General features: G+C 70.5%; 44 protein-coding genes and 2 pseudogenes (2 of these 46 only partly in view). 24 read left to right on the plus strand and 22 right to left on the minus strand.

Annotation, left to right across the window (positions count from 1 at the left end):
- Positions 1-1105: the 3' portion of an ABC transporter permease gene (locus AC1P0E_RS30640; RefSeq protein ID WP_482745341.1), read on the plus strand. The gene continues 833 nt to the left of window position 1, outside the view; the window shows 1105 of its 1938 coding nt (coding positions 834-1938); its start codon lies off the left edge, out of view; its stop codon occupies positions 1103-1105.
- Positions 1106-1300: 195 nt separating this feature from the next.
- Here the strand turns inward: AC1P0E_RS30640 and AC1P0E_RS30645 are convergent, their stop codons facing one another.
- Together AC1P0E_RS30645 and AC1P0E_RS30650 are read right to left on the minus strand one after the other, a co-directional pair.
- Positions 1301-2356, minus strand: coding sequence for a 5'/3'-nucleotidase SurE (locus AC1P0E_RS30645; protein WP_482745342.1), 1056 nt, complete (start codon positions 2354-2356; stop codon positions 1301-1303).
- A 66-nt stretch (positions 2357-2422) separates the two neighbouring features.
- Positions 2423-3760: an MFS transporter gene (locus AC1P0E_RS30650; RefSeq protein ID WP_482745343.1), complete on the minus strand. Its 1338-nt coding sequence runs from the start codon at positions 3758-3760 to the stop codon at positions 2423-2425.
- Positions 3761-4043: 283 nt separating this feature from the next.
- Between AC1P0E_RS30650 and AC1P0E_RS30655 the strand changes: the two genes are divergently transcribed.
- Entirely contained in the window at positions 4044-4487 is a 444-nt protein-coding gene (locus tag AC1P0E_RS30655; protein ID WP_482745344.1) for a MarR family winged helix-turn-helix transcriptional regulator, read from the plus strand.
- A gap of 104 nt (positions 4488-4591) precedes the next feature.
- Here AC1P0E_RS30655 and AC1P0E_RS30660 read toward each other — a convergent pair whose 3' ends face one another.
- From AC1P0E_RS30660 to AC1P0E_RS30670, 3 genes are all read right to left on the minus strand, one after another.
- Positions 4592-5479, minus strand: coding sequence for an alpha/beta hydrolase fold domain-containing protein (locus tag AC1P0E_RS30660; protein WP_482745345.1), 888 nt, complete (start codon positions 5477-5479; stop codon positions 4592-4594).
- Entirely contained in the window at positions 5476-6033 is a 558-nt protein-coding gene (locus AC1P0E_RS30665) for a quercetin 2,3-dioxygenase (RefSeq protein ID WP_482740681.1), read from the minus strand. Before AC1P0E_RS30665 ends, AC1P0E_RS30660 begins: the two co-directional genes overlap by 4 nt.
- 616 nt (positions 6034-6649) lie before the next feature.
- The gene (locus AC1P0E_RS30670; RefSeq protein ID WP_482745346.1) at positions 6650-6961 is read right to left on the minus strand and encodes a hypothetical protein; all 312 of its coding nucleotides are present in this window, start codon (positions 6959-6961) and stop codon (positions 6650-6652) included.
- On the opposite strand from AC1P0E_RS30670, the gene AC1P0E_RS30675 reads away from it, so the two are divergent.
- Entirely contained in the window at positions 6951-7103 is a 153-nt protein-coding gene (locus tag AC1P0E_RS30675) for a cation:proton antiporter regulatory subunit (RefSeq protein ID WP_482745347.1), read from the plus strand. The two genes, AC1P0E_RS30670 and AC1P0E_RS30675, sit on opposite strands and share 11 nt — an antisense overlap.
- A 235-nt stretch (positions 7104-7338) precedes the next feature.
- Complete coding sequence (locus AC1P0E_RS30680; RefSeq protein ID WP_482745348.1) at positions 7339-7719, plus strand: DUF4234 domain-containing protein; 381 nt, start codon at positions 7339-7341, stop codon at positions 7717-7719.
- A 196-nt stretch (positions 7720-7915) separates the two neighbouring features.
- On the opposite strand, the gene AC1P0E_RS30685 is transcribed toward AC1P0E_RS30680, so the two are convergent.
- Positions 7916-9514: an extracellular catalytic domain type 2 short-chain-length polyhydroxyalkanoate depolymerase gene (locus AC1P0E_RS30685; protein WP_482745349.1), complete on the minus strand. Its 1599-nt coding sequence runs from the start codon at positions 9512-9514 to the stop codon at positions 7916-7918.
- Positions 9515-9746: 232 nt separating this feature from the next.
- Between AC1P0E_RS30685 and AC1P0E_RS30690 the strand changes: the two genes are divergently transcribed.
- From AC1P0E_RS30690 to AC1P0E_RS30710, 5 genes are all read left to right on the plus strand, one after another.
- The gene (locus AC1P0E_RS30690) at positions 9747-10547 is read left to right on the plus strand and encodes a CoA transferase subunit A (RefSeq protein ID WP_482745350.1); all 801 of its coding nucleotides are present in this window, start codon (positions 9747-9749) and stop codon (positions 10545-10547) included.
- Positions 10531-11190 carry a CoA transferase subunit B gene (locus tag AC1P0E_RS30695; RefSeq protein ID WP_482745351.1) on the plus strand — a complete coding sequence of 220 codons (660 nt, stop codon included), beginning with the start codon at positions 10531-10533 and terminating at the stop codon, positions 11188-11190. The genes AC1P0E_RS30690 and AC1P0E_RS30695 overlap by 17 nt, the downstream gene beginning before the upstream one ends.
- A 255-nt stretch (positions 11191-11445) precedes the next feature.
- The gene (locus tag AC1P0E_RS30700) at positions 11446-12243 is read left to right on the plus strand and encodes a 3-hydroxybutyrate dehydrogenase (protein ID WP_482745352.1); all 798 of its coding nucleotides are present in this window, start codon (positions 11446-11448) and stop codon (positions 12241-12243) included.
- A gap of 130 nt (positions 12244-12373) precedes the next feature.
- Positions 12374-13759 (plus strand): MFS transporter, encoded by a 1386-nt coding sequence (locus AC1P0E_RS30705; RefSeq protein WP_482745353.1) that lies wholly within the window; start codon positions 12374-12376, stop codon positions 13757-13759.
- Between the two features lie 93 nt (positions 13760-13852).
- Positions 13853-15757 (plus strand): helix-turn-helix domain-containing protein, encoded by a 1905-nt coding sequence (locus tag AC1P0E_RS30710; protein WP_482745354.1) that lies wholly within the window; start codon positions 13853-13855, stop codon positions 15755-15757.
- A gap of 29 nt (positions 15758-15786) precedes the next feature.
- On the opposite strand, the gene AC1P0E_RS30715 is transcribed toward AC1P0E_RS30710, so the two are convergent.
- Entirely contained in the window at positions 15787-17475 is a 1689-nt protein-coding gene (locus AC1P0E_RS30715) for an acyl-CoA dehydrogenase family protein (RefSeq protein ID WP_482745355.1), read from the minus strand.
- A complete protein-coding gene (locus AC1P0E_RS30720; protein ID WP_482745356.1) occupies positions 17472-18104 on the minus strand; it encodes a TetR/AcrR family transcriptional regulator in 633 nt (210 codons plus the stop codon). The genes AC1P0E_RS30715 and AC1P0E_RS30720 overlap by 4 nt, the downstream gene beginning before the upstream one ends.
- A gap of 321 nt (positions 18105-18425) precedes the next feature.
- On the opposite strand from AC1P0E_RS30720, the gene AC1P0E_RS30725 reads away from it, so the two are divergent.
- Together AC1P0E_RS30725 and AC1P0E_RS30730 are read left to right on the plus strand one after the other, a co-directional pair.
- Positions 18426-18914, plus strand: coding sequence for a hypothetical protein (locus tag AC1P0E_RS30725; protein WP_482745357.1), 489 nt, complete (start codon positions 18426-18428; stop codon positions 18912-18914).
- 19 nt (positions 18915-18933) lie between these two features.
- Positions 18934-19608, plus strand: coding sequence for a class F sortase (locus AC1P0E_RS30730; protein ID WP_482745358.1), 675 nt, complete (start codon positions 18934-18936; stop codon positions 19606-19608).
- Between the two features lie 5 nt (positions 19609-19613).
- Here the strand turns inward: AC1P0E_RS30730 and AC1P0E_RS30735 are convergent, their stop codons facing one another.
- The 7 genes from AC1P0E_RS30735 to AC1P0E_RS30765 form a co-directional block, all read right to left on the minus strand.
- Entirely contained in the window at positions 19614-20729 is a 1116-nt protein-coding gene (locus tag AC1P0E_RS30735) for an LCP family protein (RefSeq protein WP_482745359.1), read from the minus strand.
- Between the two features lie 45 nt (positions 20730-20774).
- Complete coding sequence (locus tag AC1P0E_RS30740; protein ID WP_482745360.1) at positions 20775-21323, minus strand: transglycosylase SLT domain-containing protein; 549 nt, start codon at positions 21321-21323, stop codon at positions 20775-20777.
- 304 nt (positions 21324-21627) lie between these two features.
- Positions 21628-22848 carry an MFS transporter gene (locus AC1P0E_RS30745; protein ID WP_482745361.1) on the minus strand — a complete coding sequence of 407 codons (1221 nt, stop codon included), beginning with the start codon at positions 22846-22848 and terminating at the stop codon, positions 21628-21630.
- Positions 22849-23580, minus strand: coding sequence for a respiratory nitrate reductase subunit gamma (gene narI / locus AC1P0E_RS30750; protein WP_482745362.1), 732 nt, complete (start codon positions 23578-23580; stop codon positions 22849-22851).
- Positions 23577-24182, minus strand: a complete 606-nt coding sequence (gene narJ, locus AC1P0E_RS30755; protein ID WP_482745363.1) for a nitrate reductase molybdenum cofactor assembly chaperone — start codon at positions 24180-24182, stop codon at positions 23577-23579. Before narJ ends, narI begins: the two co-directional genes overlap by 4 nt.
- Positions 24179-25873 carry a nitrate reductase subunit beta gene (gene narH / locus AC1P0E_RS30760; RefSeq protein WP_482745364.1) on the minus strand — a complete coding sequence of 565 codons (1695 nt, stop codon included), beginning with the start codon at positions 25871-25873 and terminating at the stop codon, positions 24179-24181. The genes narJ and narH overlap by 4 nt, the downstream gene beginning before the upstream one ends.
- Positions 25873-29571: a nitrate reductase subunit alpha gene (locus tag AC1P0E_RS30765; RefSeq protein WP_482745965.1), complete on the minus strand. Its 3699-nt coding sequence runs from the start codon at positions 29569-29571 to the stop codon at positions 25873-25875. Before AC1P0E_RS30765 ends, narH begins: the two co-directional genes overlap by 1 nt.
- Positions 29572-30066: 495 nt before the next feature.
- On the opposite strand from AC1P0E_RS30765, the gene AC1P0E_RS30770 reads away from it, so the two are divergent.
- The 4 genes from AC1P0E_RS30770 (at position 30067) to AC1P0E_RS30785 (ending at position 35649) form a co-directional block, all read left to right on the plus strand.
- Positions 30067-30834 carry an NPP1 family protein gene (locus AC1P0E_RS30770; protein WP_482745365.1) on the plus strand — a complete coding sequence of 256 codons (768 nt, stop codon included), beginning with the start codon at positions 30067-30069 and terminating at the stop codon, positions 30832-30834.
- Between the two features lie 203 nt (positions 30835-31037).
- Positions 31038-32588, plus strand: a complete 1551-nt coding sequence (locus tag AC1P0E_RS30775) for a DUF4331 domain-containing protein (RefSeq protein ID WP_482745366.1) — start codon at positions 31038-31040, stop codon at positions 32586-32588.
- 149 nt (positions 32589-32737) lie between these two features.
- Positions 32738-34135 (plus strand): tetratricopeptide repeat protein, encoded by a 1398-nt coding sequence (locus AC1P0E_RS30780; RefSeq protein ID WP_482745367.1) that lies wholly within the window; start codon positions 32738-32740, stop codon positions 34133-34135.
- Positions 34132-35649 (plus strand): HoxN/HupN/NixA family nickel/cobalt transporter, encoded by a 1518-nt coding sequence (locus AC1P0E_RS30785; RefSeq protein WP_482745368.1) that lies wholly within the window; start codon positions 34132-34134, stop codon positions 35647-35649. The genes AC1P0E_RS30780 and AC1P0E_RS30785 overlap by 4 nt, the downstream gene beginning before the upstream one ends.
- A gap of 135 nt (positions 35650-35784) precedes the next feature.
- On the opposite strand, the gene AC1P0E_RS30790 is transcribed toward AC1P0E_RS30785, so the two are convergent.
- The gene (locus AC1P0E_RS30790; RefSeq protein ID WP_482745369.1) at positions 35785-37116 is read right to left on the minus strand and encodes a S1 family peptidase; all 1332 of its coding nucleotides are present in this window, start codon (positions 37114-37116) and stop codon (positions 35785-35787) included.
- Positions 37117-37550: 434 nt separating this feature from the next.
- On the opposite strand from AC1P0E_RS30790, the gene AC1P0E_RS30795 reads away from it, so the two are divergent.
- Both AC1P0E_RS30795 and AC1P0E_RS30800 read left to right on the plus strand, forming a co-directional pair.
- The gene (locus AC1P0E_RS30795; RefSeq protein ID WP_482745370.1) at positions 37551-41804 is read left to right on the plus strand and encodes an SNF2-related protein; all 4254 of its coding nucleotides are present in this window, start codon (positions 37551-37553) and stop codon (positions 41802-41804) included.
- Entirely contained in the window at positions 41801-42982 is a 1182-nt protein-coding gene (locus AC1P0E_RS30800) for a hypothetical protein (RefSeq protein ID WP_482745371.1), read from the plus strand. Before AC1P0E_RS30795 ends, AC1P0E_RS30800 begins: the two co-directional genes overlap by 4 nt.
- Before the next feature lie 33 nt (positions 42983-43015).
- Here AC1P0E_RS30800 and AC1P0E_RS30805 read toward each other — a convergent pair.
- A pseudogene (locus AC1P0E_RS30805) lies at positions 43016-43203 on the minus strand (cation:proton antiporter); the annotation flags it as partial.
- Between the two features lie 122 nt (positions 43204-43325).
- Between AC1P0E_RS30805 and AC1P0E_RS30810 the strand changes: the two are divergent.
- Positions 43326-44858 carry an SDR family oxidoreductase gene (locus AC1P0E_RS30810; protein WP_482745372.1) on the plus strand — a complete coding sequence of 511 codons (1533 nt, stop codon included), beginning with the start codon at positions 43326-43328 and terminating at the stop codon, positions 44856-44858.
- Positions 44859-44865: 7 nt separating this feature from the next.
- On the opposite strand, the gene AC1P0E_RS30815 is transcribed toward AC1P0E_RS30810, so the two are convergent.
- Together AC1P0E_RS30815 and AC1P0E_RS30820 are read right to left on the minus strand one after the other, a co-directional pair.
- Positions 44866-46224, minus strand: coding sequence for a carboxyl transferase domain-containing protein (locus tag AC1P0E_RS30815; RefSeq protein WP_482745373.1), 1359 nt, complete (start codon positions 46222-46224; stop codon positions 44866-44868).
- Complete coding sequence (locus AC1P0E_RS30820; protein WP_482745374.1) at positions 46217-47656, minus strand: acyl-CoA synthetase; 1440 nt, start codon at positions 47654-47656, stop codon at positions 46217-46219. The genes AC1P0E_RS30815 and AC1P0E_RS30820 overlap by 8 nt, the downstream gene beginning before the upstream one ends.
- A 231-nt stretch (positions 47657-47887) precedes the next feature.
- Between AC1P0E_RS30820 and AC1P0E_RS30825 the strand changes: the two genes are divergently transcribed.
- From AC1P0E_RS30825 to AC1P0E_RS30835, 3 genes are all read left to right on the plus strand, one after another.
- Positions 47888-49945: a SpoIIE family protein phosphatase gene (locus tag AC1P0E_RS30825; protein ID WP_482745375.1), complete on the plus strand. Its 2058-nt coding sequence runs from the start codon at positions 47888-47890 to the stop codon at positions 49943-49945.
- Between the two features lie 103 nt (positions 49946-50048).
- The gene (locus AC1P0E_RS30830) at positions 50049-50612 is read left to right on the plus strand and encodes a PadR family transcriptional regulator (RefSeq protein WP_482745376.1); all 564 of its coding nucleotides are present in this window, start codon (positions 50049-50051) and stop codon (positions 50610-50612) included.
- A 58-nt stretch (positions 50613-50670) separates the two neighbouring features.
- Positions 50671-52392 (plus strand): acyl-CoA dehydrogenase family protein, encoded by a 1722-nt coding sequence (locus AC1P0E_RS30835; protein WP_482745377.1) that lies wholly within the window; start codon positions 50671-50673, stop codon positions 52390-52392.
- Between the two features lie 31 nt (positions 52393-52423).
- Here AC1P0E_RS30835 and AC1P0E_RS30840 read toward each other — a convergent pair whose 3' ends face one another.
- Together AC1P0E_RS30840 and AC1P0E_RS30845 are read right to left on the minus strand one after the other, a co-directional pair.
- Complete coding sequence (locus AC1P0E_RS30840) at positions 52424-53425, minus strand: SGNH/GDSL hydrolase family protein (RefSeq protein ID WP_482745378.1); 1002 nt, start codon at positions 53423-53425, stop codon at positions 52424-52426.
- 197 nt (positions 53426-53622) lie between these two features.
- A pseudogene (locus AC1P0E_RS30845) lies at positions 53623-53742 on the minus strand (ABC transporter ATP-binding protein); the annotation flags it as partial.
- 111 nt (positions 53743-53853) lie between these two features.
- On the opposite strand from AC1P0E_RS30845, the gene AC1P0E_RS30850 reads away from it, so the two are divergent.
- Positions 53854-55152, plus strand: coding sequence for an alpha/beta fold hydrolase (locus AC1P0E_RS30850; RefSeq protein ID WP_482745379.1), 1299 nt, complete (start codon positions 53854-53856; stop codon positions 55150-55152).
- A 77-nt stretch (positions 55153-55229) separates the two neighbouring features.
- Entirely contained in the window at positions 55230-55982 is a 753-nt protein-coding gene (locus tag AC1P0E_RS30855; RefSeq protein WP_482745380.1) for a PIG-L deacetylase family protein, read from the plus strand.
- A 2-nt stretch (positions 55983-55984) separates the two neighbouring features.
- On the opposite strand, the gene AC1P0E_RS30860 is transcribed toward AC1P0E_RS30855, so the two are convergent.
- Positions 55985-56887: a SigB/SigF/SigG family RNA polymerase sigma factor gene (locus AC1P0E_RS30860; RefSeq protein ID WP_482745381.1), complete on the minus strand. Its 903-nt coding sequence runs from the start codon at positions 56885-56887 to the stop codon at positions 55985-55987.
- A gap of 286 nt (positions 56888-57173) precedes the next feature.
- Here AC1P0E_RS30860 and AC1P0E_RS30865 point away from each other — a divergent pair, with 286 nt between their 5' ends.
- Positions 57174-57671, plus strand: partial view of a glycoside hydrolase family 84 protein gene (locus tag AC1P0E_RS30865; protein WP_482745966.1) — the 5' end (the start) only. Its footprint extends 2154 nt past the window's final position; 498 of the gene's 2652 nt are visible here — the first part of the coding sequence; its start codon is at positions 57174-57176; its stop codon lies beyond the right edge, outside the window.

Consider the following 57671-nt stretch of genomic DNA (forward strand, 5'->3'; position numbering starts at 1 on the left):
CGCGGCGGATGAAGCAGAACCGGCCGCCACGACCCTCCCCTCCGCCCCCGGGCCGCTCGCCCCGCAGGAGAAGTGGGCCCTGCACGCCGACGTCACCGGCTTCAACCAGCTCACGCTCGACGCCGAACCGGGCACCACCATCGCCGTGGTCGGCCCCAACGGCGCCGGCAAGACAACCCTGTTGCGCGCGCTCCTCGGCCTGACCCCACGCGCACACGCCACGCTGCGCCTCGGCGACACCGACGTCAGCCAACTGCCCCCGCACCGACGGGAGGTCGCCTGGGTGCCCCAGGACGGCGCGCTCTTCCCGCACCTCACCGCCCTCGCCAACACCGCATACGGGCTCCGGGCCCACGGTGTGCCGCGCGCCGAGGCCCGCCGCAGCGCCCAGCAGTGGCTCGACCGCCTGGGCGTCGGCCACCTCGCGCACCGCAAACCGGCCCAGGTGTCCGGCGGCCAGGCCCAGCGTGTCGCGCTCGCCCGGGCGCTGGCCGCCCGACCGCGGCTGCTGCTTCTCGACGAACCTCTCGCAGCCCTCGACCAGACCACCCGCGCTCACGTCCGCCACACTCTGCGCAACCACCTCGACAGCTTCGGCGGCGTCTGCCTGATCGTCACCCACGACCCCGTCGAAGCCGTCTCGCTGGCCGACCGCGTCCTCGTACTCGACGACGGGCGCGCCCTCCAGGACGCCCCACCCGCCGAGGTCACCCGCCACCCCCGCTCGCCCTGGGTCGCCCGCATGCTCGGCCGCAACGCCTGGCCCGGCACTGCCACGGCGAAGGGCCTCCAACTGGCCGGCGGTGAAACGCTCGTCGTGGCGGACCCACTGCCTGCCGGAACCGACGCGCTGGCGATCATCTCCCCGGAAGCCGTCTCCGTACACCGCGACAAACCCACCGGCAGCCCCCGCAACGTCTGGCCCGGCACCGTCCGGGAAATCACCGCCTCGGGCAGCCGGCTGCGCGTCCTGATCACATCGGACCGGGCCCCGGACCTCGTGGCCGAGATCACCCCGCAGGCCGCCGCGGAACTCCGCCTCGCCGACGGCACGCCCGTCTGGTCCGGCATCAAGGCCACCGAAGTGACTCTGGTGACCCTGTAGTACCCGTAGACGAGGCCTTCGCCGACGTGTGCAGGTGTACGCCGACACACTTCGCGTGTGACCGCGAAAGGCCCCGGTGCTTCCCCTCCAGCAGCGCCGGGGCCCGCTTCGTGGCTGCGGTGCGGCCGAGCGCCGGCCCGGCTCGCCCGAAGACGTATGTGCCGAAGCCGGACCACACCGCGCCGGCCGCGTTCCTCAGCGGCTGCCGTGTACGAACCGCTCCAGCCGCCTGGTCTCCGTCCCCGTGTGCGTACGGTCCGGGCCGACCGGCGTGACGGTCACGTAGCCCTGCTGGAGCAGCGTGAAGTCCGCGTTGCGCTTGGTCTCGGCGCGGCAGTCCGGTGAGCCGGGCTCGCAGATCTCGCCGCGGACGGCGAACGTGTCACCGGTCGCCGCGTACCGGACCCGGACGACCTTCTGCGTGCCCACGGCCGTCCATGCCGTACCGCGCGGATGCCGGCCTTCGTCCCGGTGCGGGTAGTTGACGTTCACGACGAACTCCGGTGTGAGCAAACCGCGTTCGAGCAGGTCGCTGATGAATCGCGCCCCGAACTCGCCGGTCTTGCGGTACGTGTGGTCCGCGACCTCCAGGGAGGTCGTGACGGCGGGGTCGTACGAGCTGTTCAGTGCCACGGCGGGTACGCCTTCGTCGATCGCGGCGAGCGCGGCCCCGACCGTGCCCGACTCGTTGACGACCGAGGCCACGTTCGGGCCGTAGTTGCTGCCGGTGACGACGAGGTCCGGGCCGTCCGTCCAGCCGGCCTTCGCGGCCAGACCGCCACCGATGCCCAGGCGTACGGTGTCGGCGGGTGTCGCGCTCGGTGTCGACGGTCCGCAGGGGGAGGACCCCTTGCACACTCCGTACACCGCGCCGTCGGACGGCGCTCCCGCGCAGTCGTTCCCGTAACCGGCGGGCAGGGCGGTCCGGCGCTGGACGGTCAGCTGCCCGCCGCCGGTCGCGCTGGTGCCGGCGCCGCTCTGGTTGGACCAGGGCGCCATGACGACCACGTCCGCCCCGGCGGCGCACAGCGCGCGGCGCGCCTCGTAGAGGCCCTTGCCGTCGGAGGCGTTGGGGCGGGCCATCTGCATGGAGTCGTCGTTGCTGAGCAGGACGCGCAGGCCGGCCAGCGGGGTCCGGTCTCCGCGATCGCGCTGTTCGTCGTCGCCTGCCTGCGCCTGTGCACCGGCGGTCATGGTGAGGAGCAGGGTGCTCGCGGCGGCGAACACGGCGATGGTTCTGGGACGGTTCAAGAGATTCTCCAAAAGGGTATGGCTGTGTCTTTCATGCCGGCCGGCCTGGGGCCGGCCGGGTGGGGCTCAGCGGACGCCGCGTACGCGCAGCACACCCACCGCGCCTATGAGCGAGACGACGGCGGCGACCGGGAACAGCGCCTCGTAACCGCCGACGGCGACAACCCAGCCGGCGATGGTGGGGGCGAGGATCTGCGGGCCGGCGTTGGCGATGTTGATGACGCCCATGTCCTTGCCCGCGTCTGCGGTGCGGGGCAGCACCTTCGTGATCAGGGCCATGTCGACGGCGAGGTAAACCCCGAACGCCATGCCGCCGATGATGTTGTAGGCGAGCATGCCGCCCTCGGTCGGCCACAGCATCGGCAGAACCAGCGCCAGCGCGGCGGTGATCCCGGACGTGAGCACGAACGGCTTCACCCTGCCGACCTTGTCGGCGAGCGGCCCGATGAGGAGGGACGCGACGACCGTGCACAGCGCGTTGACGATCATCAGGAAGCCGACGGTCGGCAGCAGGTCCTGGGGCGGGATCCTGATGTGGTCGGCGAGCAGGAACATGTTGTACGTGAGGACGATGAAGTAGCCCAGCATGACTCCGAGCCGCGAGACGAACGCCCAGCCGAAGTCGGGGTGCTGCTTGGGGCTGACCCAGAAGTTGCCCAGGAACTCCTTGAGGTCGAACCGTACGCGGGGAAGGTCACGCGCGTCGCGGTCCGGCGATACGCCCACGAACACGATCGCGGCGACGACGACGACGGCCGCGATCAGGTAGTAGCCGTTCTCGCCGGCGAACCGGCCGCCGAAACCGCCGATGACCCCGTCCAGTCCGAACTTCGTCCCCGGTACACCACCGATGACCAGCGCGGCGATGATCGTGCCGATGGGCACGCCCAGGCCGATGAGCGCGGAGAAGGTCCCGTACTTGGCAGCGGGGACACGGTCGGGCATCGAGGCGGTCAGGGCGGCCTGGTAACCGTTCATGATGAACTGCACGACGCCCCAGCTCAGGCCCAGCATCGCGATGCTCGCCGCCTGGGCCTGTGCGACCAGGGCGAGCGCCCCGAGCAGCGCGCACAGCAAGATCCAGGGGGCACGGCGGCCGAACCGGGAACGGGTACGGTCCGACAGCTGGCCGAAGATCGGGTTGCCGACGGTCGCGAGGACCGCACCGATGGTGCTGGCCGTGGACAGGGCGGCGGTGTCGTTCGTACCGGTGATCTGCGCGACCTGGATCGGCAGCAGGAAGCCGCCCACGCCGAGCCACAGCAGGTAGAGGGCGACGTTGGCGACCGGCAGTGTGACATGGAGCCGGCCAAGGTGCGGGGACGTGGCGGGCGCGGTGGCGGGGTCGGTTTCGTGACCGGCCGTCGCGGTTGCCGCCGTGTTTTCAGGAAGTGAATGACTCATGTGGTGGGCCCCTTGAAAGGCGGTGCCGAAGTAGCGGACGCGACTGGGGCGCGCGTTCAGGAGGAGAGTAAGTGACACGTGTAAGCGAGGGAAGATGTGCGGCAGTACGCGATGTATTCGTGATCTGACGCTCGCTGGGTTCAAGAAGTGAACCCAGGCGAGGGTGCCCGGCGGTTCGTCGGAGGAGCGTCAGGGACCTGACACTTGCGTAGGTGCCCACGGGCAGATCGGTGACAAGCGCGGGTGGTGGCTATGCTCGAGGCCCCCCGTTTTCAGAGGAGCCATGAGCAAGCCCGCACAGAACCTGCCCCAGCTGCTCGTCCAGGCCAAGCGCTGGTTCGAGGACGCGTTGCTCGTCAGCATGCAGGCCGCAGGCGAGCGACCGGTGACCGCCGCTCAGGCCGGCGTCTTCGCCACCCTGGACGACGAAGGCACCTCCATCTCCGAGCTTGCCCGCAGGATCGGTGTCACCCGGCAGACCGCTCACCAGGCAGTACACAGCCTGATCGGCATGGGGTTGCTGGAGCAGGCGCCCGACCCGGCGTCCGGCCGCAGCAGCCTGATCCGTACCACCGCCGAAGGCGCTCGCGTCCACCAACGCGCCCTCGGCGCCATCGCCGTCATCGAAACCGCCCTCACCGAACGCATTGGCGCCACCGCCGCCACCGCGCTGCGCGAAGCGCTCGCCGCACCCTGGGGCGAGCCACCCCTCGTGCAAGCCCCCTGACACACCAAGTCGCAAGGGGCGGCCCGCCCTTGGCCCGGGTGCTGTGCCGCAGCAAACCCGGTGTTTACCGCGGCGCGGCGAATCCGTGGTGGGCAGCGCTCCCGTCAGGCCGCGAGGCGGTGAGCGAAGGCGAGGGAGCGGGCGAAGACTTCCTCCACCTGAGCGTCGGGCAGTCCGTACCAGCCGTGATCTGCGCCCGCCACCGTCCACAGCTCGACCGGCGATCCGGCCTTGTCCAACGCCGCTGCGAGTGACTCGCTGTGCGAGCAGTCCACCATGGTGTCCTCGTCTCCGTGTACGAGAAGGAACGGCGGTGCACCGGGGCGGACTTGGGCGAGAGGGCTGGCCTCGCGGGCGCGTTCCGGGACGGTGGCCGGCGCCGCGCCGAGCATGAGTGCCTCGGGGGTGGCCGCGTCTTGCGGAGTGAAGCGGCCCCGTACGGCGGTCAGATCACTCGGGGCGTACCAGATCACGGCGCCGGCCAGTGGCGGGTCGGTGTGGGTCAGGGCGAGGAGCGAGGCGAGGTGTCCGCCGGCGGACTCGCCCCACACCACCGTCCGCTCGGTGTCGATGCCGAGTTCCGCGGAGCGCAGGGTCAGCCAGCGCAGGGCGGCGCGCAGATCGTCGAGCGGGGCGGGGAAGCCGGCCTCGCCGCTGAGCCGGTAGTCGGCGCAGGCGACGGCGAAGCCCGCTGCCGCGATGCGTGCGAAGGGCCGGGGAGCCCAGTGGCGCGTGCGTAGACCCATGTCGTCGCGCCGCCCCCGTCGCCAGGCGCCGCCGTGCACGAACAAGACCAGTGGAAGCGGCCCGGCCTGGTGGGTTTCGGGCAACCACAGATCGAGTTCCAGCGGACGGCCGCCCTCGATTTCGGCGTACGGTACGCCGCGCAGCTCGCGTACGCCGGGCTCGCTCAGAGGTGCGGGCGGCAGAGGGGCGTGATCGGGATGGGGTGCGGCGATCAGTTCCCGCACCGAAGGCCGGGTTGCTGTCATCGGGTCCGCCACTGGTGGTCGGGCAGGAAGCGGACGTCGAACTCCTCGGGGACGCTTGCGAACTTGTGGGGCGCCGGGATGACGGGCTCGTGCGGCAGGCCGAGCTGGTCGGCGGGCGCGCCGAGGTTTTCGAAGAACCGCTCGAAGGTGCCTCCAGGCCCGGCGGCGACGCCGACGACCTGGCTGTGGTGGCGCTCCATGCGGTAGGAGTGCCGGCAGTTCTTGGGTACGAAGCCGAAGTCGCCGGGCGTGAGCAGCTTCTCCTGTTGGTTGCCCTCGGTGTCCTCGACGAACAGCCGGACCGCGCCCTGGGTGATGTAGAAGACCTCGTGGGTGTCGGTGTGCAGATGGGCCGGGATGAGGTCGCCCTTGGGGCCTTCGACAGTGAAGAAGTTGAACGTGTTCTCCGTCTGTTCACCGCCCGCGTAGATGGTGATCAGGTCGCCGAACAGGTGGGCACGGTCCCCCTCGCCCTTCTCGATGAAGTAGGGCTTGCCCGGCTCGGCGGGAATGCGTGAGGCCTGCCGGTAGCGGGTGGCGTACTCGATGGTCATGCGGTCTCCCTGGATCGACCTCAGCCGTAATTGTCAGGTAGCCTGACATGAGAGGGTGTCGGTAATCAAGCGCTGGGTACGAGCAAGACGAGCGCGGCCCCTCGCGTGGACACGCACCAGATCGCGCGTGGCCTGGCCGTCACAGGAAGACGATCGCCCTCCGGTACGAGGACTTCGACGCCCCCACTCTCCGCCCGCAGTGGGCCGGACCGGCACGTTCAAGCCGAGGTGCGCATCGGCCGGACACCCAGGTGACCACCACGCCAACCATCGAGCGGACTGCTCGCCACCCGGGGTACGGTCCACACCGACTGGTTCAGTTACGAACCCGCCCCTTGATCCCGGTAACCTTCAGCAGCCGGGACGCCGTCAGCACCGCACGGGTCACCGCGTCGCCCACCCCGCTCGGTCCGCGATGACTGGCTGTCCGTGGTCTCCGCGCTCGGCCTGCGGGAGCGGACCCGCCGCTACCAGCTACCCGAGGAGCGACCTGCCATTGGGTAACTACCTGCATTCCCTGCGCCGTCGCCGTCGCCGCCGCAAGCGGCTCGCCGAGCAGCACCGGGAGCTGAGCGACCAGCGGATCGCCGTAATCGGCCTGGGCCGGTCCGGCAGCTCACTGGCCCACGAACTGACACGGCAGGGCTGGGACGTTCTCGGGATCGACACGGACGGGCCACCAGAGGGTGCGGGCGTGCCGAACACCTGGGCCAAGGCGATCAGCCGCCAGCACGGCAAGATCCTCGAACGGCTCGGCGCACATCATGTGGTCCTTCCCGAGCACGAGATGGGCGAGCGGGTGGCGCACCTGGTGACGGGGCGAATGCTCGACTTCATCGAGTTCGACGACGACTTCGCGCTGGTGAAGACGGTCGCACCGGACATCGCAACCGGCGTCCCGCTCGGACCAGAGCGCAGTGCGCAGCAAATACGGCGTGACCGTCGTGGGCATCAAGCGGTCGGGCCAGGACTTCACTTACGCCACTGCCGAGACCGTGGTGGAGAAGGGGGACGTCATCATCGTCACCGGCAAGACCCGTGCCGTAGGGGGCTTCGCCGGACTCAACTGACGGGCCCCCTGGCCCTGCGCACGTAGAAGCCCACGCTCGGGTGCCCCCTTTTTGTGCGTTGTAATGAACTTGTAATGCCCGTAACTGTCTTTGGCATGCTCAGAACCCATACGCTCCGTAAGCCCTCGCTCCAACAGCACCAACGCGAGGCGACACACTCATCACTTCCCTGCTCCCGTGGGGTGGCTCAGCCAGAACGGGCAGCAGGAAGCACAGCAAGCAAGTGGGGAAAATGATGTCCACCGACGTCCGCACGTCCGCGCCCGCCGGCGCTCCTTCCAGCCCGGTCGTCACCTGGCTGCTCACCCTGGTGACACTCGGTATCTACTGGCTTGTCTGGTACTACAAGGTCAACAAGCAGGTGAAGGCGATCGACCCGACCATTGAGGTCAAGCCCGGCATGGCGGTAGTCGCCGTCACCCTGGGCTCGTTGCTGATCGTGCCGCCGTTCGTCTCCATCGTGAAGACCGGCTCCCGCATCGCCCAGGCGCAGCGCGCCGCCGGCGTGACCTCCGACTGCTCCGGCGGCATCGGCCTGCTGCTCGCCTTCGTCCTCGGCCTGACCCCGCTCTACTACCAGAGCAAGCTCAACACGGTCTGGGCCGACCGCGCCTGATCCACCGCCACACGCGCGGCTTTTGAACGCGAAAGGGGCCGGGAGAGCAATCGCTCTCCCGGCCCCTTTCCGCTTCGGCAGCTCGGACACCCTGTCGCCGAGATCGGCCAACGCGTCCGACCGTGTTGCCCGGGACGGGGCACCGACAGCAGGAGCAACGCCGCAGGCGGATCAGGGACCAAGGGCCCTGGCGGGCCTACTCGTATTCGACGGTCATCTTCGCCTGAGTGTCCTTGTTGACGAAGAGATAGGCCGTCGAGGTCTGGTTCTGCTCGTACCGCAAGCGGATCTGTGTCTTCCCCGACCGGTTGATCGCCGACAGACCGGCGGCCGACAGGTTGGTGGAGGACTTGGTCCCCGAGGTGAACGCGGTGATTTCGGCCGCGCCGTGCGCGCTCGCGCCCCAGTCGGAGGTCTCGACAGCGCAACCGCCGAGGCAGCCGTTCTGGACGTCGACCACGAGCCGGTTTCCGGGCGGACTGGCCCATGGGTCTCCGGAACCGCTGCTCCTGGTGAGCGTCACATAGGCGCGGGTGACCGACTTGCCCGCGGGGATGCCGGAGGTGTCGAAGGACAGCATCGTCCGGTTGAACTTGCCGTCGGTGCCTCGCCCCAGGGCCAGGCCGTAGGTGTTCTCGACGGTGCCGACGGCCGGGCTCGCACCGTTGCCCGCGGCCTTGATGTAACCGTCCTCGGCGTCGACGCTCTGCAGTGTCACGCTACCGGTGGGCGGCGGAGTGGTTGAGCCGTTCCCGCCGAGTGCCTTGACCATGCCCATGATCGTCTCGATCTGCTTGCCGCCGTGCCGGGCGTAGTCGGGATCGTTCAGGTAACCCCACCAGTTCCAGCAGCCGTTCGGGTTGTCCAGTGTCGTGGTCGCGATGGCCTGCGGGTAGAGCACGATCAGGTTGTTGGTGTCGGCGTACTCGTTGACGTAGGCCTTGTCGATGAACTTGGTGCCGAAGCCCTGGTACGAGTACCCCTGCTTGCATCCGTGCAGTGTGACCACGATTTTGCAGGTGGCGCCGTTCGCGCAGCCCGTCGGGACGTAGGCGAAGCCTTTCTCGTCCATGGAGATCGGCCTGGCCGCGCCGCCGGGGGCGTACTTGTTCTGGTCGAACTGGATCAGGGCGCCGCCGGGCGTACTGGCCGGTGCCTTGACCGAGCCGAGCAGATGCCCGAGGAAGTCCCGCTCGGCGTCGATGCCGCAGTTGTTCATGAAGGGAGTGGCGGTCGCGGTGCAGGCGTTCGGGCCGAGCGGGCTGATCCAGGCGTGACCGGCGTTCGTGCTCCTGTCGTAGAGGACGTCGGCGCCGAAGCGGCCGGAGTAGTCGTTCAGCGCGGTGACCACGGGGCGTTCGACGGTCGAGTCGCTGGAGCCGCTGAAGACGTAGACCGGGTCGCCGTTGAGTCCTGCCACGTCGTCGATCCTGCCCTGCGCCGACCAGTCCCTGGTGGTCTGCTCCAGCCTGTTCAGCTGGAGGTCCTGGCTGACCTCCATACAAGCGTTCAGAGCCTTGTTCAGGTCGCTCTGCGCGCAGTAGTACGGCCCGGAGGCGAAGGCGGCCGAGCCGTCGAACGTACCGGAATAGGCCACATGGAGCTGGGTCGCCATATAGCCGCCGGACGAGACTCCCGCGCTGTAGACCCCGTCGACGGCATAGGGCTTGAGTTCACCGGGGACGGGTGAGGGAGCCGCCGCAGCGGCCGGAGGAGCTGGAGCGGCGACGACCGCGCCGGCGGCGAGAAGCAGAGCGGCGGCTGCTGTGCCGAGCCTGCCGAGGGATGGGTGCACAAACCCTCCAGTGGTGTGAAACGGCTCATTGATGCGAATGGCTGCGACGGTAGCCGCGGGCCACTTCCCGCACTCATGGCCAGGAACACCACAACCGGACCCGGCGAAGTGTCCTGTGACGGGCAGAGCACCATGCATTCGTGCCGAGTTGTATGGCTGATCGCCATGGTTGACAGCGTGGAGCCCTTCCTAGTCTCGAGCGCAGTCGGTATCCAGAGCGAGGGGCCTTCGGATGAGCTTGGACAAGGTGGTCGCACACGCGGCCGATGCGGTCGCGGACATCGGCGACGGGGCGACGGTCGCGGTGGGGGGATTCGGTCTGTGCGGAATCCCCGGCGTGCTGATCCACGCCCTGCTCGAGAAGGAGGTCCACGGTCTGCGGGTCGTCTCCAACAACTGCGGAGTGGACGACTGGGGTCTCGGTCTGCTGCTGCGGGAGGGGAAGATCTCCCGGATGACCAGCTCCTACGTGGGAGAGAACAAGGAGTTCGCGCGCCAGTACCTCAGTGGTGAGCTGGAAGTGGAGCTCGTTCCGCAGGGCACGCTGGCGGAGCGGCTGCGGGCCGGCGGATCCGGTATTCCGGGCTTCTACACCCCGGCCGGCGTCGGGACCCAGATCGCCGAAGGCGGACTCGCCTGGCGCTTCTCCGCGGACGGTACGGTCGCTGTCGCCTCGCCGCCGAAGGAGACCCGTACCTTCGAAGGCCGCGAGTACCTCCTCGAAGAGGGCATCACCACCGACTTCGCCCTCGTCCGCGCGGCGCTGGGCGACCGGCACGGAAACCTCGTCTTCCACTCTTCGGCCCGCAACTTCAACCCGCTGGCCGCGATGGCCGGGCGGGTCACTGTCGCCGAGGTGGAGGAACTGGTCGAGCCGGGTCAACTCGACCCGGACCGGATCCATCTGCCCGGGGTCTTCGTGCAGCGGGTCGTTCCCGTGTCCGCCGACGACGCCAGGGCCGAGAAGCGTATCGAGCGGCGCACGACGCGCCCGAGCCAGGAAAGGGATGCCCGAGATGGCTCTGACGCGTGAGCAGATGGCGGCCCGCGCCGCCCGGGAGCTGGAAGACGGTTCGTACGTGAATCTGGGCATCGGCCTGCCCACCCTGATCCCCAACCACATGCCCGACGAGATCGAGGTGGTGCTCCAGTCGGAGAACGGCATCCTCGGAGTGGGCCCCTGTCCGTACGACACCGACGTGCATCCGGACCTGATCAACGCGGGGAAGGAGACGGTGACCACCGTCCCGGGAGCGTCGTACTTCGACTCAGCACTGTCGTTCGCGATGATCCGGGGCGGGCACATCGACGTCGCGGTCCTGGGCGCGATGCAGGTGTCCGCATTCGGCGACCTGGCGAATTGGGTGGTCCCCGGGAAGATGGTCAAGGGAATGGGCGGGGCCATGGATTTGGTCCACGGCGCCCGGCGGGTGATCGTGTTGATGGACCACACAGCCCGGGACGGGTCCCCGAAGCTGGTCGAGGGGTGCACTCTGCCGCTCACCGGCTGGGGTGTGGTGCACCGGGTCATCACCGATCTCGCCGTACTCGACATCACCCCGGGCGGGCTGCTGCTGCGCGAACTGGCCCCCGGTGTGACCGAGGATCAGGTCCGCGCCGCGACCGGAGCCGATCTGACCGTGGTGGACGAGCCGGCGGTCATGGCTGCCGCATGACGAAAGCCGTACGGCTATCGTCCGGGCGCGGTGCCTGACCGACGGCTGACGGGCTGATGCGTCCGTGCCGATCCGCACGACCCCGACGGGGCCCTCGGCCGAGGGCCCCGTTTCGTTGCGTGCGTGGCCCGCCCCGCGCGGCCCTCCCCGGTCACTCACCGCCACAGCCATGGCGGTGTACGACACTCCTTCGCGCCGCACTGTGGCGCGCACAGACATGGGATGTCCGGCCAGGTGTCTCTAGCGTTTCCGGCCATGACGAGCGAAATTCACGGGCGCCCCGGACCCTCCGCCCAACGCACCGGTGGTGTGGACCTCTCCGGGCGTACCGCCATGGTGACCGGTGGCGGCAGCGGCATCGGAAGGGCCTGCGCGCAGGCCCTGGCCGACGCCGGGGCCCTCGTGCACGTGGTCGACCTCGATGCCGAGGCGGCCAAGCAGGTCGCGACCGCCACCGGAGGCCGTCCGCACGTCGTGGACCTCGCCGACGCCGCGGCGGTCGGGGAACTCCCCGGCGAGGTGGACATCCTCGTCAACAGCGCCGGACTGCAGCATGTGGCCCCCATCGAAGACTTCCCGCCGGCCCGGTTCGAACTGATCCAGAAAGTGATGGTCACCGCGCCGTTCCTGTTGCTCCGGCACTGCTTGCCGCACATGTACGCGGGCGGCTGGGGCCGGGTGGTGAACATCTCCAGCGTGCACGGCCTGCGGGCCAGTGCCTTCAAGTCCGCCTACGTCGCGGCCAAGCACGGCCTGGAAGGGCTGAGCAAGGTCGCCGCCGTCGAGGGCGCCCCGCACGGGGTGACCAGCAACTGCGTAAATCCCGGTTACGTGCGGACGCCCCTGGTCGAGCACCAGATCGCCGCGCAGGCCGCAGCCCACGGCATCCCCCCGGAAGACGTCGTCACCGACGTACTCCTGAAGCGTTCCGCGATCAAGCGGCTGATCGAGCCGGAGGAGGTCGCGGGGGTCGCCCTGTGGCTCTGCGGCCCGCACACCGGCTACATCACGGGCGCGTCCCTTCCTGTCGACGGCGGCTGGGGCGCGCACTGACGCCGTACTGCCGACCGCCGTCACCACCGGGCGCCGCCCAGCGGTGTCCCGCTCCTCGAACCGCACGCGGTGAGAGTCACACCCCCCGCACTCCGTCCCCGTCCTGCCGAATGAAACGGTGAGTACCACCATGAGTTCAGTCAGCACTGCACAGCCCGCCAGAGGCGGCATCGGCCGCATCGTCGCGGCCAGCCTCGTCGGCACCACGATCGAGTGGTACGACTTCTTCCTCTACGGCTCGGCCGCCGCCCTGGTGTTCAACACGCTGTTCTTCCCGTCCAGCGACCCGCTGGTGGGCACACTCCTCGCCTTCCTCACCTACGCGGTCGGGTTCGCGGCGCGGCCGCTCGGCGGCGTCGTCTTCGGCCACTACGGCGACAAGATCGGGCGCAAGAAGCTGCTCGTACTCAGCCTGCTCCTGATGGGCGGCGCGACCTTCGCGATGGGCCTGCTGCCCACGCACGCCAGCATCGGCGTCTGGGCCCCGATCCTGCTGACCGTGCTGCGCCTGGTCCAGGGCTTCGCCCTCGGCGGTGAGTGGGGCGGCGCCGTCCTGCTGGTCTCCGAGCACGGCGGCGCCGAGCGCCGGGGCTTCTGGGCCTCCTGGCCGCAGGCGGGCGCGCCCGGCGGCAACCTGCTCGCCACCGGCGTCCTGGCACTGCTGGCCGCCGTCCAGTCCGACGAGGCGTTCCTGGCCTGGGGCTGGCGCATTCCGTTCCTGCTCTCCGGCGTGCTGGTCATGATCGGCCTGTGGATCCGCATCTCGGTCACCGAGTCCCCGGTCTTCCTCGAAGCCAAGGCGAAGGCCGAAGCCGAGGCCGCGTCGGGCGTCAAGGAGAAGCCCCCGGTCGTCGAGGTGTTCCGCAAGAGCTGGCGCGAGGTGCTCACCGCGATCGGCACCCGCTTCGGCGAGAACATCTCGTACTACATCCTCACGGCGTTCCTGCTGGTGTACGTCACCGTCCACCTGGAACTCCCCAAGAGCGAAGCGCTGAACGCGGTGCTCATCGGCTCCGCCATTCACTTCGTCACCATCCCGATGTGGGGAGCGCTCTCGGACCGCATCGGCCGGCGCCCGGTCACGCTGATCGGCGCGGTCGGCATGGCCAGCTGGGCGTTCGTCTTCTTCGCCCTGCTGGACTCGAAGTCCTTCCCGGTCATCGCCTTCGCGGTCACGGTCGGTCTGCTGCTCCACGGTGCGATGTACGGGCCGCAGGCGGCCTTCATCTCCGAGATGTTCGACACCAAGGTCCGCTATTCCGGCGCCTCGATGGGCTCCCAGCTCGCCTCCATCATCGGCGGCGCGCTCGCCCCGCTCATCGCGGTGGAGCTGCTCAGGGACTACGGCTCCTCCACCCCGGTCTCGGTCTACCTCTGCTTCGCGGCGCTGGTCACCGCCCTGACCGTCTGGGCGGCCAAGGAGACCCGCGGCCGCGACCTGGCCCAGGACAGCCGGGCCGGCGTCACCGCCGAGGCCCGCGACAACCGTCAGGACTCCGTCCCGCTCAGCAACTGACCCCGCCGGCCTGCCCGCCGCGCGCGTACCGGGGGACGCGCGCGGCGGGCAGATCCACGCACACCAGAGCCCTGCCCGCGAGGTGAACGCCGTATGCTCCCCACCGTGACAGCCCCAGGCGACCAGCACCCACGGACCGCCGCGCGCCGGTTGCTCGATCTGCTGGCCCAGGGCGCGCCGGCGGAGGACTTCGCCCGCCCCGCGGCCGATGCCCGGGAGCTCGGAGCCGCCGGCGACGAGCAGGCCGAGATAGCCGAAGCGACCGACGTGGCGCTGCGCATCCGGCGCACCCTCAGCCAGCACCGCCGGCGCGAGGCGGAGCTGACGGCGCTCTTCGACACGGCGAGCGACCTGGCCGCTCTGCGCGATCCGGACGCGGTACTACGGGCCATCGTCCGCCGGGCCAAGCTGCTGCTGGGCACCGACGTCACGTACCTCTCCCTCAACGACCAGGCCGCAGGCGACACCTATATGCGTGTCACCGACGGATCGGTCTCCGCCGCGTTCCAGCAGCTGCGGCTCGGTATGGGCGAAGGACTCGGTGGCCTCGTCGCACACACCGCCCGCCCCTACGTCACCGGCGACTACCAGGCCGACCCGCGCTTCCACCACACCAAGACCATTGACAGCGCCGTCCTGGACGAAGGACTGCGGGCGATCCTGGGAGTGCCGCTCCGCCTGGGCGCCAGGATCATCGGAGTCCTGTACGCGGCCGACCGCACCCCGCGCGAATTCACGCCGGAGGAGGTCACCCTGCTGTCCTCGCTGGCCGACCACGCCGCCATCGCCATCGACAGCGCCCGGCTGCTGGAGGAGACCCGCGCCGCGCTCGTCGACCTGAATGCCGCCTCGGAGACCATCAGGGCGCACAGCGAGGCCATGCGCCGCGCCGAGGAGGCGCACGACCAACTCACCGACCTCGTCCTGCGCGGCGGTGGCGCCGACGACGTGGCCGCCGCCATCGCAGCCATCCTGGACGGCGGAATCGTCATCCACGACGCCGACGGGGCGGAGCTCGCCCGAGCCAGAGGCGCGGCCCTGCCGCCTCCAGGCCCCGCGGTGGCAGCCTCGCGGGCAGGCGGCCGCGCGGTCCCCCTGAACGGCACCTGGGTCTGTGCGGTACTGGCGGGCCCGGAGCTGCTGGGCAGCATCGCCCTGAGCGAACGCGCCGACCTGTCGGACGCCGACCGGCTGCTGTTCGAGCGCGCCGCCGTGGTCACCGCGCTGCTCCTGATGCTGCGCCGCTCGGTGGCCGAGGCCGAGGACCGCGTACGGGGAGAACTCCTCACCGACCTCCTCTCCCTGACCGGAGACCCGAGCACACTGACCACGCGGGCACGCCGGCTGGGAGTGAACCTCACGCGGCAGCACACCGTGTTCGTGATGCACAGCGACGTGGCTCCGCGCCACCGGCTCCTGGCCGCGGCGGCCCGCACCGGCCGGGCGGGCAGCGGCCTGGCCGGACTCCACCAGGACCATGTGGTGATGGTCGCGCCGACCGATGCGCCCGGCCCGCGCGCACAGGCGCTCGCCGCCGAACTGACCCAGGCGGTGGGCGCCCCGGTCACCGTCGGCGCGGCGGGCCCGGCCCTCGGGCCGCCGGCCCTGGCCACGGCGCACACCGAGGCGCACCGGTGTCTGTCCGCGCTGCGCGCCCTGGGTCACACCGGCCACGGCGGGGCGCTCTCCGACCTCGGCTTCATCGGCGTACTCCTCGGAGAACAGGCCGACCTCGCCGGGTACGTACGGAACACGCTCGGCCCGGTGCTCGATTACGACACCCAGCGCGGCACGGACCTGGTGCACACCCTGGACGCGTACTTCGCGCACGGCGCCAGCCTCACCAAGACCCGAGCGGCACTGCACGTCCACGTCAACACGGTGGTGCAGCGCCTGGAGCGCGTCGGCCGGCTTCTCGGTGAGGACTGGAGCTCACCGACGCGCACACTCGAGATCCAGCTCGCCCTGCGGCTTCACCGGCTCACACACGGACTTTGAAGGCGCGGCGGCGAACGGGCCGGATCCGGTCAGAGACCATGACCGACGTGGCGTTCGACGATCGCGGTGGTGCCGGTGCCGAGGGGCAGGATGCCGTACTGGTGCCCGCGGGCCTCGCCCAGACGGGCGGCGATGAACGCCTCCGCCATCGGGGCGGGTGCGTGACGCAGCATCAGGGACGACTGGAGGGCCAGCGCCATGCCTTCGACAGTGGCGCGGGCGCGGGTCTGTGCGGCGAGCGGGTCCTTGAGGTCCTGCGCCAGCTCCTGTCGTACGCGCCGCAGGTGTGCGTCGAGTACGGGGTGGGCGCCGGCGGTCACTTCCAGTTCGGCCCAGAAGGCGTCCAGGGACTGCGGGGTCTTCGCGATGCCGCGCAGTACGTCGAGAGCGATGACATTGCCGGAGCCCTCCCAGACAGCCAGCAGCGGCTGCTCGCGGTAGCGGCGGGCCAGCGGCCAGTCCTCCGTATAGCCGTTGCCGCCCAGGCACTCCAGTGCTTCGTAGGCGTGCTGGGGGCCGCGCTTGCAGATCCAGTACTTCGAGACAGCGGTGGCGAGCCGCCGGAACATGGCCTCGGACTCGCCGCTGCCGGCCCGGTACGCGTGCGCGAGGCGCATGGCCGTCCAGGTGGCGGCCTCGGTCTCCAGCGCGAGGTCGGCCAAGACAGCCGTCATGGCGGGCTGTTCGGTCAGGCGGGCGCCGAAGGCGCGGCGGTGGCGGGCGTGCCAGAGGGCCTCGGACAGTGACTGGCGCATGCCCGCGGTGGTGCCGAGCACGCAGTCGAGGCGGGTGTGGTTGACCATCTCGATGATGGTGGGCACACCGCGTCCCGGTTCACCGACGCGCTGCGCCCAGGTGCCGTCGAACTCCACCTCCGAGGAGGCGTTGGACTTGTTGCCCAGCTTGTTCTTCAGCCGCTGGATACGGACGGTGTTGCGGGTGCCGTCGGGCAGGACCCGGGGTACCAGGAAGCAGGTCAGCCCGGCGTCGGCCTGCGCGAGGACCAGGAAGGCGTCGGACTGCGGGGCGGAGAAGAACCACTTGTGGCCGGTGAGCAGATGGACCCGGCCGTCGGGGTCGGAGGGCACCGGCACCGCCCGGGTGGTGTTGGCCCGTACGTCGGATCCGCCCTGCTTCTCCGTCATCCCCATGCCGAACATGAGGCCCGACTTCAGCCCCGGGGCGATCAGTCGCGGATCGTACTCGCGGCTGAACAGGCCCGGCAGCCAGTCCCGGCCCACTTCCGGGTCGCGCTGGAGGACGGGGACCACCGCGTGGGCCATCGAGGCCGGGCAGGCGTGGCCCGGCTCGATCTGGGCGAACAGCATGAACGTCGCCGCTCGCGCGACCGTCGCGCCGGGCTCGGGGTCGGCCCACGCCGAGGTGTGCGCGCCGTGGCGCACCGCGGCCCCGAGCACCTCGTGGTAGGCGGGGTGGAAGTCGACCTCGTCGACCCGGTTGCCGTACCGGTCGTGCGTACGCAGCTCGGGAGGGCAGGTGTGGGCCAGCTCGGCCGAGGCCTGGAACTGCTCGGAGCCGACCAGAGCGCCGACTTCGTGCAACTCGGGCTCGTGCCAGGCCGCGCCGTACTGCCGGACCGCCTCGGTCAGCGGCAGATTGGTCCCGTACTCGTCGAGGCCGGCCCGGCGCGGCACCTGGTTGGTCACTTCATGGGTGTGGTGCGGTGCGGGAGGGGTGGCGGTCAGCGGTTCGGTCATGGCCGGCTCCTGTCTCGGGTCTGGGTGCGCGCGCCGACGGCCCGCAGGCACAGCAAGGTGATGGCTTCCACCACCGGCTCGGGGTCGGTGTGTTCGCCGACCGGAGACAGCGGGCCGAGCAGCGCCTCACCGATCGCCCCGGTCACGGCGGCGGCCGACAACGGAGCGTCCTGCGCGGGCAGTTCGCCCGTGGCAATGCCGGCAGCGACGGCTTCCTCGGCCAGGGCGTGATATCCGCGCCGGTAGGCCAGACGCTCAGCCTCGACGAGCGGGTCGACCGGCTCCGCGATCATCGCCCAGGCGGTACGGCGTGATCGCAGAGCCCGGTAGGAGAAGGTCTCGACCAGGGCACGCAGCTGCGCCGTCGCGCCGCTCTGCGCGTGCACCGCCTCTTGTACGGCGGCGAGTTCGTGCCCGGCGATGTGCCGGAATACGGCGGCGAGCAGCTCGTGCTTGGACGCGAAGTGGTTGTAGACGCTGCCCCTGGCCACGCCGGCCCGGTCGGCGAGCGCGGAGATGCTTGCCGCGGCATAGCCGCCCTCGGCCAGCAGGCCGCGGGCGGCGTCCAGCAGTCGCTCGCGGTGGGCGAGCCGGGTCGCCTCTGTGCGGGCGGTAGGTCGGTAGGCCATGATGCTCTGAACCTCGATTCATACCTTCAGGTACCACTGAACCACCTCGGCCGGTCCCACGCAATGATCAGGAGATCGCCGTGCTCCCCTGCGCCATCGGCCTGCTCCGTTAGTGGTCGCTGACGCGATCGGATTGCGCCATGGCGGCGACCTGCGGTGATGCGCTGCGGCGTGGCGGACGGGCCCGTGTCCTGACCGGTGATACAGGGCGGTTCGACAGGCGGCCGGGGTGCGCGCGGGTTTGTCTGGCCATGGGCGTTGGTCACCTCCGGAACGCGAGCGGAACGATCCGCCGGCCGCGCCCTTCGAGGAGGCTTCATCATGCGTGTTTCCCGTGTCCTCACCGGCGTGGTGCTCACGGCGGCGGCTGTGGGACTGCCGGCCGGTGCGGCGGTGGCTGAGCCCGACCCCAACATCACGTCCTTCGGATTCACGGTCTCACCGTCCACGGTCGCCGCCGGCGGTACGGTCACGCTCAATGCGACCGAGTGCGAGGTGCCGACCGTCCACGTCTCGTCGCCGGTCTTCGACGACGTCACCCTCAACGAGGGCCACCCGGCGACCGCCCGGGTCTACACGGATGCCAAGCCCGGCGCCCAGTACGACGTGACGTTCGACTGCAAGGGCGAAAAGGGCACGACCACCCTGATGATCGCCACCGGGGCGGGCAAGGCGGCCAAGGGTGGCGTCGGCGGCAGCGTCAATGGCACGAACCCCACCGAACTCGCGGCCGGTGCGGTGCTCATAGCCGCGGCGCTGGGCGCCGGTGTCCACCTCACACGCCGGCGTACCGGCAACAGCGACAGCTGAACCCTCGGCACCCGGCATCATGCGCCCCGACTCCCGCTCGCCCGCACACGGCTCCGGCAGACCCGCCTCCCCCTGGGGGCGGGTGGCCGTGCTGCTGCTGGTCGGTGTGTTCTTCCTTCGCAACGGCCAGGCCGGCTCCTCGATGCCACCGCAGCCGTCCCACGATGCTCACACCGCCATCGCCGGTGTCGACGACCGGCCGTCCGAGTTCACGGACGAAGGCGCCCCGCTGCCGCTGTCCCGGGGCGAGCGGATACGCATACCCGTCATCGGTGTCGACGCACCGATGACCGAGGTCGGCCTGGACGCCGACGGACTGGTCGAAGCCCCGCCACCGGAGGACAGCAACCGGGCCGGGTGGTTCACCCACTCGGTGACCCCCGGCGAGCTGGGCACCTCCGTCGTCGTGGGGCACGTCGACAACAAAGCCGGGCCGGCCGTCTTCTACGGCCTCGGCGCACTCAGGAAGGCCCAGCACATCGAAGTGGCCCGTGAGGACGGGCAGATCGCCCATTTCGTCATCGACGGCATCGAAGTCTTCGCCAAGGACAACTTCCCGAGCGGACGCGTCTACGACAACACCGGCCGCGCCGAGCTGCGCGTCCTCACCTGCGGGGGCCCCTACTCGGCAGACAGCGGTTACAGCGCGAACATCGTCGTCTTCGCCCACCTCACCGGCACCACCTCATACTGAGAAGGTCAAGAACCCGCCGTCACGGGAGAGTTGCCCTTGTCGCCCACCGAGCCGTCCGTCGCGGACTTCGGTATCGGCCGGTCGGCGCGCAGCGCCTGCCACACCTGCTGGGACGCCTTTTCGAGCGGCAGTACCCGGCCCGGATTCTTCGGGTCGTAGGTGACCGGCATCGTGACCATGTTCATGTTCTCGGGGCTGACGCCCTTGAGGTCCTCGGCCAGGCCCAGCAGTTTGTTCGCGGACGCCAGGCCCGAGTCGGCGCTGACCGTCCTGGTCGCGGTGTCGGCCAGGGCGTAGAGCTTGGCCGGGTTGCCGAGCCCGAGACCGTCGACCCGGTGGGTCAGGGCCTTGATGAAGGCTTGTTGCAGCTGGATGCGGCCGAGGTCGCTGCCGTCGCCCACACCGTGGCGGGTCCGTACCAGCCCGAGTGCCTGCTCGCCCTTGAGCGTGTGCTTGCCGGGCTGCAGATCGAGGTGGCTGTTGGTGTCCTTGACGGCCTGCCGGGTGGTGATGTCCACACCGCCGAGCTCGTCGATGAGCTTCTTGAAGCCGTTGAAGTCCACTTCGAGGTAGTGGTCCATGCGTACGCCGGACATCTTCTCGACGGTCTTCACCACGCAGCTCGGACCGCCCACCTGGAACGACTCGTTGAACATCGCCCGCTGCGCACCGGGCGCGGCAGCGCCGTCCGGCTTCGGACAGTCGGGGCGGCTCACCATGGTGTCCCGCGGGATGCTGACCACGCTGGCCTTGTGGTGGGACTTGTCCACGTGGAGAACCATCGTGGTGTCGGACCGGGCGCCGCCGACGCCCCGGCCGTACTCACCGTGCGTCCCCGCCCGTGAGTCGGAACCGAGCAGCAGGATGTTCATCGCGCCGTCGTCCGAACCGCTGGGCCGGTCCTGGCCGAGGGCCGCGTTGATGTCGACGGCGCTGACGTTGCCGTCGAGGTGCGACCAGAGAAGGCCGAGGCCCATTCCGCCGAGCGCCAGCGCGCCGACGGCGGACCAGGCGGTGATCCGCCGTGCCCTGCGGCGCGGCCGTCCGTGCTTGCCCGGCCCTTCACCGGCCGGCGGGAGGCCCGCCGGCTTGGGCGTTGCGTTTCCGCTGTCGTGAGGCATGCGCTGCTACGCCCCTTCCGTACTGGTGGTGCGGTGCGGGGTCGCTCAGTAGGCGGAGTCGACGTTGTCGATGGAGCCGTACTTGTCGGCGGCGTAGTTGGCGGCCGCGGTGATGTTGGCGACCGGGTCGGTCAGGTCCTGCGGGGTGCCGGCGACGTGGTAGGCGTCGAAGGTGGGCTGGATGACCTGCAGGAGGCCCTTGGAGGGGGTGCCGTTCTGCGCGTTGACGTCCCAGCCGTTGGAGGCGTCGGGGTCGCCGCCGGACTCGCGCATGATGTTGCGGTGCAGGCCCTCGTAGCTGCCGGGGATGCCCTTGTCCTTCATGATGTCCAGGGACTCGCGGATCCAGCCGTCCAGGTTCTCCGGGTAGGAGGGCGCCTTGGCTGCCTTCTTGGCGATGGCGTCGGCCTGCGCGGAGACGGCGGCGGCCGAGACCGTGGTCGCGGAGGTCTGCGTGGCCGGTGCGGCGGCCTGCGCGGGGGACGGGGCGAGCGTCAGGGCCATTGCCGCGGCGCCGGCGGCGCAGATCCCGGAGACCGAGAACTTACGGATCGTGGCGGTACGGCTGAAGGTGGCACGGGGCATGGCGGGCATACGGATGGGACTCTCCATTCGGTGACTACGGGGGGCGCCACGGGGGACCGGCGAGGTCCGGAGCGATCAGCTCCCGGGGCTCGATCCATGGTTAACGGCGCTCGTGGATGTCCGCAATGACCGGCTTTACTAGGCGTCTACGTAGAGCGGGGCAGAGAGAAGTCGGCCGGGGCCGTATGGGACGCGGGGCCGAGTGCCGGCTTCTCCTACCGTGCCTCGTATGTGATCCATGGCCTATGGGCGGGCTCACAGCCGCAGTGGCGGCATGGTGACCCACGTCGCCCTGGACGCCGCTCACGAGCCACTACGCGTGCGCTTCGTCCGGACGTGCGGACCGCATGCGCGCGTACGCGTACACGCACCCCGCGAGCGCCAGGTCGGAGAGCAGCATGAAGGCGATCGAGTACGAGTCCTTGGCGCTGTAGACCGCCCCCATGACCAGCGGCGGTACAAAACCGCCGAGCCCGCCCATCGCGCCCACGATCCCGGTCACGCTGCCCAGCTGCGGTTGCGGCGTGACTCTGGAGACGAGTGCGAACACGCTGCCGCTCGCGGTGCCGAGCCCGGCCGCCATGGACAGCAGCGCGATCGTGCCCACCGGGTCCAGCATCGGGTCGAAGGCCTGGGCGATCGCCCACAGGGCGACGAAGGCGAGCGCGCAGGAGGTGACCAGCGCGGGATGGGCACGGTCCGAGAGCCAGCCGCCGATCGGCCGGAAGATGACGGTGACCAGCGCGAATCCGGCGGCCTTGGTGCCCGCGTCGGTCGGGTCGAGCTCGTACCAGGTCTTCAGATACGTCGGCAGGTACACGCCGAACGCGACGATGCCGCCGAAGCCGATCGCGTACAGCGCGGACAGCTCCCAGGTCACCCGCAGCCGCCCGGCCCGGCCGAGCCGGCTGCCGAGCGAGGCGGTCGGCACCGGGCGGTCGGGCCGGTCGGTGATCAGCGTCGTCGCGAGCACGGCGTAGGCGGCCAGCGCGACCGCGACGACGGTGAAGGGCAGGCTGTCGCCGTGCTTGGCGATGCGGGGCGTGAAGTAGCCGGACAGTGCCACACCGCCCATGCCCATGCCGAAGACGCCGAGCGCGAGGCCGCGTTTGGCGGCCGGGAACCACGAGTTGACCAGGGGGATGCCGATCGCGAACGTCGTGCCGCCGAGGCCGAGGAGGAAGCCGACGGCGAGCGTGGCCGCGTACGAGTTACGGGCCGGAATCAGCAGCAGCACGGGCACGATCGTGAGCGCCGACACCACCGGGAACATCAGTTTCGCGCCGTACCGGTCGGTCAGCGCACCCACCGGGATCCGGCCCAGCGAGCCGACGATCACGGGCACGGCCACGAGCAGCGACTGCTGGAACGAGCTCAGATCGAGCCGGTCCTTGTAGTCGGCGCCCAGCGGCGCGATCAGGGACCAGGCCCAGAAGGTGAGCGTGAATCCGAGGGTCGCCACGACCAGATTGCGGTACGCGGCCGGGGAGGCGGTCTGCTCGCCCGTCGAGGCGGGTGCGGGGCGCGTGGTCATTTAGGAGTCGATCCGTTCCCAGCCGCGACGCGGGGTGCGCGCGCCGAGCTGTCTGGGGTCGCGGCTGCGGTAGACGATGTAGGGCCGGAAGAGGTACTGCACGGGCGCGCTGAACATGTGGATCAGCCGTGTGAACGGAACCAGGGCGATCAGCACCAGGCCGATGACGACATGGATCTGGTAGGCGAGCGGCACGTCGTTCATCAGCTCGGCCTTGGGCCGGAAGTAGAAAATGCTGCGCGCCCAGGGCGAGATGGTCTGGCGGTAGTCGTAGCCACCGCCCGTCGCGTGGGTGAGTTTGGCCCACATGCCGAGGGCGATGGCCGAGCCGAGGACGACGTACATCAGCTTGTCGTTGCGGGTGGTGGCCATGAAGACCGGTCCCGTGGTGCGGCGGCGCCAGATGAGCAGGGCGATGCCTGCCACGGTCAGGACGCCCGCGAGAGTGCCTCCGACGAGTGACACCCAGTGGTAGGTGTGCTCGTTCAGGCCGAAGCCGTCGGTCCACGATTCCGGGATGAACAAACCCATGAGGTGTCCCACCAGCACGAAGAGGATGCCGTAGTGGAACATCGGCGAGGCGATCCGCAGCAGCTTCGACTCGTACAGCTGCGAGGAACGGGTGGTCCAGCCGAACTTGTCGTAGCGATAGCGCCAGACGGTACCGGCGATCAGCAGGACGACGGCGACATAGGGGAGGGCGCTCCACAGGAGCAGGGTGCCGGCGCTCATCGGGTTTCTCCGGTCAGGAGGGGAAGCAGGCCGTACGGTTCGAGCCCGACGTCCTCGCGCGGCGGCCCGCTGCGGGCCATGACCTGGGCCTGGGCGCGGTCTTTGGGGGACGGGCCGGGAAGCGTGGCGCAGACCGCCTCGAGCAGGTGGCGGTACGGAGTGTCGCCTTCGGCGAGCGAGAAGCGGATCAGCTCGAGCGCCGGGCGGTGGCGGATCAGCATGCCCGAGTCGCCCGTGGTGGCGGCGAACTCCAGCACAGCGGGCAGGAAATCGGGCAGCTCCTCGCCCGTGAACTCCAGGCCGTGACGGCGGTACGCCTCTTTGAAGCCCACCAGGGACATGCCGCGACGGCGGGTGTCTCCGTCGGTCCACCAGCTCAGGTACAGGCAGCGGCGGTTCTTGAAGTCGAAGACCTGGACGTAGTCCTCGGCCAGCCGCTGCGGGGTGCTCCCGGCCGCGTGGTCGAGGAAGGCGCGCAGCGAGGTGTTGCCGAGTTCCTCGGCGGCCGAGCGCATCAGGGGCAGTACTTCGTGGAACGTGGCGTCGGGGTACTGGAGGCAGCGGCCGGCGATCGTACGGACCACCGCGATGTCACGGTTCATCGTTCGCCCGCCCCCTGCTCGGAGCTCTCCTGGCCGGGGCCGGGGAACAATCCGTCGGGGCGGCCGTTGCCGTCCCAGTTCAGGAGGTTGACCCGGCTCGCCGTGGGGTCGGCCGGGTCGTCCGCGCTCTGGCGGTCGCGCAGGGCGTGGAAGTTCTCCACTGCCACGGCCGGTACCGGGCCCGAGGCCTCGCCGAAGGGTCCCGAGCCGCCCATGCCGGGACCGCCGTCGAAGTCGAGGCTGCACGCGTCGGGCACCGCGGACTCCTCCAGGCGCCGGGCGTCGCCCAGGGCCGCCGTCGGAATGACGTAACGGTCCTCGTACTTGGCGATGGCCAGCAGCCGGTACATCGCCTCGATCTCGGCCCCGCTCATGCCGACCGCCCGCGCCGCCGAATCGTCGGCGCTCTCACCGAGGTTGATGCGCCGCATGTGGCTGCGCATCGCCGCGAGCTTCTCCAGTGAGGCCCGTACCGGACCGACGTCACCGGCCGTGAAGATCTCCGCGAGGTACTCCAGGGGGATGCGGAGCGTGTCGATGGCCCCGAAGAGGTTGTCCGCGTCCTCGCCGTCGAAGCCCGTCTCGGTGAGCGCGTCGACGACGGGGGAGAGCGGCGGTACGTACCAGACCATCGGCATGGTCCGGTACTCCGGATGCAGCGGAAGCGCCACCCGGTACTTGCTGATCAGGGCGTGCACGGGGGAGCGGCGGGCGGCCTCGATCCACTGGTGGGTGATGCCGTCGCGCTCCGCGGCCCGCCGCACTTCGGGGTCCTCGGGGTCGAGGAAGACGCCGAGCTGCGCCTCGTACAGGCCGGTGTCCTCGGTCGTGGACGCGGCTTCGAGGACCTTGTCCAGGTCGTAGAGGATGACACCGAGGTAGCGCAGCCGGCCCACGCAGGTCTCGGAGCAGACGGTGGGGAGCCCGACTTCGATCCTGGGGTAGCACAGGGTGCACTTCTCGGCCTTGCCGGTGCGGTGGTTGAAGTACACCTTCTTGTACGGGCAGCCGGTCACGCACATCCGCCAGCCGCGGCACTGGTCCTGGTCGACGAGCACGATGCCGTCCTCGTCGCGCTTGTACATCGCGCCGGAGGGGCAGCTGGCCACGCACGACGGGTTGAGGCAGTGCTCGCAGATGCGCGGCAGGTAGAACATGAAGGTCTGCTCGAACGCGAACCGCACCTTCTCCGCGGCCTTCTCGCGGGTCCTGACGACCATCGGGTCCTGGGCGCCGTGCTCGGTGGCGCCGCCGAGGTTGTCGTCCCAGTTGGAGCTCCACTCGATCTTCATGGGCTTGCCGCTGATCAGGGAGCGGGGCTGGGCGACCGGGAAGTCGTCACCGAGGGGAGCGTCGGTGAGGTTCTTGTAGTCGTACGTCCATGGCTCGTAGTAATCCTTGATCTCGGGCAGGACCGGGTTGGAGAAGATGGTGACGAGCTTCTTGAACCTGCCGCCGGCCTTGAGCTTGAGGTTCCCGCGCTTGTTGAGCTCCCAGCCGCCCTTCCACCGCTCCTGGTCCTCGTAGCGCCGCGGATAGCCCTGCCCCGGCCGGGTCTCGACGTTGTTGAACCAGACGTACTCCATTCCCCCGCGGTTGGTCCACGTCTGCTTGCAGGTGACGGAGCAGGTGTGGCAGCCGATGCACTTGTCGAGATTCATGACCATCGCGACCTGGGCCTTGACCCTCATCAGTACTCCACGCTCTGCGAGCGGCGACGGATGACCGTGACCTCGTCGCGCTGGTTGCCGGTCGGGCCGAGATAGTTGAACGCCCAGGACAACTGGGCGTAACCGCCGATGAGATGGCTGGGTTTGAGGATCAGGCGGGTCAGCGAGTTGTGTACGCCGCCGCGCTTGCCGGTGGTCTCGGTCCTGGGTACGCCGACCGTGCGGTCCTGGGCGTGGTGCATGTAGACGGTGCCCTGCGGCATGCGGTGCGAGACGATCGCGCGGGCGACGACGACGCCGTTGCGGTTGACCGCCTCGATCCAGTCGTTGTCCTTGACGCCGACCGCGTCGGCGTCCTGCGGAGACATCCAGATCACTTGTCCGCCCCGTGAGAGCGACAGCATGAACAGGTTGTCCTGGTACTCGGAGTGGATCGACCACTTGTTGTGCGGGGTGAGGTATCGGACTGTCACCTCCCGCTCTCCGCCGGGCCCCAGAACCGGTTCGTTGAACAGCCGGTTCATGTCGAGCGGCGGCCGGTAGACCGGAAGCGCCTCGCCGAGCTCGTGGATCCAGTCGTGGTCGATGAAGAAGTGCTGCCGGCCCGTCAGCGTGTGCCAGGGTTTGAGGTGTTCGGTGTTCAGCGTGAACGCGGTGTAGCGGCGCCCGCCCGATTCGCTGCCGGACCACTCCGGGCTGGTGATGACAGGCACCGGCGCGGCCTGGGTGTCCGCGTAGGTGACGCGCTTGCCCTCGTGCTCGGCCGCCAGATGCGCCATCTCCTGCCCGGTCCGCTGCTCCAGAGTGTGGAAGCCCTGGGTGGCGAGGCGGCCGTTGGTGGTGCCGGACAGGGCCAGGATGGTGTTGCAGGCCTTGACGGCGGTGTCCAGGAGCGGGCGCCCCTGCGCGGGCCCGCTCGGGGCCGTTCCGTTACGGGCGGCCAGGTCCGCGACCTCCTCGTCCGGCCGCAGCACGATGCCTTTCACGGCCAGGCCCAGTTCCTCCACCAGCGGGCCGAGGGCCGCCATCTTGGCGCCGATCGCCGTGTAGTCGCGCTCGACGACCGTCAGCGACGGCATCGTACGGCCGGGCACCGGATCGCATTCGCCGCGCCGCCAGTCCAGGGCGACCCCGCCGGGCTGGGCGATCTCACCGGGGGTGTCGTGCTGCAGGGCGGTGGCGACCAGGTCGCGGCGGGTGCCGAGATGGGTGACGGCCAGCTCGCTGAGCTTTTGCGCGATGGCGTGGAAGGCGTCGAAGTCCGTACGCGCCTGCCAGGGCGGGTCCACGGCCGGAGTGAAGGAGTGCACGAAGGGGTGCATGTCCGTACTGGACAGGTCGTGCTTCTCGTACCAGGTGGCGGCAGGCAGGACGACGTCCGACATCAGCGTCGAGGACGTCATCCGGAAGTCCATCGAGAGCAGCAGATCGAGCTTGCCCTCGGGTGCCTTCTCCCGCCACCTCACATCACGGGGCCGCGACGCGGGGCCCGCTTCCCGCGCGCTGACGGAGGAGTCCGTGCCCAGGAGGTGACGCTGGAAGTACTCGGCGCCCTTCGCGGACGAACCGAGCAGGTTGGAGCGCCACAGGGTCAGGACGCGGGGCCAGTTCTCCTCGGCATCGGGGTCCTCGCAGGCGAAGCCCAGCCGCCCTTCCTTCAGTTCCCCGACGGTGTACGCCGCCGGGTCCTGCCCCGCTCGCTCGGCCTCGTCGACCAGGTCCAGCGGATTGCGGTCGAAGGCCGGGTACGAGGGCATCCAGCCGGCCCGCGCGGAGGCGGCCAGGCAGTCGGCGCCCGTCATGCCCTTGAACCGGCCCTCACCGAGCGGCGAGGCCATGACGTCGGCGGTGAACTGGTCGTAGCGCCACTGGTCGGTGTTGAGGAACCAGTACGCCGTGCCGATCATCTGGCGGGGCGGGCGGGACCAGTCCGAAGCCGCCGCCAGGGTCGCCCATCCGGTCACGGGCCGGCACTTCTCCTGGCCGACGTAGTGCGCCCAGCCGCCCCCGTTGCGGCCCTGGCATCCGGTCAGCTGAAGGAGCGCCAGGAAGGACCGGTAGATCGTCTCGGAGTGGAACCAGTGGTTGGTGCCCGCGCCCATCAGGATCATGCACCGGCCCTCGGACTGCTCCGCAGTACGGCCGAACTCCCGGGCGATCCTGACCGCCCGGTCCGCCGGTACGGAGGTGTGCACCTCCTGCCACGCGGGCGTGCCGGGCGCATCGGCGTCGTCGTAGCCGGCGGGCCACTCACCGGGGAGGCCGTCACGGGCCACGCCGTACTGGGCCAGCATCAGGTCGTAGACGGTGGTGACCAGTGGCCCGTCGGGCCCGCCGAGCCGGGTGGCGGGCACGCCCCGGCGTACGATCTCGCCCCGCCCCTGACCGTGGACGCCACCCTCGTTGTCGAAGCGCGGCAGCAGCACCTCCGCGCCGTCGCTGTAGGCCGCGCCGTACAGGGAGAGCCTGGGGCTGATCTGCTCCAGGTCGAGATTCCACTTGCCGCGCCCGGAGTCGTTCCAGCGGAAACCGAGCGAGCCGTTGGGTACGGCGGGCCCCTCGGTGACCTCGTCGATGACGACCGTCTTCCACTCGGCGCCCTCGCCGCCCCCGCCCGCCTCGCCGAGGTCGGACGCGCGGACGAACTTGGAGGGTACGTAGCCGCCGTCCTTCTCGGTGAGCGTCACCAGGAAGGGCAGATCGGTGAAGCGCTTCACGTAGTCGGTGAAGAACGGCACCTGCCGGTCGATGAAGAATTCCTTGAGCACTACGTGCCCCATGGCGATGGCCAGCGCACCGTCCGTGCCCGGGTGCGGGTGCAGCCATTCGTCGGCGAACTTCGCGTTGTCCGCGTAGTCGGGGGCGACCACGACGACTTTCTGACCCCGGTAGCGGGCCTCCGCCATCCAGTGCGCGTCCGGAGTGCGGGTCACCGGGACATTGGAGCCCCACATGATCAGGTAGGCGGCGTCCCACCAGTCGCCCGACTCGGGTACGTCCGTCTGGTCGCCGAACACCTGGGGGGAGGCGACCGGAAGATCCGCGTACCAGTCGTAGAAGGACAGCATCGGTGCGCCGATGAGCGAGTGGAAGCGGGCGCCTGCGGCGTGCGAGACCATCGACATCGCGGGGATCGGCGAGAAGCCGGCGACGCGGTCGGGGCCGTACGTCCTGATGGTGTGCACCTGCGCGGCGGCGACGATCTCCACCGCTTCCTCCCAGCCGGCCCGCACCAGACCGCCCTTGCCACGGGCCCGCTGGTAGCGGCGGCGGCGTTCGGGGTCGGCCTGGAGGTCGGCCCAGGCGAGGACCGGGTCGCCCAGGCGCAGCTTGGCCTCGCGATACATCTCCAGCAGCACACCGCGCACGTAGGGGTAGCGGACCCTGGTGGGGGAGTAGGTGTACCAGGAGAACGCGGCACCTCGCGGGCAGCCGCGCGGTTCGTATTCGGGACTGTCCGGGCCGACGGACGGATAGTCGGTTTCCTGCGTCTCCCAGGTGATGATCCCGTCCTTGACGTACACCTTCCACCGGCACGACCCGGTGCAGTTCACACCATGGGTCGAGGCGACGACCTTGTCGTGGCTCCAGCGGTCCCGGTAGAAGACATCGCCGTCGCGTCCCCCCTCCTTCGTCACTGTCCGCAGGTCCGCCGAAACTTCGCCGGGGGTGAAGAACCGTCCGGTGCGCAGGAGCAGGTTGCTCGCGGCGCCGTCGATGCCGGGGTGGGGCTGAGATGCGAATGGACCAGTTCTCCCGGTCACGGGCCCCTCCTGGAACACCGAATTGTCGAGTACGACATGAACCTCGCAACCTAGAACTAACACGACCTTTCCGGCACCTTGGGATGCTGCGGTGGATGGCGGAGCGGCTGTGCCCTGAATGGGGGAGCGCCTCGACGGCCTGGCGGAGCATCGCCCCGAATCGGCGCACCCGACAGTGGGCCGGTTCACCTCGCCGCCGTACGAGCTGCCGGCACACCGCCGAGGCTGACCGTTTCCGGGAGGCGGACGGGGCACAGGGCGAGCCACCCCCGTCGGGCCGCGTCCCGCACCGTCGTCCTTCGCGGCTCAAATCGCCCGGTTCCCCTGTTGGTTGACCCTTCATCGCTCTGACACGCGCCGACGCTCGGCGTGCAGCGAGGTTCGGAGTAGCTGTGATGGGCATGTCAACCAGATCGCGTGCCCCATGCCGTGGTCGACCAGGAGGACGCAGTGAAGACGAGCTCGCGCATCCGCAAGGTTTCGCTCATCCTTGGCAGCGCCATGGCGCTCGTCGTCGCCTTTCCGGGCAGCGCCCTCGCCGGCCCGCCCAAGGCATTGCCCGCCAAAGCGGACGGACTGGAGCAGACGTTCCAGCCCGCCTACGACTACGACACGGACGGCTGCTACCCCACTCCCGCCATCGGCCCCGACGGCACGACGAACGGTGGCCTCAAGCCGTCCGGCGCCCTCAACGGTCAGTGCCGCGACGCATGGGATCTCGACAACACCAACGGATACGCGCGCTCCAAGTGCAACAACGGCTGGTGCGCGATCATGTACGGCCTCTACTTCGAGAAGGACCAAGCCGTGGCCGGCAGCGGGCTCGGCGGGCACCGTCACGACTGGGAGCACGTCGTGGTGTGGGTGCAGAACAGCGAGGCCCGGTACGTTTCCACCTCCGCCCACGGCGACTTCGGCATCCACAGCCGTGACCGGATCCGGTGGGACGGGACGCACCCCAAGGTCGTCTACCACAAGGACGGCGCGAGCACGCACTGCTTCCGCCCCGCGAACTCCAACGACGAGCCGCCGGAGAACCACGACCACGGGTGGCAGTTCCCCGGCCTGGTCGGCTGGAACGGCTACCCCGCCGGTCTCCGCGACAAGCTGAGTCAGGCCGACTTCGGCAGCGCCGTCTTCGGTCTCAAGGACGGCAGTTTCAACCACCACCTCGAGAAGGCCAAGCCGGCCGGCATTGCGTTCGACCCCAACGCCTGAGCAGCGACTTCTTCCGTGCGGGCGCCCTCAACGGGGCCTGACTCACTGCGGTACGTCGGAGCGGCCGGTGGCTCTCGTGGGACATGGCGTCGGGCAAGGCGCCGATCTTTGAGCGACCGAGACCGAACAAGACGGGCGCGGCGCACGTACTGGACGTACAAGCACGCCGGTACGGACGAGATCACGGACGAAGGACGGACGAGATGGCCGCAATCACCAGAAGTGTGTGGACTTGGCGAAGTCGCGGGAGCATCGCTCTGCTCGCCTGTGGCGCGCTGGCAGGCGGGGGGCTCGCAGCCGCCGGGGTGGCCGTGCTGGAGCCGCGGACGGCGGCCGCCTCCAGCCATCGGGAGGCGCCGCTGATATCGGGGCAGCCTCAGTTCGACAACACGGACGTGTACGCGTTCGTCAGCCCCGACCACCCCGATTCGACGACTCTGGTGGCGAACTGGCTGCCCTTCCAGGAGCCGGCAGGCGGCCCGAACTTCTACACCTTCGCCAACGACGCGCGCTACGACCTGCATATCGACAGTGACGGTGACGCCCAGGACGACCTGCTGTACCGGTTCACGTTCAAGGACCACCGCAAGAACGAGAACACCTTCCTCTACAACACAGGTGCGGTGGACAGCCTGGACGACCCGGACCTCAACTTCACACAGACCTACGACATCGAGCTGCTGCGGCTGGAGCACGCGAAGGTCGTCTCGCGGCACAACGTCGCGAAGAACCTTCCGGTCGCCCCGTCGAACGTCGGCAAGGCGTCGATGCCCGACTACCAGAAGCTGCGCGACCAGGCGGTGAAGAAGGTCCCCGGTGGGCTCAAGGCGTTCGCGGGCCAGGCCGACGATCCGTTCTTCCTCGATCTGCGCGTCTTCGACCTGCTGTACGGCGGTGACCTGTCGGAGGTCGGGAACGACACGCTGAAGGGCTACAACGTCAACACCATCGCCCTGCAGGTACCGAACTCGTACATCCGCGAGTCGGAGGAACAGCCGATCGTCGGCATCTACTCGACGACGGAGCGCAAGAACGCCTCGGGCGACTGGACGCGGGTGTCCCGGCTGGGCATGCCGCTGGTCAACGAGGTCGTCAACCCGGTGAAGGACAAGGACAAGTTCAACGCCTCCTCGCCCGAGAACGACGCCGACTTCCTGAAGAATGTCACCGAACCGGAACTGCCGAAGCTCATCGAGGGGATCTACAAGATCAAGGCTCCGGCGGAGCCGCGCGACGACCTCGTCTCGGTGTTCCTGACCGGTGTCAAGGACGTCAACCAGCCGCCGAACGTCACCCCCTCGGAGATGCTGCGCCTCAACACCTCCATCAAGCCGGTCGCGGAGCCCAAGCGGCTGGGCGTGCTGGACGGCGACAACGCGGGCTTCCCGAACGGACGGCGACTGACGGACGACGTGCTGGACATCGCCCTGCAAACCGTCGAGGGCGAGCTCGTCGGTTCGAAGAACGACCTGGGTGACGCGGTCGACGCCAACGACAAGGAGTTCGGCACCAGCTTCCCGTACGTCGCCCTGCCCGCCTCCGGTTCCGACGGCAAGAAGGCGGCCGAGGCAGGCACCAAGGCGGACGCGACGGGCCTGACGGGCGGGATGTCCTCGATCACCGCCTCGTGGGACGACAACACGGTGATGCTCGTCTCGGCGGCCTCGGGGGCCGCGGGTGTGCTGCTGGTGGGCCTCGGCGCGGCCTATGTGCGTACCCGGCGTCACCCGGCGCGCCGGTCCTGGCTCGGCTGACCTCCGTCCGCGAAGCGCGTACCCGGGGGCTCGGCCCTCTCCTGACGGCAGGGCAGCGCATTTCGTCATGCGCATTTCGTCATGAGCTCTGCGACGCGGCCGGGCGGCCCCTCAGACAAGACCCGAGAAAACCGAGGAAGGCGAGACCGATGCTCGTACGGAAGCCGCAGTTCGTGCGATCGCAGCAGCGATGGCCCGGACGATGGCATGGGCCGCGGTGGTGGCGCACCGCGGCGGTCGTGGCGGTGGCGGCAGGGCTCACCGCCACCTCGGTGGCGATCGGGGCCGACAGCGACTCGGCGCGGCCCGGGCGGCACACGCCCGCTCTCGCGGCGGACGTGTCCGTCGAGCGGCTGACCGCCGGAGATCTCGCGCAGGGCATCGACGCCCTGCACAAGCACCTCAAGGGGCAGCCCAAGGACGCCACGGGCTGGGCGACGCTGGGTGCGGCGTACGTCGAGCAGGCCCGGACCAGCGGTGATCCGACACGGTACCCGCAGGCCGAGAAGGCGCTCGGGCGGTCGTTGAAGCTCCGCCCGCCCGGCGAGAACGATGCGGCGCTCGCCGGGCGGGCGGCGCTCGCCGCCGCCCGGCACGACTTCCGGGCGGCGCTGAGCCAGGCCGACCGGGCGCTGCGCGTGAACCCGTACAGCGAACGGGCGCTGTCCACCCGGGTCGACGCCCTGGTGGAACTCGGCCGCTACGACCAGGCGTTGCGAGCCGCTGAGCTCGCCGACCGGCGCCGGCCCGGCATTCCGGTCTTCACCCGGTACGCGTACGTGCTGGAGCTGCACGGTGACGCAAGGAGGGCACGCGAGGTGCTGCTGCGCGCGCTGGAATCCGCGTCCACTCCCGCCGATGCGGCGTACGTCGCCACATCGCTCGGCCAACTGGCCTGGTCCCAAGGGCAGTACGGCCGAGCACGGGACCATTACGCGGCCGCCCTGCGCGCCGATCCGGCGTATGTGTCGGCGTTGGAGGGGCGCGGTCGTACGCATGCCGCGCAGGGCGAGACGAAGCGTGCCCTGCGCGATCTCGAAGAGGTCGTACGGCGCTACCCGCTGCCGGGTCAGCTCGCCGCACTCGGCGAACTGCACGAGGCGGCCGGGCAGCCCGATCGGGCCGAGGAGCAGTACGAACTCGTCGGTACGTGGACCCGGCTGGCTCGTGCCAACGGCGTCGCCACCGATCTGGAATCCGCTCACATCGAGGCGGACCACGGCGATGTCGCCGCGGCGTTGAAGTCGGCGCGCGCCGAATGGTCCCGCCGCGAGAGCGTCCACACAGCGGACGCGCTCGCGTGGGCGCTGCACGCGAACGGGGAGGATCGGGAGGCGCTGACCTATGCGAAGAAGGCGACGGCCGGGACGCCCGGGTATCGGAACGCATCGTTCCTCTTTCACCGGGGCATGATCGAGCACGCCCTCGGCGACGACAAGTCCGCTCGGCGCCGGCTGCGTGCCGCGCTGGATCTGAATCCGGGCTTCTCGCCGACTGCCGCACGCGAGGCGAAATCCGTGCTGTCGGGGCTTCGGGATGCCTCATGAAGCGCCGTACCGCGGCTTCCGTTCTCGCCACACTGGTGGCCGGTGGGGCCTTGGCCCTGCTGCCCGCCCAGGCGGCGCAGGCGCACCCCCTGGGCAACTTCACCGTCAATCAGTACGACGGTCTTGTCGTCGCTCCGGGGAAGCTGCGGGTGGACCATGTCGAGGACCTGGCAGAGATTCCGGCCGCCCAGGAACACAACCGTATCGACGCCGACGCAGACGATCGGCTGGCTTCGGCCGAACTTTCGGCATGGGCCCGGTCGAGATGCGACGCGGCGGCAAAGGACGCGCGGCTCACGATCGGGGGCGGAGCGTCACGGGGTGGAAAGACCGCGTCAGTCTCCGGAGGAAGCGCGAAGGCTCAAGTACGCCCGGGAGAGGCCGGGTTGCAGACACTGCGCGTAACCTGCGAGCTGACGGCGCCGCTGCCGCGTGACGGCCGAATGAGGGTGACGTACCACCCGGCGAGTGTGACGGCCGGAGCGGGGTGGCGGGAGATCACGGCGCGAGGCGACCGGATGACGCTCTCGGGTGCCGACGTGCCGGGCGACTCCGTCTCGCGGCGGCTGACCGTGTACCCCAGCGATTCGCTCTTCACGCCGCCCGAGTCCCGGTCGGCCGCCTTCACCGTCCTTCCCGGCGGGCCGGTCGCGGCCGGGAGCCGGGACGAGGAGAGCGCTTCCGCGGCGGCGGGCGTGCTGCCGCGGGGGGCGGACCGCTGGGCACAGTCGCTGACCGGGCTGGTGGCCCGGCACGAACTGACCGCCGGCTTCGCGGCACTCGCACTCGGCGCGTCGCTGCTGCTGGGCGCCCTGCACGCGCTGGCCCCCGGGCACGGCAAGACGATGATGGCGGCCGCCGCAACGGCGGGCGGCCGAAGCTCTCTGCGCGACGTGCTGGCCCTCGGGATTTCGGTGACCATGACCCACACCCTGGGCGTCTTCGCGCTGGGCGCCCTGATCGCCGCGGGATCGGCGGCGGCGCCCACCGTCGTTTCGTGGCTGGGCATCGCGAGCGGCATGCTGGTCGCGGGGGCGGGCGCGCTGCTGCTGCGCAGGGCGTGGCGACAGCGTCACAGTTCCGATGGGCACAGTCATGGTCACGATCACGATCACGACCACGAGCATGCCCACGGGCACGATCACGGCCACTCCCACTCCCACGTCCCTCCCGCCCCCGGCCTGCGCGGGGTCATCCTCCTCGGCTTTGCCGGCGGGTTGGTCCCGAGCCCGTCCGCAGTCGTTGTCCTGGTCGGCGCGGCTGCGCTCGGCCAAGCGTGGTTCGGGTTTCTGCTGGTCCTGGCGTACGGAGTCGGGCTGGCGCTCACGCTCGCGGGGGCCGGGTTCGCGGCAGTGCGGTTGAAGGAGACCGTGTCACGGAGGCTGACGCGGCGACGCTCGCAAGGCCGGGTCCTGTCGCTTGCCCGACGCGCGGCCCCGCTGGGCACGGCTGCCGTCGTCTTCGTACTGGGGTGCGGATTGTTGCTCAGAGGGGCTGCGACAGTGCTCGGTTGAGGAAGCCGGCAGGCCGGGATGCGGGTCGCACCGGCGCGGTGATCGGACGAGACCTGAAGGTCCGTCCGGTCACCGCGCCGTGACGAGCACGAGTGAGCGCCGCGAAAGGGCGACTCTCCGGGAGGATGAGGGCGATCAGCCCCAGGCCCGGGAGTAGTGCCTGCGGTAGCTTCTGCGGTCGTGAGCGGACCGGATCCAGCGGGTGGCCATCAGGCCGAGGAGACTCACGGCGACGACCAGCAGTCCCGGTACGAGGGTCCGCAGGGTGACGCTCCCGACAGGCAGCGTCACACCTTCTGCCGCTCCCGGTACGGAGGTTCCGGCGACGGCCGGGGGCGAGGCCGCGGCACTACCGCCTTCGGCCGCCGTGGCGGCGCCGGCCACGTTCACTCCGAGGGCCGCCATCGCCGTGGTCGCCGGCTGGAAGTAAGTGAGGCCACCGGTGGTGCAGTCGCCGTTGCCGCCCGATGTCACCCCGAGCGCCAGCCCTTGCGCGAACAGCGGGCCACCGCTGTCGCCCGGCTCGGCACAGACCGTTGTCTCGATCAGTCCCGTGACCGTGCCCTCGGGAAAGTTCACCGTCGCGTTCAAGGCGGTCACGCGGCCCGAACGCAGGCCCGTAGTACTGCCACTGCGGAAGACCCGCTGGCCGACGAACGGATCGGCGGCCGCGGTGATCCGTACCTCCTGGCCTCCGCCGACGCCCACTACGCTCCTGCCGCTGGACGCGTCGCCGTTCTCGTACTCGACAAGGGAGAAGTCGCTGCCGGGGAAGCTGCTGGCGGTGGTGGTGCCGACCCGCTGGGTGCCCTGCGCGTCCTGGAACCAGGTGGTGCCTACAGAACCGCAATGCCCCGCCGTCAGTACGAAGTCGGTCCGGCCGTCGGTGACGTTGAACCCTGCGGAGCAGCGCCCGCTGCCCCCGAAGACCGGATCGCCACCACTGACCCTGGTGGTGAAGGCCCCCGCGGTCCGTTGCATCTGTACGAAGCCGCCGATCTGCTCGGCGAGGCCCGACATCCGCGACCAGTCCCCGGCCGAGACGGTGCTGTCGGCATGCACCACGACCTTGTTGGACGCGTAGTCCACCACCCACGCGGTGCCGGGCACCCGGGGGGCAGCGCGCAACCCATCGGTGGCCGAGCGGAGTTGGCGCATGCTGTGGCGGACGAGTTTGGCGTGCGCGCCCGCCCGCCCGACCTCGGCCGCCGTGTCGGCATCGGTCACCGCGACGACCGGTTGCCCGTCGGAGCCGATCCAGCTACCTGCGGTACGGGATGTGCCGAGCCGAGAGACGAGACTCGCGCCCAGCTCGGCGGGCGCGGGCCGAACGGTTGCGCCCCTGTCTCCGTGTCCGGTGGACGGCTCGCTCGCCACCGCGGTCGTCACCATCAGACCGCCGCAGAGTAGTCCGCCGCCGGCTGCCAGCCGCGCGAGCTTCTGCAGTCTGCGTCGTGCGTGCGTCATCCGTCACCCTCAAAGCAGTTCCGACACGACGTCACCAACGTCGGGAGCCGCGGGAAGCGGTCCCGGTTACATACGGGTTGTCATGCGGCGCTGTTCACCACCGACCGCTGGACTCCGCCTCACCGCCGTCCTGGTCCGCGTCGGATGTCGACAAGAATTAGTCGGGCAGCGCCACGGTCAGGTCGACCCCGACGAGCTGTCCACGGAAAGCCGGGCTTCCGTCACCGCCGCTCGGTCTCGGGCCCGTGGACTCGTCGACTTGATGCCGATGCCCCTTAAGAGCTAACGCTGCTGCGAGTTGGGCCTGGGTGACCCATAGGCTGAGCCGTGGGGCCGTGGCGCCTGTCGTGGGCCGTGCGGCGGGACGGTGGCCCGGGTTGGCGCGAGGAGTGGTTTTGGCGTTGAAGAACGGGGCCGCGGCGAGCAGTTGCGCGGTGGAAGCCAGTTTTGCCGCGCTGGATGGGGCCGAGTGGCACGAGGCGCTGAAGGCCGCAGTGGCGGAGGGGCGTTTCGTCGCGGAGCTGGCCTCGGATGCGGTGAGTCGGGCGCGCGCCGCGAGTCTGTCGTCGCGGGATCTGCGGCTGCTGCTCGTGGTCATGGGGGACGATCCGGGCTGGCTGCCTGCCCGGCGGACCATCATGGACCTCCTGGCCCAGCAACCCGACAGGGTGGGGGAGATCCTGGTGGTGCACACCCAGGTCGAGGCGTGGCCCCCGCCGTCGTACGAGGAATCGGTGCACAGCACGCCGCAGGGCAGCCGACTGCACAGTGTGTCGGCCAGGATCGGGCCGCCCGGAAGCCAAGTCGTCGGGCCCACCCGGCAGGCCGACACCGTCAAGGACGCACGGCAGCGAGCTCAGTTCGCCTTGCTGGCCCGCCTGGCCGGAATGCCTGACGCGGGGGACACAGTGGCGCCGGCCGGCCGGAACGAGCGGCTGGCGCTGCCGGGGATGAGAGCTGAGGCGTTCGAGGTCGAACTTGTGGCCCGTATCACCGCAGGTGAGGGGCCGGGGGAGGAGCTGGAGGGCGAGGTCTTGCAGCGAGCGGCCGCGGGCCGGATGCGCCACCGCGACATCCAGCGAGTGCTGTTCGACACCAGTGGGCCCGCCTGGCGCCGAGTGCGGGAAGCCGCTCTTGAGCGCGCGGCGCTGATGCCGCCGACGGCCGCGACGCTGCTGCAGTGGCGCGCGGAACAGGCCGGTGACGGAGCGCGGCTGGTGTACGAGGAGGATCCTGACCCGGCGGATGGTCGGCACACGGTGACGGCGCGGCTGGAAGCCGGCGGGGTCGTTGTCGGGCAGCCGCGCAGCGCACTGTCACGCAAGACCGCACAACACTACGCCGCGGTGAACGTCCTGGCCTCGGTGTGCGGCCTTGGCGAACCGTCCGTGTCCTTCGCCGACAAGGCCGCCGCGCCCGTACGGATCGCGCTGCCGCAGTCGGGACAGGATGCCGTCAAGCTCCTGAACAAGTACACGCAACTGGAGGCGATCACCAAGCCGACCGCGACCCTCACCCCCGGGCCCCGCAACAAGTTCACCTGCTCGTACACCTGCCGGCACCGAGGCAGCGGCCACACGGCAGATGCCTCGGCATCCGGGCGCTCGAAGGAGGAGGCCCGCCGCGCGGCGGCGGTTCTGCTCCTCGAACGACTCCACAAAATCGACACCGGGTCGGCCCCAACGGAGAAGGGAACCGTGCAACCGGCCGGCTCCGCGGGCACGGCGCCTCCTGCGGCCGTCGCCGTACCGGCCCAGCCCGCACAGCCCGACCCGATGCCCATGCCCATGCCCATGCCCATCACCATGGGCACGAGCGGCGCGGGGAAGTCGGCCGTGGACGTGGCCGTTGAAGCGCTGAGCACCTCGTGCGCCCTTACGCTCCTGCCCGCTCGCGGCGCGCGCCCGGCAGCGCTGCTGCTGCACCGCGGTGACGGCAGGCCGATGCCCCACATCCCGTTGCCCGCCCCGCTGACCGAAGCGAGCGAAGAGGTATGGCTGGATACGCCGACAGGCCCGGGCGTGGCGCGGGTGAGGGGATGGGGCCTGCCCCTGCGCGAGGCGGTCCCCGTACTGCTGTCAGCCGTACGCCGGCGAACTGTGCACCCCTCGACGCTCGCCTGGGAGCAAGCGGTACGCATCGGCCTGCAGCTGCTCGCGGCCCGGCTGGTCCACCCGGCGCTCACCGAGGACGGCCGGGCCATGTGGCGTGTCGGACCGCTGCCCGAAGACGCGCGCCGAGCCGTGGACCAGCTGGCCGGCACGATGCCCGCGCACGCTCACAGCACCGTGCACGGCGGCCGCACGCGGCCTGCCTGTCAGGCGCTTGAGGAGTTCCTCGACGCCATGGCGGACGCGTTCGTACGTACCCCGGCCGCGGCCGCCTTCGGCCCCACCCCCTACACCGGCCCCGGCCCCACGCCGCTCTCGGCCGAACAGACGCGGGTGCTGCGGCCTTGGCTGGACAAGGTCGAGGAGCGGGTCGACGGCGGACCTCTGCCACCGCTGGTCCTGGAAGTTGCCGAGCCGACCGACGAGCAAGCGCTCGCCGGTCGCCTCACTGCCCGGCTGCTGGTCGCAACCGGACCGGATGGCGCGCCGAAGACGGAGACCCCGGCCGAGTACGTCTGGTCCGGCGCCGCGCCCCTCCCCGGCAATGACAGGGGCCGCCTCCAGGCGCGGGTGCGCCGAGTCCTGCGTCGGGCCGCCGCCGCGTGCCCCGCTCTCGCCCCGCTCGCCGACCAGCTCCCGCCCTCCACTCTCACGCTGGAGGCAGCCGCCATCCGCGAACTCCTGGAGAGCGAAGAAGCGCTGGCCGACCAGCGCGTCACGGTGCGCTGGCCGCGGAAACTGCGCACCGCACTCAGCAGCCGCACCGTGATCGGTACGGCCACCGGGCCGGACAAAGGCACGGTGCCGCGGTTCACCCTGCATGCCCTGCTCGACTTCCGCTGGCAACTCGCCCTGAACCACGAGGTGCTGAGCGAGGCCGAGATGGACGCGCTGGCCGAAGCCGCCCGCCCCCTGGTGCGCGTACGGGGCCAGTGGGTCCTGCTCGACCAGCCCACCGCACGCCGCGCCCTCCACCGGCGCATGGACCCGCTGACCGGCACCGAAGCACTGACCGCTGCTCTGACCGGCACGGTCGGCGTCGACGGGCAGCAGGTGGCCTGCCGGCCGGCAGACGGCCTGGCCCGCGTCATCGCCGTACTGCGCAGCGGTGAGCACACCGACAAGACGGTGCCCGCCCCGCCGGGGCTGACCGCGGTGCTGCGCGGCTACCAGCAGCGCGCCCTGACCTGGCTCGCCCACACCACCGAGCTCGGCTTCGGCGCCGTCCTCGCCGACGACATGGGCCTGGGCAAGACCCTCACCGCCATTGCCTTCGCCCTCCACCAGCAGGACACCGCTCCGGCGGGGCCAGTACTGGTCGTCTGCCCCGCCTCACTGGTCACCAACTGGGAACGCGAGATCGCCCGCTTCGCCCCGAACATCCCCGTGGCCGGCTATCACGGCGCGGCCCGCACCCTGGACACAGTGACCGACACGGCAATCGTGATCACGACCTACGGGGTCCTGCGCCGCGACCACACCCAGCTGGCCGGCCGCACCTGGCGAGCGGTGATCGCCGACGAGGCCCAGTACGTGAAGAACCACGACTCCGCCACCGCCCGCCACCTGCGCACCCTGACCTCCACGACCCGGATCGCGCTGACCGGCACTCCTGTCGAAAACAACCTCAGCGAATTGTGGGCACTGCTCGACTGGGCCAACCCCGGCCTCTTCGGACCGTTGAAGGAGTTCAGGTCCCGCTACGCCACCGCGGCCGAGCGCGACACCACCTCCGCTGCCGCACAGCACCTCGCCCGGCTGGTCGCACCCTTCCTGCTGCGCCGCCGCAAGAGCGATCCCGGCATCGCCCCCGAGCTCCCCGCCAAGATCCATACGCAGCGCGTCGTCCAGCTCACCGCCGAACAGGCCGCCCTGTACGAGGCGATGGTCCGCGAGACCATGGCCACCGTCGAGGCCTCCGCCGGAATCACCCGGCACGGCCTGGTCTTCAAGCTGCTCACCGGCCTCAAGCAGATCACGAACCACCCCGCCCACTACCTGCGCGAAGACGCGCCCGCTCCCTCCCAGGCACGCGCCTTCGCCGGCCGTTCGGCCAAGCTGCAGGCCCTTGAGGAGCTCCTCGCCCAAATCAACGAGCGCAACGAAGCCGCCCTGATCTTCACCAGCTACGTGGCCATGGGGCGCCTGCTCACCGCCCAGTTGACGCACCTCGGCCACCGGCCGGTCTTCCTGCACGGCGGGCTCGACACCAACGCCCGGCAGCGCATCGTCGATGCCTTCCAGGACGGCCGGCACCCGGTGCTGGTCCTGTCCCTGAAAGCCGCCGGCACCGGGCTGAACCTCACCCGCGCCAGCCACGTCATCCACTACGACCGCAGCTGGAACGCCGCCGTCGAGGACCAGGCCACCGACCGCGCCCACCGCATCGGCCAGCACCGCACGGTCACCGTCCACCACCTGATCACCGAGCACACGGTGGAAGACCGCATCCACCAGCTCCTCGAGCACAAGCGCGCCCTCCAAGACGCCGTCCTCAGCTCCGGCGACCAGGCATTCGGGCAGCTCACAGACAGCGAACTCGCCGACCTCGTGCGCCTGGGGGCCTCCCGCCGATGACAAGTCCCCATGAGCACACCACCGACGGCTGGGCCCGTGCCTTCACCGCATCCTTCGAGGCCGCCGCCGACCAGCCGCACATCCTCAACCAGGGACTGCGACTCCTCGACAGCGGGGAAGCGCGCTCCCTCAACGTCAACCAGGGCTTCGCCACCACGAAGTTCACCCTCGACAACGGCACCGTCCTTCGCCCCCGGCTCCTGATCGCCCAGCTCAGTGCTGAACAGTGGGACCGCGTCTACAAGGCTGTCGCCGACGACCCCGAACTCGCCCGGGCAGCCGGTACGGCGAACCTCGGCGACCTGCTCACCGAATCCGACCGCACCCGTGGCATCCCCCTCGTCCCGGCACCGGGCGACATCGGCTTCGCCTGTCCCTGCTCGTCCGGCCCCGGGGTCTGCTCCCACACCGCGGCTCTCGGTCACCTGCTCGCCCAACGCCTCAGTACCGCCCCCGCCGCCCTGCTGACTCTCCGCGGTCGCGCCCACCAGCACCTGAAGGCCTTCCTGCGCGGCACCCCCCTTCCGGTCGAGCCGAGCACGTGCCTCCCGCCGATGCCGATGCCGACGGCGGCGCCGATGCCGGCGCCGACCATTGACACGCAGCACACCAGCCCGGCCCTTCCCGCCGTCTCCGAGGAACCCCCGGCCCCTGCCCCGGCGCTGGCGACGCTGAACGTGCTGATCACGGACGCCGCACACCGCGCCGCCGCCTACCTCGACGAGGGCGCCGAACCCGTCCTCTGCGCAGACGTGGCAACCGACCTCGCCCGTCTCACCGCCACCGAGCACGGGCAGCCCTGCCTCGAAACCGCCGCCGGACACCTGAACCTCTCGCCCTTCCGGATGCGGCAGCTCACCACGGCTTTCGAGTACGGCGGCCCGGCCGGAGCACTGTGCTACCTCCAGCCTCGGCCAGGCGACATGGAAACCCTCGCCCACGCCGAAGCAGCCATTCAGCACCTGCGGCCCGCAGCGCTCGCTCCCCTGGAACGGCAGGACAACCGCATCACCGACACCGCCGCCCACATCCAGCTCCGCCACGGCCCGGACGGACGTTGGTACCCCTACATCGACCGGTTCGGCGTCTGGCGGCCTGCCCCCGGCCCGGCCCACGACCCAGCCCTCGCGTACAAAGCCGCCCGAGCCGTCCTGCGTCAGCGCCCGGGAAACACCTGATCGTCGTACCGTGCTGTCCGAGGTGGGAGCTCCGGCGAGACAGGGGATGACGATGGAGAACTCGCCGCGGGCCACAAGGGTGCCCCGGCGCGCCAGCGGCCCACGGTCCTGATGCCGGCGCGGCGTGCCGCGTACCAACCGGTCGCGATCTTCGTCAGAGCCGTGACGACGGCGAGTATCAATGCGGGTACGAGAACAGGGGGAATGTCGGCGACTCGTGTGGTTCGAGCGCGGCTGATTCCCGGCAGTTGTCGTTGTCCAGGGCCGCGTCGGCGTGCGCCACGGCAGGCCGAAGAGGTTCAGTAGGGGAGAGAGCGAACGCAGGTCAAGACGGAGGCGCCACATGACGCACGTGCACGGAACACCGCATCTCCGGTGCCTGGTCACCGGTGCCACCGGCTACATCGGTGGCCGGCTCGTCCCCGAACTGCTCGAGGCCGGGCACCAGGTGCGCTGCCTGGCCCGTACCCCCGGCAAACTGCGTGACCACCCCTGGGCCGGACGTGTCGACGTGGTGCGCGGCGATGTCACCGACGAGGATTCGGTACGTGAGTCGATGCGCGGCATCGACGTCGCGTACTACCTGGTCCACGCCCTCGGTACCGGTGCGGGATTCGAGCGGACCGATCGTCGGGCCGCCGAGATCTTCGGCGAACAGGCCCGCGCCGCAGGCGTCCGGCGCATCGTCTACCTCGGCGGGCTCACGCCGCGGAATGTGCCGGAGCGCGAGCTGTCGCCGCATCTGCGCTCGCGCAGCGAAGTGGGCGCGATCCTGCTGGCGTCGGGGGTGCCGACGACCGTTCTGCGCGCCGCGGTCATCATCGGTTCCGGGTCCGCCTCCTTCGAGATGCTCCGCTATCTCACGGAGCGCCTTCCGGTCATGGTCACGCCCAGCTGGGTGCGTACACGCATCCAGCCGATCGCCGTGCGGGACGTCCTGCGCTACCTCGTCGGCAGTGCGGGCATGCCCGCCGACGTGAATCGCGCGTTCGACGTCGGCGGCACCGACGTGGTCACGTACCTGGACATGATGCGCAGGTACGCGGCCGTGGCAGGGCTGCCCCGGCGCCTCATCGTCCCCGTGCCGGTCCTGACCCCCGGACTGTCCAGCCACTGGGTCGGACTGGTCACGCCGGTGCCCCACGGGATCGCCCGGCCACTGGCCGAATCACTGCGCCACGAAGTCGTCTGCCACGAACACGACATCGCCTCGTACGTCCCCGATCCGCCCGGTTCCCCGATCGGCGTGGACAGGGCCCTCTCCCTGGCGCTGCAGCGGGTCCGGGACGCCCGTGTCACCACCCGCTGGTCGTCGGCGTCGGTACCCGGCGCACCCAGCGATCCCTTGCCCACGGACCCCGACTGGGCCGGCGGCAGCCTCTACACCGACCGGCGGGAACTGACCGTCGACGCCACGCCGCAGGCGCTGTGGCAGGTGATCGAGGGCGTGGGCGGCGAGAACGGCTGGTATTCCTTCCCCCTGGCGTGGGCCGTGCGCGGTTGGCTGGACCGCCTGGTCGGTGGTGTGGGCCTCAGACGCGGCCGCCGTGACGCCCACCGGTTGCGCGTGGGCGACTCGCTCGACTTCTGGAGGGTCGAGGAGATCGAACGCGGCCACCTGCTCCGGTTGCGGGCGGAGATGCGGTTGCCCGGCCTCGCCTGGCTGGAGATGTACGCCGACCGGGACGCGTCCGGCCGCACCCGCTACCGGCAGCGCGCCCTGTTTCATCCTCATGGCCTGCTCGGACACGTGTACTGGTGGGGCGTCTCGCCTTTCCACGCCGTCGTCTTCGGCGGCATGGCCCGCAACATCGCCATCGCCGCGGCGAGCCTGCCGGCCGAGAGGACCGCCGTCGCCCGGGACACCGCTCCGTGACCCTCGGTCAGCTCACCACCCCGCGTGCGATGCCCAGGTCCACCAGGTCCTGGGGGCGCAGTCGTAGCTGCCCGGCGGTTTCCGGGACCCGGTCCGGGGTGCGTTTGAGGATGGCGGCGGCCGCCTCCGGGGCGATCACCGAGAAGTAACTGCCGTGGGTGGCCCAGAGATTGCCCGGCGCGGCCAGGGCGAGCGCTCCGCCGGAGCCGCCCTCGCCGATGAGGAGTGAGGTGAGCGGCACCCGCACGGTGGCCATGGCGCTGAAGAGCTCCGCGATGGCGGCCCCCGCACCCGCTCGTTCCGCCTCGGCGTCGTTGGCCGCGCCCGGCGTGTCGATGAGGGTGAGCACCGGGACGCCGAGCCGGTCGGCCAGGCGGACCAGGCGGGCAGCCGTGCGGTAGCCGGCCGGGAGGGTCGCGGTGCCGCACTGGGCGGCGTACGCGACGGAGCGTCCCTGCCGCAGCCCGAAACCGCACCGCATGCCCAGGTCGGTGCCCCCGCAGCGGTCCCCGCTGATCTCCTGCACCCGGTCGAAGTACGCCGCGAGATACGCGTCGGCGCGCGGGCGCTCGGGGGAGCGGGCCCGCGTCACCGCCTCCCAGCCGGTCGGGGTGGGCATGTGGCCCGAGCCGGTGGCGAGCGATCCGGGAGGATCGGGCGGCCCGTCCCAGGGGGCCGCGCTCAGGTGGCGAAGCCACGCGGCGATCGAGTCCCGGAGGTCCTCGCGACGTACGACGGCGTCGATCTGGCCCGCTGCCAACTGCCCCTCAGCGGTGTACGCGCCCGGATCGGCACCCGGGGGCCGTACCCTCGACCCGGCGAAACCGACCTGAGCTCCGGGCAGGGCGAGGATCACGTCCGCACCGGCACCGAGCGTCGCCCACCCGCCACCGGTCGTGGGGTCGCGCAGGACGGCGAGCTGCGGCACCCCGGAGCTCCGCAGCAGCGCGGACTGGCGGGCCACCCGCTGCAGTTGGGTCAGCGCGCGCATGCCCTCCTGCATGCGGCTGCCCCCGGTGGCGATCAGCGAGACGAGCGGACGGCGCTGCTCGCGGGCCACGGTGTAGGCGGCCTCCAGGCGGTCTCCGGTGCGCTCCCCGAGGGAGCCCCCGAGGAACCCGAACTCGAAGGAGACGACGACCGCGTTCGTACCGCCGACCGAACCGGTCCCGCAGACGACGGACTCGCGTTCACCGGTGTGCTCCTCGGCGCGGGCGCGCGACTGTCCGTAGCCCGGCCAGCCGATCGGACCGTCGAGGGCGCCGGACGGTCCCCGAAACCGCTCCGGGGCCTCCGCCAGCTCGGCGAAGCTTCCCCCGTCCACCACCGCGTCGATCGCTGCACGGGCCGTCCAGGTGTCAGCCATGCAGCGCTCGCTTCACGATCTTGCCCATGTCGTTGCGCGGCAGCGCTTCGAGCAGCCGTACTTCGCGGGGCCGCTTGTGCGGAGACAGCTGCCCAGCCACATGCCTGGCCAACTCGTCGACCGTCGGCGGGTGCCGCGTGTCCGACGGCACGATCCAGGCGACGATCCGCTCGCCCAGGTCCGCGTCCGGTTCCCCGGTGACCGCCGCTTCGCGCACACCGGGATGATCGAGGAGGGCGTTCTCGATCTCGCCCGCGCCGATCTTGTAGCCGCCGCTCTTGATGAGGTCAGTGGCCTTGCGGCCGACGATGCGCACATAACCGTCGGGGTCGCGCGTCGCCATGTCGCCCGTGCGGAACCAGTCGCCGTCGAAAGCCGCGGCGGTCGCGTCCGGCCGGTTCAGGTACTCGGTGAACAGGTTCGCCCCACGCACCTGGATCTCACCGACGCTCTCGCCGTCGTACGCCGTGATCTCCTCGCCCGACTCCTCGACCAGCCGCACCTCCACACCGCCGAGCGGCACGCCGACCGTGCCGGGCCTGGGCTCGCCGTCGGCGCGGACGCTCGTGTTCATCAGGGTCTCGGTCATGCCGTACCGCTCGATGACCCGCCGTCCGGTCGCGGCGGCGATGCGTTCGTGGTCGTGCACAGGCAGTGCGGCGGACCCGGAGACCAGCAGGCGCGCACCGGACAGGGCCTTGGCGAGCGCCGGGTCGTCGGGGAGAGCTTCGGCGATCCGGTGGTACATGGTCGGGACGCCGAAGAGCATCGTGCCGTGGGCGGTCAGTTCGCGGGCCACGGCGTCCGTTTCGAAGCGGCCGAGGTGGTGGACGGCGCCGCCGCGTCGCAGCGGACCGAGAATGCCGAGGATCAGTCCGTGTACGTGGAAGAGGGGCAGGGCGTGGACGAGTACGTCGTCTCCCGTCCACTGCCAGGCGTCGGCCAGCGCGTCCAAGGTGGCGGTGATCGCTCGACGAGGCAGGACGGCGCCCTTGGGCGGCCCGGTGGTGCCGGAGGTGTAGACGATCAGGGCCGGGGACTCGGGGGACGGCTCCGGAGGCAGCGCCGGGGCCCCCGTCGCGCGTACGTCGATGTCGATACGGTTCAGCGCGGCCGGCACCGGCGGGAGTTCGTCCCCGGGCGCGGCCAGCACCAGTGACGGCGCGCTGTCGGAGACGATGTGCTCCAGCTCGCGCTCGCCGGTCTTCGGATTGAGCGGTACGGCCGGCACGCCGGCGAGGAGCGCGGACACGACGCCGACAGCGGTCTCCAGGGTGGGCGTGGCCCACACGGCGACCCGGCCGGCCCCCTGGAGCCGGCCGGCCAGGGCTCCCGCCGCGGCGCCCAGCTCGGCATGGGTCAGGGAACGGTCGCCGAAGCGCAGCGCCTGACGGTTCGAACCCGCGGCCAGGGCAGGAAAGAGAGGGGACACGCGTCGTACTCCTTGCTGTCGGGACTGTTCTCGACCGGGACCGCAGTACCTACCCGAGCCCGGCACCACTGACGCCGGCCCCGCGGCAGCCGAGACTACGGCGACGGCGATTCCTCCGTACACCATCAGCCGGCGGTGGAATCTGACCGGCTTCGGGGAAGGGCCTCGCACCGGCGCCTCGGATAAGGTGTTTTCGTACGCATTGCGCCCTCCCGGGGTTAGGTCGATGCAGTGGACACATACCAGTCGGCGGGCGACGGGCCGGGGCAGCCCCCAGGGGTTGTCGGGTACGCGGGCGTGCTGCGCGAGCTGCTTCCCATCGCGCTGTGGCGCGAGGACGCGGACGGCCGCGTCGTGGAGTGGTCGCTTGCCGCCAGGGACCTGCTCGGACACCAGCCCGAGGACGTCCTCGGCCACCCCGCCCTGCCCCTCCTGGTCCCCGACGCCAACCGGGGACTGGCCGGCCGGCTGACGCGGCGGGTCAAGGCCGGCGAGACCGTGGTCGGAACCCTGCCCGTGCGGCACCGTGACGGCCACTACGTGGCGATGGAGATGTGGATCGTCCCCGCCGCCGACCCGCAGGGCAGGCCCGGCACCCTGGTGATCGCCGTGGAGACCTCCGAGGTCCTGCACATGCGGGACTCGCTGGCCGCCCTGGAGAGCCTCTTCACCCGGTCACCCATCGGCCTGGCCACCCTCGGCCCCGACCTGCGGTTCCTGCGGGTCAACGACGCCCTGGCCAAGATGAACGGTGTCTCCGCGGCCGGGCACCTCGGCAAGCGGCTGACCGAGGTGGTGCCCGGCGTCAACGCCGCAGCGCTGGAGTCGATGATGCGGCAGGTCCTGGACCGCGGTACGCCCGTGGTCGACGCCCGCCGGACCGGCCGGACCGCGGCCGACCCCGACCGCGAACGGACCTGGTCCTGCTCGTACGCCCCGCTGCTCGACAACGCGGGCCGGCGGCTGGGACTGATCGCCTCCCTGATCGACATCACCGAGGGCCAGCAGGCGCAGATCGATGCCGAACGGGCCCGGCACCGCTTCGCCCTGCTGGCCGAGGCCGGCACCCGGATCGGAACCACCCTGGACCTCGGGCAGACCGCCGAGGAGGTGGTCCAGCTGCTCGTGCCCCAGCTCGCGGACTCGGCCGACGTACAGCTGCTGGAAGTGGTCCTGGAACCGGACGAGGCCGCCGCGTCCACCCACGGCATGGTCCGCCGGCTGGCGGCCGCCTTCCCCGACCCGTCCGCCCCCACGGCGGAACTGACGGCGGGCATGACACTCCAGATCCCGCTCGGCTCGGTGTACGAGCGAGTCATCGCCGACGGGCGCCCCATGAACCTGTACCGGTCCGACATCCCGGCGCTGATCACCGACCCGCGCGACGAGCGGCTGCGCGCGTACCTCACGACCCTCGGCTCCGCGCGGCTGATCCCGCTCGTCGCCCGCGGCAAGGTGCTCGGCGCGGTCGTGGTGACGCGGCTGCGCACCCGCGAGCCGTTCGACGAGCAGGACTGCGTACTCGTCGACGAGCTGGTCGCGCGCGCCGCGCTGAACATCGACAACGCGCGTATGTACACCAGCCAGCGGGAGGCGGCCCTCACCCTGCGGCGCAGTCTGACGAACAGCGCGCTGCCCGACGTCAGCGGCCTCGAACTCACCGGGCGCTACCTCCCCGCCAGCGATCACGACGTCGGCGGCGACTGGTTCGACGTCATCACGCTGCCGAAGGGAAGAACAGGACTCGTCATCGGGGACGTGATGGGTCACGGGATCCATGCGGCGGCCGTCATGGGACAGCTGCGCACAGCGGTCCGTACGCTCGCCCGGCACGACATCGGCCCTGCGGAGATGCTCCGCTCCCTGGACGCCGTCGTGGCCGACCTGGGGGAGGACGAGATGGCGACCTGTGTGTACGCCGTCCACGACCCGGCCACCGCCCAGTGCGTGATCGCCAGGGCCGGCCACCCCCCGCCGGCCGTGGCCATGGCCGGCGGGGACATCACCTTCCTCGACGGGGCGCCGGGCGTACCGCTGGGGACCGGAGGCCGGGACTTCCGGACCCGGCGGGTGCCGTTGCCGCCGGGCAGCCTGCTGGTCCTGTACACCGACGGCCTGATCGAAGCCCGTGACAGGGATCTCGACGAGGGCATGGACCGGCTCGCGAGGGCGCTCGGGCACCGCGAACAGCCGCTGGAAGACCTCTGCGACAGCATCCTCGAGCAAGTGCTGCCCTGCCCCGCGCAGGACGATGTGGCGGTGCTGCTGGCCCGCCCCCGGCGGACGTGAACGGTACTGCGCTTCCTCCGACCGGTCGCCCGCGCGGGTGAGCCGCGTCTCACCCGGGCCGTGGCGCTTGTCTATGCAACGAGTTGCATAGAAGGATCGGGGCATGGCGCTCGAACACGCGATCCTCGTCTCCCTGCTGGAAAAGCCGGGCTCCGGCTACGAGCTGGCCCGGCGGTTCGAGCGGTCCATCGGTTACTTCTGGAACGCCACCCACCAGCAGATCTACCGCGTCCTCAAGCGCATGGAGAGCGACGGCTGGATCGACGTCCGGGAAGTACCGCAGGAGTCCCGGCCGGACAAGAAGGAGTACTCCGTCGCCGGCCCCGGCCGGACCGCGCTCTCCCAGTGGCTGCACGAGCCGATCGAACCCGAGAGCGTCCGGCACGACCTCGCCGTGAAAATCCGCGGCGCGGCCTTCGACGCCCCGGCCGCGCTGATCAGCGAGGTCGAGCGGCACCACCGGGCGCACACCGACCGGCTCGCGCACTACCTCGCGGGGGAGCGGCGTGACTTCACCGTGATCGGGCCCGGGGCCGCTGGGGAGCGCGACGCCGGGCGGGAGCTCCAGCATGTCGTGCTGCGCGGCGGCATCGCGTACGAGCGGATGATGCTCGCCTGGCTCGACGACGTACTCGCCACCCTCCACCGGCTCGCCGCCGACCACTGAAGCGGCGCCGTCGAGCACACCTCAACCCTCAACCCTCAAGCCGGAAAGGCGGACAACCATGGCCGACCCGCTGCTGTTCAACCCGCGCACCTACGACCCGGTGCACTTCGACCCCGAGACCCGCAGGCTGCTGCGTGCCACCGTCGACTGGTTCGAGGACCGTGGCAAGCGCAGGCTGATAGAGGACTACCGCTCCCGTGCCTGGCTCGCGGACTTCCTCGCGTTCTCCGCGAAGGAGGGGCTGTTCGCGACCTTCCTGACGCCCGCCTCCGCCGCCGAGGGCCAGCAGGGCAAGCGGTGGGACACCGCCAGGATCGCCGCCCTCAACGAGATCTTCGGCTTCTACGGGCTCGACTACTGGTACGCCTGGCAGGTCACCATCCTCGGCCTCGGTCCGGTCTGGCAGAGCGACAACGCCGCTGCCCGCACCCGCGCGGCACAACTCCTCGGCCAGGGCGAGGTGTTCGCCTTCGGGCTGTCCGAGAAGACCCACGGCGCCGACATCTACTCCACCGACATGCTGCTGGAGCCCGACGGTGACGGCGGCTTCCGGGCGAGCGGTTCGAAGTACTACATCGGCAACGGCAACGCAGCCGGGCTCGTCTCCGTCTTCGGCCGCCGCACCGACGTCGAAGGCCCGGACGGTTACGTCTTCTTCGCCGCCGACAGCCGCCACCCGGCGTACCGGCTCGTGAAGAACGTCGTGGACTCCTCGAAGTACGTCAGCGAGTTCCGACTCGCCGACTACCCGGTCGGCCCCGACGACGTGCTGCACACCGGCCGCGCCGCCTTCGACGCCGCCCTGAACACCGTCAACGTCGGCAAGTTCAACCTCTGCACCGCCTCCATCGGCATCTGCGAGCACGCGATGTACGAGGCAGTCACCCACGCGCACAACCGCATCCTCTACGGCCGCCCCGTCACCGCCTTCCCGCACGTGCGCCGCGAGCTGACCGACGCGTACGTCCGTCTCGTCGGTATGAAGCTGTTCAGCGACCGCGCCGTCGACTACTTCCGCTCCGCCGGGCCCGACGACCGCCGTTACCTGCTCTTCAACCCGATGACGAAGATGAAGGTGACCACCGAGGGCGAGAAGGTCATCGACCTGATGTGGGACGTCATCGCGGCCAAGGGCTTCGAGAAGGACACCTACTTCGCCCAGGCCGCCGTCGAGATCCGGGGGCTGCCGAAGCTGGAGGGCACGGTCCATGTCAACCTCGCGCTGATCCTCAAGTTCATGCGCAACCACCTGTTGGACCCGGCCGAGTACGCGCCCGTACCGACCCGCCTCGACGCGGCGGACGACGAGTTCCTCTTCCGGCAGGGACCGGCGCGCGGCCTGGGCTCCGTACGCTTCCACGACTGGCGCACCGCCTACGACGCGTATGCCGCGGTGCCCAACGTCGGCCGCTTCCGGGAACAGGCGGACGCCCTCTGCGAGTTCGTCACGGCCGCCGCACCCGACGAGGAGCAGAGCCGCGACCTCGATCTGCTGCTCGCGGTGGGGCAGCTGTTCGCGCTGGTCGTGCACGGTCAGCTGATCCTGGAGCAGGCGCGGCTGACCGGCTTGGACGAGGACGTGCTGGACGAGCTGTTCTCCGTTCTCGTACGTGACTTCTCCGCGCACGCTGTCGAGCTGTACGGCAAGGATTCCGCCACCGCCGAGCAGCAGGGCTGGGCGCTGGACGCGGTCCGGCGTCCGGTGGTCGACGACGCGCGCTCGGCCCGGGTCTGGGAGCGCGTGGAGGCGCTGTCCGGAGCGTACGAAATGGCGCCGTAACAGCGCGGCACAAGCGGGAAGGCCCGGAACCTCACCGCGCGAACACTCGCCCGGTCGGGGCTCCGGCCCTGCCCGTCGCGGGAGGCGGTCGGCGCAGAGCGGCGTCGACCGCCTCGGCGATCGCTTCGCAGTAGCGCACGATGCCCGGTGAACGCACCGGGCAGGGGCGCGGTGTCTTCGTGGTCGGCGCGAGGCAGAAGTGCAGGTGATCGTCGTCCCGGTGCAGCGAGGCGAGCCCGTTGCGGCAGTCGCCGGGGCGGGCCCGCTCGGCGTCGTTGCAGGGCAGCCGCTGCGTCCAGGTGTAGCGGTCGCTCGCGGGGCTCACCTGGCGGCCGGCGTCCGCCACCATGTCCTGGCCGGCGGCCGCCTGGTCCCGGTAGATGCCGTTGACCCGGCGGACCCGGTCCGGTGAGAAGGCGTCGGGGGCCTGCAGCACCCAGACGATGCGGGGCCGGGGAATCCCGGCGCCGCGTGCCGCTGCCGCGATCTGCTCCGTGAGGGCCTTCGCGTCGGCCGCGTACCGGGCGTAGTAGCGTGAGCCACCGCCCTGGGGGATCGAGTCCATGCACGGCGTGTACGCCCAGGAGTTGCCCCAGAACTGCAGCACGACGACCTGCGGGCGCTCAGACCTGACGAGGGCGGCTGCCTTGTGCCGCGGCGGCACGAGGGAGTCGCGCGCCGTCCGTTCCAGGTAGTCGCACAGCGTCGTACCGGAATACGGCTTGCTGTGTACGGTCGCCCGCCCCGCGGCGGAGATCCGGTCGGCCAGGACCCGCTGGCTCTCCATGGCCAGCGAGTCCCCGAGGTACAGCACGCGGGACTTCCCGCGCGGCGGCTGCGACTTCGACGGCGCCTGCGGCTCAGTGGACTCCGCCGGCCGCGTGCCGTCCTGGGCGTCGCTCCGGTCGCCGTCCTGGGCGCCGGAGGCGCGCGGCGGGGGAGCGGCGGCGGTGGTGGCGTCCGAGGGGTCCGAGCAGCCGGTTGCCCAAGCCAGCGCCAGCGCGGCGAAAACCGCGAATCGTCCGCACCTCACGTCTCTCCCCCTCCGCCCGGTGACGAGGCACCACAGTGGACCCACGCGGGGCTGAGGTCCAGACGGCGTACGCGCCAAAATGATGGGACGTCAGCTCGGGGCGCTGCGCATCGGTGGCGACAGCGGCTTCCCGTACACCTCCGCCGCTGGGGCCCCGGAGCGGCGTACGACCCCGAACAGTCCACCATGACGCGCGGCCCCGCCCCCGCGCGGCCGACCAGGGTGACCAGCTCGCCCTCCGCCACCTCGAAGGACAGGTCGTCGACGGCCGCAGTGCCGTCCGGGTACACCTTGCCGACCTGCTCGAACCGGATCATGTACGCCACGGTAAGAGGGGTACGCGCAGGGTGCACACCGGCCGTGACTGTACGAGTAACCGACGCCAGGGTGTGCTGAACTGTCCAGAAGTGATCAGAACGGGAGTAACTGTGACCAGCTACCGCCAGCCCGGCACCGTCCTCACCGACCACCGCTTCACCGTCCCCCTCGACCACGCCCGCCCCACCGGGGAGCGCATCGAACTCTTCGCGAGAGAGGTCGTTTCGAGCTCCAAGACCGCCGCGGACCTGCCCTGGCTGGTCTACCTCGAGGGCGGCCCCGGCTTCGGCGCACGCCGCTTCGTCGGGCGCCAGGCGTGGCTCGGCCGCGCACTCCAGGACTTCCGCGTACTGCTCCTCGACCAGCGCGGCACCGGGCTCTCCACACCGGCCAACCGGCAGAGCCTGCCACTGTGCGGCGGCCCGCAGGAGCAGGCCGACTACCTCGCCCACTTCCGCGTCGACTCGATCGTCCGCGACTGCGAGACCATCCGCCACCGGCTCACCGGCGGCGCGCCCTGGACCGTACTCGGCCAGAGCTTCGGCGGTTTCTGCGCCACCCACTACCTCTCCGCCGCCCCGGAAGGGCTGAGTACGGTCCTCATCACCGGTGGCCTGCCGACGCTCGACGGGCACGCGGACGACGTCTACAAGGCGGCCTTCCCCCGCATGGAGCGCAGGAACGCCGCCCACTACGCCCGTTACCCCCAGGACGTCGAGCGGGCGCGCCGCATCGCCGAGCACCTGAGCGAGAACCAGACCGTGCTGCCGAGCGGCTACACCCTCAGCCCCGAGGCGTTCCAGTCCCTCGGCGCCATGCTCGGCATCAGCGACGGAAGCCACCAGCTGCACTACCTCCTGGAGAACGCCTTCGCCCGTACGGCACACGGCCCCGCCCTCTCGGACACCTTCCAAGAGGTCGCGCAGACAGCCCTCTCGTACGCCGGACACCCCCTCTACGCCCTCCTGCACGAGGCGGCCTACGCCCAGGACGCGCGGCCCACCGCCTGGGCGGCGGAGCGGGTGCGCGCCGGATTCCCCCAGTTCGACGCCGGGAAGGCGCTCGCGGGCGAAGGGCCCGTGCTCTTCACGGGCGAGACCGTCCACCCCTGGCACTTCGACTGCGACCCGGCCCTGCGTCCGCTCCGCGAGTGCGCCCAGCTGCTCGCCGAACGGACCGACTGGCCCCCGCTGTACGACGCGGAACGCCTCGCGGCCAATGAGGTCCCGGTGGCCGCCGCCGTCTACCACGACGACCTGTACGTCGACACGGAGCACGCGCTGCGGACGGCCGGGACCATCAAGGGTCTGCGCACCTGGGTCACCGACGAGTTCGATCACGACGGTCTGCGGGCGGGCGGCCCGCGCGTACTGGACCGGCTACTCGCTCTGACGCGCGGCGACATCTAGCGCGGCGAACCCCGCGTGGAACGCCGGAACGCGTCACGCTGAACCGGAACGGATGATTCGCCGCTTATTCTGCGCGCATGACGACCGAGCCGACACAGCAGCCCCAGCAGCTTCAGCCGATGCCTTCCGACTGGCAGCGCGCCCTCGCCGTGGTGGCGCACCCGGACGATCTCGAGTACGGGTGCGCCGGAGCCGTCGCGGGATGGACCGACGGCGGCCGCGAAGTGGCCTATCTGCTCGCCACACGCGGCGAGGCGGGCATCGACACCCTGGAGCCGGACAAGTGCGGCCCGCTGCGCGAGCAGGAGCAGCGGGCGAGCGCGGCGGTCGTCGGTGTCACGACGGTCGAGTTCCTGGACTACAAGGACGGCGTGATCGAGTACGGGACCGGTCTGCGCCGGGACATCGCCGCAGCCATCCGCAAGCACCGCCCGGAGCTCGTCATCACCCTCAACCACCGTGACACCTGGGGCGGCGTCGCCTGGAACACGCCCGACCACCGGGCGGTGGGCCGTGCCACCCTGGACGCGGCGGGCGACGCCGGGAACCGGTGGATCTTCCCCGAGCTGACCGAACAGGGACTCGCCCCCTGGGACGGGGTGCGCTGGGTCGCCGTGGCGGGCTCCATGACGCCCACCCATGCCGTGGACGCGACGCCCGGCCTGGAGCGGTCCGTACTGTCGCTGCTCGAACACCGTGCGTACATCGAGGCCTTGACGGACGAGGACCCCGAGACGTACTGCCGCACGTTCCTCACCGGGAACGCACAGCGAGCGGCGGAGCGCTTCGGCGGAAAGCCCGCTGTCACCTTCGAGGTCTTCAGCCGCTGAGGTCAGGTTTCGCAGAGCATGCCGGCGCGGAGCTTGGTCAGGGTGCGCGTCAGGAGGCGGGAGACGTGCATCTGCGAGATGCCCAGCTCCGCTCCGATCTCCGACTGCGTCAGCTCCTGGCCGAAGCGCATCTCGATGATGTGCCGTTCCCGGTCGTCGAGCTCGCCCAGCAGCGGTGCCAGGGCGTGCAGGTCCTCGACGGTCTCCATGGCGGGGTCGCTCTCACCCAGTACGTCGGCGAAAGTGCGCGCCGCGTTGGCGCGGCCGTCGTCGCCGGGGTCGTTGGGCATGTCCAGGGAGCCGGCGGTGTAGCCGTTGGAGGCCACCAGACCTTCCACGACCTCGTCCTCGGTGAGCTTCAGGTGCCCGGCGAGCTCCTTGACCGTCGGGTCCCGGTCCTGCGCGGCCGCGAGCTCCTCCCTGGCCCTGGCGAGTTCGACCCGCAGTTCCTGCAGCCGCCGGGGTACGTGGACGGCCCAGGTCGTGTCACGGAAGAAGCGCTTGATCTCCCCGACGATGTACGGCACGGCAAAGGTGGCGAACTCCACCTCACGGGACAGATCGAAGCGGTCGATGGCCTTGATCAGCCCGATGGTGCCGACCTGGACGATGTCCTCCATGTCCCCGCCACCACGGTTGCGGAAGCGCCCGGCGGCGAACCGTACCAGCGAGAGGTTCATCTCAATAAGGGTGTTACGGGCGTACTGGTGCTCCGGCGTGCCCTCTTCGAGAACATGAAGCTGGTCGAAGAACGCCTTCGACAGACTGCGGGCGTCCTTAGGGGCCACCTTGCCCGCGTCCTCGATCCACGGCAGCTCACTCGTGCCGGGGAGGGTCGCGGTCCGCGTGCCCGCCGCGGTCTGCGTCCGCGGAACTTCCGAAGTCTGCAATGGCGTTGTCGTCATGTTCCCGCCTCTCTCCTGATAGCTTCCGTTCCCTCCGCCTGCCCCGGCATCCTCCTTGTATGTCTCCCGCCGCCGAATGGCGGACGGGAGGGCGCGATGCATACGGCTATCCGGCCGAAAGTTGACTGGGCGTGGCCGACTTGCGGAACGTCTTGAAATAGACGTGCGCGCCATTGACAGCCTGTCAGGCCCCTGGAGGATTCTGTGGCGTTGTGATGCGCGACTGCCCACAGTTTTCGCCGGGACCCCTGGAGGACGTGTGACGCTCCGCCTGCGCCCGCTCGCCATGCTCGCCTGCGCTTCCGCTCTAGCCCTTGTTCTCGGTGTTCCGGCCGTCGGGGCGGCCGCCGATCCTCCGGGCGGCAGCGGCCGGAATTCCGCCGCCTCCGTCATCACCCCGACGCCGCAGGACCTGCGTCCGCGCGACGACCGCGTCACCGTCACCTCGAGGGTGACTCTCGTCGCGGGCGCCAAGGCCGACGCCGCCGCCCTGAAGGTGGCTCACCAGGCACTCCTCGACGCGGGGGCGCACCAGGTCGTACGCGGCGAACGCCCCGTCACGAGCCGGCTGACGGTCTACGTCGGCGGCCCTGGTGAAACCCCGCAGACCGCCGGGGCGCTCACGGCCCTCGGCATCGAGGGCCCCGGCCAACTTCCTCCCGAGGGGTATGTCCTGGGCATCGGGGAGCGCAGTATCGCGCTCTCCGGCAAGGACACGGCCGGTACGTACTACGCCGCCCAGTCGCTGCGCCAGCTGCTGCCCGAGCGCAAGGGACCCGGCGCG

It is taken from the genome of Streptomyces sp. TRD_SC_5 (assembly GCF_056836825.1).

What these genes read in the sequence shown, in the direction of transcription:
- AC1P0E_RS30745 (WP_482745361.1), bottom strand. Translation starts at nt 22,848, where the DNA reads ATGACCACGCGCCCCGCACCCGCCTCGACGGGCGAGCAGACCGCCTCC.
- narH (WP_482745364.1), bottom strand. Translation starts at nt 25,873, where the DNA reads ATGAGGGTCAAGGCCCAGGTCGCGATGGTCATGAATCTCGACAAGTGC.
- AC1P0E_RS30740 (WP_482745360.1), bottom strand. Translation starts at nt 21,323, where the DNA reads ATGCCCGCCATGCCCCGTGCCACCTTCAGCCGTACCGCCACGATCCGT.
- AC1P0E_RS30695 (WP_482745351.1), top strand. Translation starts at nt 10,531, where the DNA reads ATGGCTCTGACGCGTGAGCAGATGGCGGCCCGCGCCGCCCGGGAGCTG.
- AC1P0E_RS30680 (WP_482745348.1), top strand. Translation starts at nt 7,339, where the DNA reads ATGTCCACCGACGTCCGCACGTCCGCGCCCGCCGGCGCTCCTTCCAGC.
- AC1P0E_RS30735 (WP_482745359.1), bottom strand. Translation starts at nt 20,729, where the DNA reads ATGCCTCACGACAGCGGAAACGCAACGCCCAAGCCGGCGGGCCTCCCG.
- AC1P0E_RS30830 (WP_482745376.1), top strand. Translation starts at nt 50,049, where the DNA reads ATGGCGCTCGAACACGCGATCCTCGTCTCCCTGCTGGAAAAGCCGGGC.
- AC1P0E_RS30655 (WP_482745344.1), top strand. Translation starts at nt 4,044, where the DNA reads ATGAGCAAGCCCGCACAGAACCTGCCCCAGCTGCTCGTCCAGGCCAAG.
- AC1P0E_RS30700 (WP_482745352.1), top strand. Translation starts at nt 11,446, where the DNA reads ATGACGAGCGAAATTCACGGGCGCCCCGGACCCTCCGCCCAACGCACC.
- AC1P0E_RS30835 (WP_482745377.1), top strand. Translation starts at nt 50,671, where the DNA reads ATGGCCGACCCGCTGCTGTTCAACCCGCGCACCTACGACCCGGTGCAC.
- AC1P0E_RS30855 (WP_482745380.1), top strand. Translation starts at nt 55,230, where the DNA reads ATGACGACCGAGCCGACACAGCAGCCCCAGCAGCTTCAGCCGATGCCT.
- AC1P0E_RS30725 (WP_482745357.1), top strand. Translation starts at nt 18,426, where the DNA reads ATGCGTGTTTCCCGTGTCCTCACCGGCGTGGTGCTCACGGCGGCGGCT.
- AC1P0E_RS30715 (WP_482745355.1), bottom strand. Translation starts at nt 17,475, where the DNA reads ATGACCGAACCGCTGACCGCCACCCCTCCCGCACCGCACCACACCCAT.
- AC1P0E_RS30705 (WP_482745353.1), top strand. Translation starts at nt 12,374, where the DNA reads ATGAGTTCAGTCAGCACTGCACAGCCCGCCAGAGGCGGCATCGGCCGC.
- AC1P0E_RS30775 (WP_482745366.1), top strand. Translation starts at nt 31,038, where the DNA reads ATGGCCGCAATCACCAGAAGTGTGTGGACTTGGCGAAGTCGCGGGAGC.
- AC1P0E_RS30800 (WP_482745371.1), top strand. Translation starts at nt 41,801, where the DNA reads ATGACAAGTCCCCATGAGCACACCACCGACGGCTGGGCCCGTGCCTTC.
- narJ (WP_482745363.1), bottom strand. Translation starts at nt 24,182, where the DNA reads ATGAACCGTGACATCGCGGTGGTCCGTACGATCGCCGGCCGCTGCCTC.
- AC1P0E_RS30720 (WP_482745356.1), bottom strand. Translation starts at nt 18,104, where the DNA reads ATGGCCTACCGACCTACCGCCCGCACAGAGGCGACCCGGCTCGCCCAC.
- narI (WP_482745362.1), bottom strand. Translation starts at nt 23,580, where the DNA reads ATGAGCGCCGGCACCCTGCTCCTGTGGAGCGCCCTCCCCTATGTCGCC.
- AC1P0E_RS30660 (WP_482745345.1), bottom strand. Translation starts at nt 5,479, where the DNA reads ATGACAGCAACCCGGCCTTCGGTGCGGGAACTGATCGCCGCACCCCAT.
- AC1P0E_RS30815 (WP_482745373.1), bottom strand. Translation starts at nt 46,224, where the DNA reads ATGGCTGACACCTGGACGGCCCGTGCAGCGATCGACGCGGTGGTGGAC.
- AC1P0E_RS30665 (WP_482740681.1), bottom strand. Translation starts at nt 6,033, where the DNA reads ATGACCATCGAGTACGCCACCCGCTACCGGCAGGCCTCACGCATTCCC.
- AC1P0E_RS30650 (WP_482745343.1), bottom strand. Translation starts at nt 3,760, where the DNA reads ATGAGTCATTCACTTCCTGAAAACACGGCGGCAACCGCGACGGCCGGT.
- AC1P0E_RS30860 (WP_482745381.1), bottom strand. Translation starts at nt 56,887, where the DNA reads ATGACGACAACGCCATTGCAGACTTCGGAAGTTCCGCGGACGCAGACC.
- AC1P0E_RS30710 (WP_482745354.1), top strand. Translation starts at nt 13,853, where the DNA reads ATGCTCCCCACCGTGACAGCCCCAGGCGACCAGCACCCACGGACCGCC.
- AC1P0E_RS30690 (WP_482745350.1), top strand. Translation starts at nt 9,747, where the DNA reads ATGAGCTTGGACAAGGTGGTCGCACACGCGGCCGATGCGGTCGCGGAC.
- AC1P0E_RS30730 (WP_482745358.1), top strand. Translation starts at nt 18,934, where the DNA reads ATGCGCCCCGACTCCCGCTCGCCCGCACACGGCTCCGGCAGACCCGCC.
- AC1P0E_RS30785 (WP_482745368.1), top strand. Translation starts at nt 34,132, where the DNA reads ATGAAGCGCCGTACCGCGGCTTCCGTTCTCGCCACACTGGTGGCCGGT.
- AC1P0E_RS30790 (WP_482745369.1), bottom strand. Translation starts at nt 37,116, where the DNA reads ATGACGCACGCACGACGCAGACTGCAGAAGCTCGCGCGGCTGGCAGCC.
- AC1P0E_RS30780 (WP_482745367.1), top strand. Translation starts at nt 32,738, where the DNA reads ATGCTCGTACGGAAGCCGCAGTTCGTGCGATCGCAGCAGCGATGGCCC.
- AC1P0E_RS30810 (WP_482745372.1), top strand. Translation starts at nt 43,326, where the DNA reads ATGACGCACGTGCACGGAACACCGCATCTCCGGTGCCTGGTCACCGGT.